The sequence below is a fragment of the Psychrobacter sp. PL19 genome (genome assembly GCF_017875835.1).
GTDB lineage: Bacteria > Pseudomonadota > Gammaproteobacteria > Pseudomonadales > Moraxellaceae > Psychrobacter.
This window is the reverse complement of sequence record NZ_JAGING010000001.1, coordinates 1,268,768-1,326,438: the sequence shown is the minus strand read 5'-3', so window position 1 is coordinate 1,326,438 and position 57,671 is coordinate 1,268,768. Positions and strand designations below refer to the sequence as shown.

Genomic DNA, 57,671 nt, shown 5'->3' with positions numbered 1-57,671 from the left:
AATTCTGTTATGGCGACAGTCCAACGTTTGCAGATTGCTATTTAATCCCGCAGGTCTCCTCCGCTCGTCGCTTTAAAGTAGACTTAAGCCCTTATCCTAATATTGTCGCTATCGATGAACACTGCCGGTCACTTAAGACATTTTATGATGCTGATCCTGCGAGACAACCCGATGCACCACGAACTTAATGAACGCGATTGAGATTTACTAAATGGCTAAGTTCTTAAGACTTTATTTGCTGTATTTAGGATGATAAATAAGGCCTAATAATCACCCTAAACGAAAATATTGCAAAGTTTATAGCTTTGGAGGTGCTTCAGAGGTGCTTCTTTGTTGGTTTAGATGGTTTGGATGGTTTAGATGGTTTTGCCATCTTCATGCCGCCCCATGTGACCAGAGCAACGCCGAGCGCAATGAGAGAGGCGCCTAGAATCAAACCTTCAGGCGGGCTCTCCCCTTGTAAGAATACTGCAACGGGAACGCCAACGATCGCTCCAACTGCCCCCAGTAGGCTCAACAGAACAGGCCCACCCGTTTTCTGCAGTAAGAATAGCAGCAGAAACTGTCCTGCAAAGATACCTGCCTGTACAACAATTAAACCAATTGGCAGGATTTCTCCATGAGGAACCACCAGTGAAAAGTCCGGTGAAATACTGACCATACCGAGCAAAATTGCAGCAGCAATTAACATACCGGGTGCGAGCGCACTGGGAGACGCATTGTCTGGCCAACGTAAGGAACGATAAATATTGCCAATGGCAAGTAAAACAGGACCACAGAGTGCTATCAAAATCCAGAACACGCTGGCATCTGGTGCAGAAAACTTGCGGGCTGCCAATACTGCGGCACCGGCAAGTGCGGCAGCGACTCCAAGCGCACGAATGATGTTGAAGCGCTCTATACGCAGCGCTAGCGCGCCAAGATAGGTGAGCAGCGGTGGTAACGCGATCATCAGTGCCACAAACCCTGCTCCGACATGCGGAATAGCCGAGAAAAAAATTAAATTGGAACCTGCAACGCTAACCAGCGCAGCGACTAAGTAATATTCGAAGCCACGGGCGCTTAATGGCGGGTGCTCATGTCGCAGTAATGCGACTACTACTAGGATAAACGCGGCGCCCGTGATGGACCAAAACAGAAAGGCCAATGGGGTCAAACCAATTTCGCCCGCATATTTTGCTAGATTGGTAGAGATACCAAGTAATAATCCGCCAGCTAAAAGACAAATAAAGGGAATGAGCCACACATTATTGTGCTGAGATATTCTCTGTTCTGTACAGTCACTCATGGCTTATCCTGATCATTTAAAACCTTCGTTGTCTTGTACAAGCAGTTTGGCTACATCAAGAATATGTCTTGGTTAGCTTAGCAGTAATGAAGTATTTGATAGCAATTAAAGTATTTGATAACTTAGATTAACAAATGAGGTGCGACAAGTATATTAAAGCCTTTCAAGGCTATGATAGCCGACGACTTATTAAAACTAGCTATTTAAAGTTAGCTATAAGAATGGTAGAGAAATCCCTATAAAAACGACCTCACTCTTAAAGTAGGCAAGGCCAAAACGCTAAGTTTTATTACTTTAAGTTTCTTTTTTTTATAGGAACAATAACCCTAAGCCAATCACAACGCCACTGACAACCAATACAATGAGACAAAAGCCCATGATATCTTTGGCTTTGAGTCCAGCGATTGCCAATGCTGGCAAGGCCCAGAACGGCTGGATCATGTTGGTCCAAGCATCACCCCATGCAACAGCCATAGCTACTTTGGCTGGATCACTACCAAGCATTTCCGCAGCTTCTAACATAATTGGCGCTTGAACGGCCCATTGACCACCACCGGATGGCACGAAAAAGTTGACCAGTCCTGCACTTAGGAAGGCAAAAAGTGGCAGCGTGTCCGCGGTCGAAACACTGACGAACGCTTCTGACATAACGCCTGCCAAACCAGATGCCGTCATCATGCCCATAATCCCTGCATAAAACGGAAATTGAACGATGATAGCGCCCGCTCCTTTGACGGCTTCTTGAACGGCAATCAAATAGTTGCGAGGCGTTCCATGGAATATAATACCCAGGAACAAAAACATAAAGTTAACCAAGTCGAGCGTTAACGCAAAGCCATTTTGTGCGAAATAATAAACGACGAAGGCAATCCCCATTGCACCAATGACCATCGATAAAGTCCAGCTGTTTTCTAAACGCTCTGCTGGGGTCATATTCGATTTTGCCGGAAGTTTCTCAATGACTGGATCAATTAGAACTTTTGAGTCCACTGTAACCGTATCTTCTTTGCTCGGCATCATCAAACGGTTTAATAAAGGCACAATGATCACTAATGCCGCAACGATAATTAAGTTATAACTGGCAAAAATAGTGGCACTCGTTGGAATAATACCAATTTTGTCAACGAATGGATGTCCTTCTGTCGCAATTGACAACGGAATCGAGCCAGAAAATCCAGCATGCCAAATGATAAATCCAGAATAAGCACTGGCAATCAACAAACGGTAATCGACATGTTGCACACGTTTCGCTAATTCTTTTGCGAATAACGCGCCAATAACTAGCCCAAATCCCCAGTTGATCCAACTTGCTGCCAGTGACACTAAGGTTACCAAAATAATGGCACTACCTGGCGACTTTGCGAAACTCGCCAGCTTGCCTAAGCCTTTTTTGAATATTGGGCTGCTTGCCAGTACAAAACCAGTGACTAGCACCAGCACCATTTGCATCGAGAATGCGAGTAACGCCCAGAAGCCTTCACCCCAAAACGCCACCATTTGTACAGGTGAAGAATCGGTTAAGCCTAAGCCCAGTCCAAAAATAACGACTGTTAAGATAATGACGAATAAAAATGGATCCGGTAGATACCTTTCCATCAAATTATTCGAAAAACGGGTGATTCCTTTCATTTTTTAACTTCCTTTTAATCTAAATTTTCACTTCGTTTCTAATGCTACCTCATTCTTCCTTTTTATTCTTACTCATTCAGCAAAAATCCACTTTTTTGCCGCGATGTTGACGTCTAAAACTGTCTTTGTGATTCTTTAACAAAAAAGCCTTTGTAGAGCAATATCGCTCTACAAGGACTTCCAGTCATTTTTATGTAAGAAAAAGTAGTCAGCATCTAGTTGGTAACACCTTATGTTTGATGACCGTGTCAGCAGGTATTTAATCTAAATAGCAGTGGCACAGAATTCGGGATGGGCTCCTAGGCGAGTGCCAGTGTAGTCGTTGATGGCTTGAAAACTCTCTTGACAGAACGCTTTGGTGATTTCGACCAGTACATTGAGATCCTGATTTCCTTCGCCATGATTTATTTGAGTTTCTTCAGATCGGTACTTTGCCAAAAACTAATAACAATTGTTTGAAAAACTGTCTAGTAATTATCCTTAAATTATGGCAAATTGCAGCCTCGTAATTGTAGGGTGTACTTATGGTTATGAATCAGACAAACAAACACAGACAACGACAACCCATCCTCAACGGTTAAGAGAGTATTATTACTCGTTTTAATGGCAGTGTTGACACTAGAATTAACACCAGACTTGCCGCTTTGAGACAGTTTGAGGAATAGAAGAATGGAAAGTTTGGTCAGTACCATAAATGGAATTATCTGGAGTTCAGCATTGATCTATCTATGCTTGGGCGCCGGTTTGTTTTATTCCATTATGACGCGCTTTTTACAAGTGCGTCTATTCGGTGAAATGCTACGTTTGATGTTTTCAGGGAAAGCCAGCGCCGATGGTATTTCATCCTTTCAGGCGCTCACCCTATCGTTAGCCGGCCGCGTGGGGATGGGTAATATCGCAGGGGTAGCAGCAGCTATCGGCTTTGGCGGCCCAGGGGCGATATTTTGGATGTGGGTGGTAGGGTTCTTAGGCGCTGCTACCGCTTATGTCGAATCGACAATGGCTCAAATTTATAAAGAAAAAGACGTCATCACCGGCCAATATCGCGGTGGGCCTGCTTACTACTTTGAGCGTGCGCTCGGGCAACGCTGGTATGGAGTGGTCTTTGCAATCGCAGCTTTGATAGCTTTGAGTATATTCTTACCCGGTATTCAGGCCAATGGTGTGGTCAATGCCGTCACTCAAGTACTAGGTGAAGGCACTACCATGACTGTCTTCGGTACAGAGGTTGGCGCCATGCGTTTAGGCGCCATCGCTATTATCCTAGTCGTCTTTGGTATTATCATCTTTGGCGGTATTAAGCGCATTGCTACTTTTACCGAGGTTGTGGTGCCCTTTATGGCAATCGGCTACATTGTCTTAGCCTTGATCATTATGGTGAGTAACTTTGAGATGATCCCAAAAGTATTCGGTATGATCGTTGGCGACGCCTTTACTGCGCAAGCAGGCTTCGGGGCCGCGATTGGTTGGGGCGTCAAACGAGGTGTTTACTCTAGCGAAGCGGGACAAGGTACCGCGCCTCACGCTGCTGCTGCTGCTGAGGTCGACCATCCTGCGCAGCAAGGGTTGGTACAAGCGTTCTCCGTTTATGTCGATACGCTATTGGTCTGTTCGGCAACGGCATTTATGATTTTAACCATGGGTACTTATAACATCCAAGGAGCGTTACCTGACGGGCAGTTCTTAGTACAGAATGTAGTAGCAGGTACTGAAATTAACTCGCCCGCCTTTACTCAGATGGCGATGGAATCAGTATATGGGGCCTTTGGTAACACCTTTATCGCCATTGCTGTCTTCTTCTTTGCCTTTACCACCATTTTGGCCAACTATTATATTGCGGAAGTCAACGTGGTCTATCTAACCCGCTTTATTAGCCGCAGCGCCAATAAAAAAGGCTTATTCCTGGTCAAAACCTTGATGATGGCTATGATTGCCTACGGTGGTCTGAATTCAGCAGGTTATGTTTGGGCTATTGGTGATATCGGAGTTGGACTGATAGCGTGGCTGAACATCGTTGGTATCTTGATCATTTTCTTTATGGCACGTCCAACTATGAAAGTGCTTAAAGACTATGAGGCACAGCGTAAAGCTGGGGTCACGCACTATACCTTTGACCCTATTAAACTCGGTATTAAAAATGCACCTTATTGGGAAGAGCGTCATCTAAAAGAACAGCAAGCACTTGCAGAAAACGAACTGCGTAAAGACCCTAAGTAGTAGTTTTACGCTAATACCTGCGAGAGAGCCGTTCTTCATTAAATGACTGTAATAGAAAAAGCCTATGACTAAGTCATAGGCTTTTTCTATTACTGACCACGGTTGAAGTAGCTGGGATGGGATTTAACATAGCCAGCAAAGTCAATTAATAAACGTCTTATCCCAAATTGAGAGCGGGTCTCGCTATCAGACCCAACCCTCTTCCAAAAGATGCTCGGTGTTACTTACTTGAAACTCATCACATAAGTTATAAAATGCTATCGGGTCTTCAACATTATCGAGCAACTCTCGTTTATTGAGTGCCACAAACATAGCCAGCGCATAAGCCGAACAATGGATAGATTTTTTAGGATTAAACTCAATATCCGTAAAGGCTTGATATTGCATGACCTCTTCATGCAGCTGAGGATTCTGCTGTAAGGCATTCACATACAGCCAATCATAAAACGTGGTTAATGGCTCTACGCCCCACTCCATACCAAAATAATTGTAGCCAATTAATTCACCCGAGGTTATTAGTCGCTCGTCTTTTTTGGCTTGTCTTGGCGGGGCTGTTAACAAGTCGGTGTAGGGGCCACCGTCCTCGAAAACCATACTGCTTTGGAAGGCGTTTTCGACACTATATTGCTGATCATCATGCTCATTAGCTAGCTTTAAGCTCAATGGGCTCAGCACAAAACTCAACTTATTACCAGATTTGCTAGACAGCTCTAGCACTTGCTTAAACCCATACTTTTTGCAAATGACTTGATGCAAGTCATTGATGGATTTTTTCTTTTGTCTACTCGCGAATCCCACATGCCGCTCGAACCTAACCATATCTGTTTTTACCAGATTGTCACTGTTGACTCTAGGCATGAATACGGGTCTAAGTTCTACAGCGTTTTGTGTTTGTTCCATAGCGATGTGCCTTATATCAATGGTCTTGTATAAATGTTTTTTTCATAACTGGTCTGGTATAAATAGCATTTAGATAAGCAGTCATCTAAATGCATCGTTATCTTAAGGATACTGAGTTATCTTATGAATACTGATTAATTATTCAGAACACTACACCGCGTTACTCACAAACCCAATTAGGGCGCGCGGGGAAGTTTATCTTATTATTAGTCATTTATCCTGCCCTATTTTAGGGTTGTTGATAATCTCACTAGCTTTTTGGAGTCAGTGACTCAAGTGAAATAGCCTCCAATATAGTCGGGGTGGTTCAGTATATTATTTTTCTAAATCTACCTTACAATATATTTATAAGTGAATTTTTGGACTAATTTGACCATCAAGAGAGCTGTTAGCTTATATTATGAAATGTATTAGCTTATATTATGAGATGTATCACCTTATAATGGATGATTATATATGTTAACAAGTGAGGCAGTCGATTTGAAAATTTTAATGGTATTATTTTATGGTCTCAACACAGGCGCTGGCGTTGAGCGAGTAGGTTCTATGATTGCTAACGGTCTATCTGAAGCCGGCCATGAGATAATATTAGCCAGTATTGGACCTTGTGATGACCCTTTCTTTCCTCTAAATGAAGATATTAAAATAATTTCACTATCGGATTCTCCACACGTTAAGTTGAGTGGTATTCCTAATGCTATTTATAAAATAAGAAAGCTGTTAAAAACAGAGCGTGTTGACACAATAATAGCAGTAGACACCAAGTCTATTCCATATACTTTACCCGCGACTTTAGGCTTGAAAGTAAAACACATAGGCTGGGAGCATTTTAACTTTGATCCTAGCCAAGGCATGAGCGGAAACTCTATAGTCAGACATTTAGCGGCACGATATTGTGACTCAGTGGTTACTTTGACCGAAAGAGATAAGGAATGTTGGCTAAAAAGTACTCGTCATAAATCACAAATAATCGCTATAGCAAATCCTTGTCCGTTTCCTGTTCAAGAGTATATTGAGGAAAATAACAAAATAGTATTGGCTATTGGTCGTCTACACAAACACAAAGGTTTTGACTTATTACTTGAAGCTTGGCTTCAGGTAACTACAATTATGCCAGAATGGAAATTAAAAATAGTCGGTGAGGGTGAAGAAAGAGCAAATCTAACTGAGTTCATTGAAGCAAACCAAATGACCGAGAGTGTGGAATTGGTTGGTGCGTCTGACAATGTAAGTCAATATTATAGGCAGGCGGAGATATTTTGCCTGAGCTCTCGAGTAGAAGGGTTTGGTATGGTTTTAACTGAGGCTTTAGCTTTTGGCCTGCCTATTGTAAGTTTTGATTGTGGCCCTGGCCCCGCAGAAGTTTTAAAAGGTACGGGCTCTATTTTAGTTCCTGAAAATGATGTTAACCAACTTGCTTTAGCGCTGATTAATTTGGTGAAGGATGATGAGCAGAAAAAAATTATCAGTTTAAGAGGTAAAGAGAAAGTCGAAATTTATCAACCCGATAATATAATAAGCAAGTGGTTAAATTTACTTAAAAGCCTTGAATAACTTAAAATATTGCCTTAATTCGCGGTATGACCAGTTCAATATATAATCCATATTATGCCACTACAGGATATATTGGCTGTGCTGACCGGAATGACGGTTAATCCCCGTACTTGCGGGGAACAGTTTAAAGCCCCCCACCTATGGCAGGATAGTTGGCACTAAGCAATATGGTCCTGAACTCATGGCCATTATAGAAAACAATAAACGTCTTAAACATGAGTGAAGCACAAGTTGGGCACGGTTTGGGCACAAGGGACTCAACGCACCAGATGTTAGTTCGAAAAAACCTAATTATTAACCCAAACCCATAAAAAGCAGACAAAAAAAGCCCCAGTCCATTATTAAAATGAACTGGGGCTTTCTAAATTTGGTAGGCATAAGCAGACTCGAACTGCTGACCTCTACCATGTCAAGGTAGCGCTCTAACCAACTGAGCTATACGCCTATTTAGGACATGCATTTTAGCAAGTTTTTGAAACTTTGCAAGCCTTTTTTAATTTGATGTTAGGTTATGGTCTCGGTATTCATTGTTGAGCGTTCGTATTTATCGCCATTCTCAAATGCAGAGCTGACTTCTACTGCTGACAGCTTAGATAAGCTGAGGCTATCCTCAAAATTATTGTTGCGGTAAACAACTATAACCTTCGTATTAGATCATTTTGATGATGTCTATGGTTTTAATAGTAATTCCTGTTGCGAGATGTACGAACGAGATTATTAGGCTGGCCTACTCAGAATAATTTTGTCAGCCAGAGTGGTTAGCTCTGATGCGATAAGATCAGGTGACGGTACACCGGCAGCGACAAGGATAGCATTGTGAGGTCGTGTCAGAAAGGCACCACGACAGCCAGCAGCTTGTGCGCCTATAGTATCCCAAAGGTGACAAGCGACGAGGCACAAATCTGCGGTCTCAACGGACAATTCCTTTGCAACCAAGTGATAGGTTTCGGGCGCCGGCTTAAACTTACCAACGGTTTCGATATTAAACGTACGCTCAAAAAAATGGCTTAGTCCTGCGTTATCTAAAGGTGTAGGCGAAGCGCTGCTAGCCGAGTTAGTCAGAGTCACCAACCGAAACCCTGCATCACGCAATCGGGTCAGCGCTGGTACAACGTCGGGATGAGCCGGCATTGAGCTCATTCGTTGTTTTAATTCTACAATGTCACTATCAGTGATTGTTACCTGATGAATAGTGGCTACCATCCGTAAAGCGCCCACCCCCAGTTCACCAAAAGGCGAGTAAAGACCGGATAAAGTCATAGTTTGGGAGTAAAGAATCAGCTGAGCAAACCATTCTCTCAGTACGTTTCGATTGCCAAATACGCGTGCAAATAAAGGCTCGAGACTGTTAATATCTAGCAACGTTTCATTCACATCAAACACAATAATAGAGGGAAAGTTATCATCGGACATAGAACATCCTTTTTTGTTTACAATAAATGAGAATAACGATTAATATACCGCTATGCTACTTAACTTTAACTGGACTGTAATGACTATTCAAGATAAAATTGAGCAATCACTCAAATTTATTCTGCCGTACCTTATCACGGCTTTACACACATTAGAATAAAGACACTGGAATTTATTATGTCTCGCGCTACACTTCACAATCGCCAAGACTCTCTTGATCGAGCGTTACAGCTGTTTTGGCAAAAGGGTTTTCATGCAACCTCGTTAAAAGACTTGGAAAAAGCGCTCGATATGCGCCCAGGTAGTATTTACGCCGCTTTTGGTAGCAAAGATGGGCTTTTTCAAGAAGCATTAGAACACTATGCCCATAAAACCACGGTTGAACTAGAACGCACCTTGAATAAGCACCATGGCTCTCCATTGCTGGGACTGGCGGCTTATTTACGCCTGCTCGGCGGAATTCGCGATCAAGAGTCGCCCAGTCGGGCTTGTATGCTAGTCAAGAGCTTATTGGAGCTGGGTGAACGAGAGCATGCTGCCTTGCACAAGGTTGAAATGATGCTTGCAGGAATAGAGGCATATTTTATCAATTGCTTTACTGAGTCTCAGCGGATAGGAGAACTAGACGGCCGACTTGATCCCGTTAGACTTGGTCGGCGACTGCAGGCTGAGGTCATGGGGCTGCGTGCTTTCGCCCAGCGCGACGTTGATAGTGCCGCTGTGCACGATCTCGCTGAAGATATGGCACTGTCTTTGGAAGCGCTTCTCATAGATAACGCAGACAGCTTAAATAATACAGACGATATTATAAAAATGTCTTGATTGTTAGGGACTTACCTACTTTAAGAGTAAGCGGCTCACTTATTCTTAAATGGCATGGTTAATAGGCTCCATAGCGAAGCATTTTGTTGCGCTTTAGGGTATTCAACCAAACCGATATCTATGTCGGTATCTGCTTTATGGGCTGCACTTTTATAGCTACCAAACACTTTATCCCACCAAATCACGCTAAAGCCATAATTTGAATTGGTTTCAGTCACCACCTGGCTATGATGAATACGGTGTAAAATCTGGGTCATTAATACCAGGCGCAAGGGCTTTTCTATAGTCGGTGGCAGGCGAATATTGGCGTGATTAAACAGTGCTAAACCATTTAAGGCAATCTCGAATATGAGCACTGCTATAGCAGGTACACCTAGCACCACCACTGCAATAAGCTTTACCAGTATGCTGAGTACGATTTCAATCGGATGAAATCTAAGCCCAGTGCTGGTGTCAACATGCGCGTCGGCATGATGCACACGGTGTAAACGCCATAGAATAGGAACCTGATGAAATAGTCGATGCTGCCAATAGATTAAAATATCGAGTAGAACTAAACTCAGTACGATGACTATCACACTTGGCAAAGTGATTTGATTAAACAAACCAATACCATGCTGCTGGCTATAAAGTGCAACCGCAGTGAGACCAATAGGAACCGCTAAACGCGCAATAACTGATGAAGCAAATACCAGTCCAAAGTTAGCGAACCAACGCGACCTACTTTTAACCGGTGATTGTCGGGCTGGTTTTCGCCATTCAAGTAGCATCATTATCACTAAAATGCTGAAAAAGCAGCCGAGTCGCCACCATACTTCATTAGTCATTAATTCCTCCGTTTATCTTAGCTTCTTGCTGTTTAAGCGTATGGTAACCACCATGTATACGAGTAAAGATAGTAATGACGCAAGCGACAGCAAATAAAATAGCTAATAATGAAAAGTGCTGTGGCCAAATGCAAAACGCCATAAACAACGCGATGGTTTCAGTACCTTCCGTTAAACCATTTAAGTAGTGAAAGCTCTTGTATTTGAACTGAGTTTTTTCGATTTTAAATTTTTCAGCAGCAATGGCAAAGGCTAAAAAACTTGAGCCAGTACCCATAAATGCAGCCAGTAGTAAAGAACCAGCGACAGCATTTTGTTCAGGATTAGCTATTATAAACCCCAACGGAATCGCCGCGTAAAATAGAAAGTCTAGAGTAATATCTAAATAGCCGCCAGCGCTCGAAGTCTGGTTGGCAAAACGTGCCAACTCACCATCAAGTCCATCTAATATACGGTTCAAGACGATAGCCACTAGTGCCGCATACCAAAATTCAAAGATAAGCAATGGCACTGCTAATAACCCAATTAAAAATCCAACCACAGTCAACTGATCAGCGGTTATAGCGCGCTTGTGCAGCAGTATTACCATAGGCATTAACATAGGCTTTATAACCGGAGTAAGGTATTTGTCTAACATGTTAAGTGCCCTATGGATTTAAAATTCTAGCTCTAGAACTATTATGCTTAACCAGTCGCTTCTAATGAGCTGGTTTGTTAGTTAACGCTTTTAAACTAACAGCCCTCTAAATTGATGACTTTACCATTTGCAGCCTCGGCATCGCTATGGTCGTGTGTGACCATAATGGTGGGCAGCTGATGGTTACGAACTTGCTCAAACACCAGTTGGCGAATATCAGCTCTTAATTGAGTATCAAGTTTACTAAACGGCTCGTCAAGTAATATGGCTTTTGGCTCACTAAGTAGCAGTCGTAATAAAGCAACCCGCGCCTGCTGCCCGCCAGAAAGAGTGTCAGGGTGGCGGCTGCCCAGACCTTTTAAACCCACTTGTTCAAGTGCTTGTTCTATTTTTTCCAGCCGCTGCTTTTTATTGCCTTTAGGCATGGCAAAAGCAATATTGCCGGTAACTGATAAGTGTGAAAACAGTAAGGCATCTTGATATAACACCCCAATATGGCGTAAATGTGTGGGTAGTTGGTCTATATTTTGGCCATCGAGCCATACTTCACCCTCTGCTTTAAAACTACTGCTAAGTGTGCCCGTCAGCCAATTTAATAAGCTCGACTTACCGCTGCCCGAAGGCCCCATAATAGTAAGGATTTCGCCACCATTTACTTGCTCGTTTAAGCGGAGTAATCGCTGGTCTTGACGAAAAAGCTGTAAGTTTTTTATCTGTAAAGAGGATTGCATCAAAATACCCTGTAACGTTATACGCTTTTGACAATATACACTTTTAATGACGCTCATTCTTAATGACACGCACTTTTAATGACACGCACTTTTAATGACGCGCACTTTTAATGACGCGCACTTTTAATGACGCGCACTTTTAAAGAAGTACTTAGGTAAACCCCACGCCAGCGCAAAGCCGATCAATGGCAACACCATTTGCATAATGGCATAAACAGCGCTTGTGCGCCTACTTGCACCATTAGCTAGAGTAACGGCTTCGGTAGTTATAGTCGCTATACGCCCGCCACCCGCTAACAGTGTTGGCAAGTATTGACCAAAACTGATCGCCAATCCTAAGGCAGCAGCGATTAAAATAGGCGCAAATAACTGCGGTAATTTTACTTTAAAGAATATCTTGTACGGGGCAGCCCCAAGACTGGCCGCAACATGAGAAAAACGCGGATCTAAACGCCGATAGCTACTCGCCAGCGATAAAAATACATAGGGCAATACAAACAGTAAGTGGGTAAAGGCCACATTGAGAAACGCAGTTTGGTTATTGACCAATTGCTGTAACCATACCAAGCCAAACAAAAAGGCAATACTGGGCACCAATAACGGTAAATAAATAATTAAATGGGTAAAGCGTGACAGTGGCTTGGCCGTTAACTGCTCTGATTCTAAACACAGTAAAGTGAGAATAACTGCAAACAAGGTGGTCATTAGGCCAATCGTAAGGGTGTTAAATAACGGACTGCCCATTTGCATCAAGGCGCTTTGAAAGTGCAATAGCACGAACTGCTCTGGCATGGCTGCCGGAAAGCGCCAATACCCAGCAACTGACCACATAAGCAGACCAATCAATGCCAGTAATATAAAGCCGATAATTAAGCTTGTGAACGCTACAGTAGCTTTTTGCCAAACAGCGCTACCGTAATCACGCCGGCCGTTGGTTAATAAACCATAACCATTGCCATTGCCATAGCATAGCCGCTTGAGCATTTTTTCGCCCGTTAGCCACAGGGCGAGTAAGCCACCCGTCAGTGCCAGCTGTAATGCCGCTCCGGCAGAGGCTTTAATACGTAAATTTAAATCAACATCATTGAACCACTGCATAATAGCCACTGCCAATGTTGGCGGGGTATTTGGGCCTAGTATTAGCGGCATTTCCACACTGGCACTGGCATAAGCAAGTACCGCAAAAACCGGTAAACGTAATAATGGATAAAGGCTTGGCAACACCGCTTTAAAGAAGGCAGTCATTGGGTAATAGCCTAAATTAAGCGCCACTTTATACTGTTGCCGTAGTTTCTTGCCAAGCTCAGGTTGAGCCAAGACGCCAAGTGCCATCAATAATAAAAAAGGCAGCTCTTTTAAAGTTAAACCTAGAATGATACTGATACCGTAAGCATCGTGTGGAAGTATGCCTTGTGGTGCCAACTCCCAACCGCTAAGCCAGGGAGAGATTAGTCTAGAAAGCATACCAGAAGGGGCAATTAAAAACCCAACGGCAATGGCCGCTGCCGCATGCGGAATCACTAAAATAGGGCTAAGCAGACGTTCAATACGATTGAGCCATGGGCTGTTAAAAAATGCGGCCAAAATCATTACCGCCATGACCAGGGCCAGTAGCGTGCTTATCAAGCCAGTAGCCACGCTCAAAGCGACCATTTGCATGAGGCCTGGTGTTTGCCAGAGATCCCTAAAGCCTTGCAAGCCAATCGTTGTTTGCTCCAGTGCTGGCGCCCAGCCAAAAGCGGGCAATAGGACGCTCACTAACCCACCCAGTACCGGTAATGTCAGTAGCAGCAGTAAAAATCGTGGGCTAAACTTGACGAGTTTGGTAAACATATCTGCTTGATAAGGGACCGGTGATGCAGCGCTTACTGCTTGCTTTTTAGCAGGCATACTCACGAACTTGCCCCATAACGCACTTCCCAACCTTGCATAATAGCCTCCACCCAGCTTGGATGCGGCTCACTCAGGGTACGCTTGATACTATCAATAGGTAAGGCACTTGGATGCGGCTGACGGGTTTTAAATAACGCTTGTTGCTCAGGCGTCAGTGTTGATTGAATAAGGACCGTGCTATCACCCCAAATCTGAGGTTTTTGTTTGTGCGCCTGGGCGGTGGGACTGAGTAAAAAGTTAGCGACTAGTTGCGCACTTTGCTGGTGGCTGGCGTTATAAGGAATGGCAACAAAATGGGTGTTACTCAAACTACCGTCATCCATGGCATAGCTACGAATACTTTTAGGTAAATCATAGCGCTGCACCGCTGCAGGCACTTCGGGCGCTGAAAATGTAAAGGCTAAACTCAGCTCAGTATCATCTACTAAGCGGCGCATTTGCGCCCCACTTTGCATAAAATACTCGCCTTGACGCCATAATGTGGGATGCAGTTTATCTAAAAATTCCCATAGCGGCTGTAATACTAGCGCTGTATTTTGGTCGGTGGCTGGCTGATTTAGCTGGGCTTTTAGACTCTCGTTTTTTAGGCTATCGTTTTTTAGGCTATCATTTTTTAGACTGTCATTGGTATTGGCAGGGCTTTGCTCATGTAGCATCACTAAAGCATATTTTAAAAAGCTCATACCCAAAAAATCAGGTGGTTTGGGATAACTAAAGCGTCCAGGATATTGAGCGCTCCAGCGTAATAGCTCATTTAAAGTGGTCGGTGGTTGATTGTTTACTGAGCCGTCAATGGCCAAACTGTCATAATAAAAAGTAAGCGCCGCTTGCCCCCACGGTGCTTCCATGCCATTGGTTGGAATACCAAAATCAAAATTAACAGCAGGATTATTATTGGGATCAGTAAAGGCAAAGTTAGGCAGCTGATTCGACCATTGTTTTAATAACAATGAGTGCTCATTCATGGTGGCAAAATTGGCCCCGTTTATCCAGACGAGATCAACGCTACCTTGGCTATCGTTATTGGCTGATTTTTCGGCCAAGACCCGGCTCACCGCTTCGCTGGTATCGCTTAATTTTACATGCACTAAGTTGATGTTGTACTGGCTCTTAACTTGTTTGGCTGCCCACTGTATGTAAGCATTTATCTGCGGATCACCGCCCCAAGCATAAAAGTACACGTCTTGATTTTTACCCAGCGTTTCAATCTGTTGCCAATATGGCTGCTCAGCGGTGGCGACAGTATTAGTCACTGCCGTGCTTGAAGAAACTCCTAAACAAATACACAGCGCCACGCAGCAAAACCGGTATCGCGTTAGGGTATGACCAGACTTGGCAAAATGCATTTAAATTCCAGTTATCGTCTACCAGTTATCGTCAATGAAAAATAATATCGATACGTAACCTACTGCTGGCATAAGTCTTTATTGCTTGCTGTGCCTACGCAGACAGAGACTGCAAAAAACTTATAACAGCAGTACTGTATCGTTTTTAAATTGGATTTACTATAGCGGTAAGTATTTTGGCGTGAAGATATCCTTTCGAGGTATTTTTGATGCTCATTTATGAAATATGATGAACGAAGCGCGTTCTAATACCTGCAGTGGTTATACCGCAGTCAGCAATAGATAATAATTATTTTGATTTAAGTAATCGCTTAATCATAGGCATAGCTGCATTGTTGAATACTGGTTTGTTAAATATTTGAGCAAATAACGCTCGCATTCGATGTAGATTAGCCCATTCTCTTTTTTACTCTATAAAAAACAGAGAAATAGAATAGGCCTCAATTATCAATTGACTTAAACAGATAGGTCATAAAAATAGTTTATTCTGTAATCTCTGCCAGCTGTTCTAGAATCCTAGTGTAGTTTTCAACACCTTGTGCGCCGCTGACGAGATGACGGTCGTTAAAAATTACTGCTGGGACACTTTGAATGCCTCGTTCCCGCGAACGCTGTTCGGAATCGCGCACTTCTTGTGTAAAGCGCTGATCATCAAGAACCGCTTGAGCTTCAGCACGGTCCAATCCAATCTCTGCGGCTATATCCGCGAGTGTGGCCTTGTCAGAGACATCCCGGTTATTGGTGAAATGGGCGGTAAATAAGGCTTGTTTTAGGTCGTGCCTACGCCCTTGCTGATCAGCCCAGTGCAGAAGTTGATGCAAACTGAAGGTATTATAGATTCGTGCACCATCGATAAATTGGAATTCAAAGCCAACTTCTGCGCCTGCTGCGGTCATTTTGATTCGACTCTCCTCAGAGTCTTGAGCAGATCTACCGTATTTCTCCATGACGTGTTCGCGCAGATTTTGCCCTTCTGCTGGCATGTTAGGATTTAGCTCGAATGGGTGCCAATGAATTTCGTGCGCTGTATTGGTATTCTCTAAGGCTTCGGCCAACTGCCGGTAACCGATGATGCACCAAGGGCAAACGACATCTGATACGATATCTATCCGTAATGGTTTATTTGACTTTTGCATATCTGACTTTTGCATAGTAGTTCTCGTTAGTAGTAGTTAGTGTTAGCTAACACCTATATTAACTATTACTCGTGTTAGCAGCTAGTTGTCATTTTATCTAGAATATCTATTTTCTGGTGATTTCTCAAATAGAGTTAAAAAAATATCAGAGGAAGCGTAACTTCCTCTGATATTTTGAGTATTAATATATTTGCGACTGATATTCTAAGTAATCAGTCAGCCTTGTGCCATTCAAATTTTTGGAATGGTTTGTCTATCGGTGTGTTGGCGAGATGGTTGGTGTAGTTACTCATTACTTTTTGAGCGGCGCCAAGTACCACTTCAAAAATCTGACGCTTAGTATAGCCCGCATCTAAAAATGCTTGAACGGCGCTATCATCAACATTACCACGGCCACGGACGACAGAGAGCGTGAAGTCGCGAAGCGCCTCTAAGCGTGCTGTTGGTAGTGGGGTTTCGTTACGTAATGCTTCAGTAATGGTATCATCAACTTTCATGCTTTTGGCGATGCCAGTATGGGCAGGAACGCAGTAATGGCAAGCGTGCTCAACATTGATGGTTTGCCACACTACGGTAGTCTCTTCGTCATCGAAGCTACTATCTAGGAACAATTGATGAAGACGTTGATACCCTTCAAGTAGTCCGGGTGATTCTGCCATAACTGCGTGTAAATTTGGGATCATACCAAAGGCACCGATGGAATCGTCGAATAGCGCTTGGCTCTCTTGTGGGGCACTTTGCTTATCGTGAAGCGTAAATTCGGTCATATAAAAATCCTTATAATAAGTATTGAAGTAACATAGATTGTATTCATTTAAAGGTTACCACTGAAATTGAGCGTTCGCTCAAATTGCTAGGTGATAGTCCTTAAGCTGAAGAACTAAAACCACCATAGATGATGTTGAGCAAACACTCAACATCACATCAGGCAATCATCCAAATAAATTGTAACAATTTATTTATGCTGTTTAATACATTGCAGAGCTATGGATTGCTGGGTTTATAGCATAACCATACTCACCATAGAGAACATTAACTAACCAATCTATTAAGTTGACAATAAAATCACTGAATATGCTCGCAATCCTTGTCACAATCAACTATCTATTATAAACAAGGATTTGTTATGACACTCACTTCTAAAGATAAGTTGCATGCATCGGTATATCCTATACATTACAATTCCAGCTGTAGCTGCACAAAATGTGGCTGTAACTGCCCTACTACTTGTGAAAAATGTGACATGTGCTCTAAATGCTGTCAGTGCAGCGAAAAATAACAACCTTTAATCATAACCCTTAATCATAACCCTTATAATATCTAGCCCTGTGCATTATAAACAATGATCAAAAAAGCAGCGCCCTTTGACAATATTCTAGGGCGCTGCTTTTTTAGACTAAAACATTGTAAATAGCTATAAAAATCAGTATAACCACCGTCCTACCCGCACCTATATACAGCGCTATTTAGACTCTAGTCTCACTAAAGTAAAAGTTATAGTCCAAATTATAATTGCTGCTGAGTAGACTCAATATCAGCATAAACTTGGCTTGTCCCGTCTTTATTGAGCTGCATGACCTGATATGGCATGAACTTATTTTCATATTCCATACCTGGACTACCAACAGGCATACCAGGTACAGCAAGACCGAGCGCTTGTACCGGCGGATTCTCTAAAAATTGCGCCATATACTTCGCAGGGACATGACCTTCAAAAACGTAGCCATCAGTTGTGACAGTGGTATGGCAAGCACGCATCTCATTAGGTACTTGGTAACGGTCTTTAAATAATGACAAGTCCTTTGGGTGTTCAGTGGTTGCACTTAAGCCGTTGCTTTGGGCATGGTCTATCCAGTCTTTACAGCAGCCACAATTAGGATCTTTATAGACCGTTGCTGAGACATTTTTGAGTAACTGTGGATTACCCGTTGCAGCAGCCATAACGGGTGCATATTCGGCGGGTGATGCAGAAGCGTCTGATGTTATAGCAGCAGAAGGCTCCGTTACTGCTGTGCTAGCTGCAGTAGTGTCACTATCTGGTTGGCTACAAGCAAACAGCGAAGAAGCTGCTAATAAAACTAGCATGCCTCGAAGGAGCTTGTGCGACTGGCGGTTAGACTTAAAGCTGGATTCTCTTGCAAAGACTGTCATAGTGCTTTCTCATATATTGTGAATATAGCGTTTAGTGACGCTGAATAAAGTTAATAATAAACCAAGACAAAAAACAACTTAGAGGAATGATCCTGAGGGTAAGACGATACTAACATGGCAATAAGATGGTAATAAGATAGCAATAGGACAGCAATTACGGCACGTGGCAATCTTTGCGTATGAATATTGCTATTACATACTATTTACTACCTAGCAAGTGACAGCAGTATTTCTATTCAACAGACTATTGTCATCAATCGCATTATAAGTCAGGCATAAACCATTTAATAACAGTACCAAAAATTTTTACACAGTTAACCGGCTTACTGTTTTTTACCGTTTGCATGTTTAATTGTGTAGAAGTAGTGATATTATTAATTTTCTACTTCTTCTTCTGCAGTCGCCATTTAGCTTTTTATCTCACTGTTCGTCTGACTGTTCATCTAATTATAAGGCCTATCATGCGCAAAATTCCTGTTTATACCCATCCTGCCGCCGGTTGGTCTGCGCTGATTTCTTCTGCTCGTAAGTTAATGGATTACCAAACTTTTTTGCGCGGTAGTTTGAGTGTGTTTAGTAGTAATCAACCCAAAGGTGGCTTTGATTGTCCAGGCTGTGCATGGCCTGATCACAAAAACCATAAAATGCTAGATGTCTGCGAGAATGGTATCAAAGTACTGGCAAGTGAAACCATGTCTACCCGTGCCGATGCTAAATTTTTTGCTAAGCACTCCGTTAAGGAGCTGCAAGGATGGACTGGTTATGAGCTTGAGCATAGTGGGCGCTTATCAGAACCGATGTATTACGACGCTGCGCACGATCATTATGTAGCGATCTCTTGGGAAGCTGCTTACGCGCGCATCGCTAAACAATTGCAACAGCTTGACTCACCAGATGAGGCGCTCTTTTACACCTCGGGGCGAGTGACCAATGAGCCCGCCTTTATGTATCAACTATTTGTGCGCTGTTTTGGCACTAATAATTTGCCAGATTGTTCCAATATGTGTCATGAGCCGACGTCGGTGATGCTGACTAAGCAGTTGGGGGTCGGTAAGGCCACTGTTAAGCTAGAGGACTTTGAGCAGGCCAAACTCATTATGATGTTCGGACAAAACCCTGCGACCAATCACCCACGAATGCTAGAGATGCTTGCTCACGCGCACCAGCAAGGGTGCCGCATACTCTCTATTAACCCCATGCGAGAACAAGGTCTAAGCAAATTTAGAAACCCACAGAAACCAACTCATATGGTGGCAGGACAAAGTGATGATCTCGTAGATGATGTCATTCAAATCCAAATCGGTGGTGATGTTGCGCTATTGACTGGTCTTGCAAAATGGCTGACCAAAAACGGTAAAATTAATACCGACTTTATTGACAGCCATACCTCAGGTTTTGAGGGATTAGATCACTGGCTGCGTCAGCAATCTTGGGAAGATGTCGAGCGCGGCTGCGGTATCCCTAAAGATGAAATCATTAATATTGCTCGTCTGGTCGCAGACAGTCCAGCGACGATTTGTACTTGGGGTATGGGCATCACTCAGCATGTTCAGGGCGATGATAATGTCGCTATGATTACCAATTTACTGCTACTCATGGGCATGATCGGTATCGATGGTGCAGGCGCATCGCCGGTTCGTGGGCATTCCAATGTGCAAGGCGATCGCACAATGGGCGTTCATGAGCGTCCCAGTCAAAGTCTGCTTGATAGCCTAGAAAAAGTCTTTGAGCGTCCAATGCCCCAAGAGGATGGCCTTGATGTCATCGCTGGAGCGAAGGCCTTGATAGCCGGTGAGCTTAAAGTCTTTATGAGTATGGGCGGTAATTACTCTGTTGCAGCGCCAGATACCAGTGCCATCCAACAAGCCTTAACCAAAAATCAGCTCAACGTTTTTGTTGCTACCAAACTTAATGAGACCATGCTTTATCCGGGCGTAGACAATCTAATTTTACCGTGTGTGGGTCGTACCGAACGCTTAATCACTAATAAAGGTGAACAGTTTGCGACGATTGAAGACTCCATGTGCAAAATTGTAGCCACCCAAGGCCGCCTGGCACCGATTAGCGATACCCTGAAATCTGAAGCGCAGATTGTGGCCGATATCGCTATCCATTTATTCGGCTCTGATACCTCAATTCCTTGGAAGGATATGGGCGAAGACTTTGATGTTACTCGTGATTATATCGCTAAAGCTATTGCCGGTTTCGAGGATTTTAATCAGCGTATTCGTGCTGCTGATCGCGGTTTCTACTTATATCATCCAGCACGTCATCGCCAATGGAATACTGACAGCGGTAAAGCTCAGTTTGAAGTGCCAAAATATCCGATTACTTATGTTGCTAACCAAATGGCAGAGAGAACATCAAAGCTTGATACAGACTCTAAGCATCAGAGCAACGCTCAGTCTAATGAAGTTATCAATCAGCAACAAGCAGTCTGGCAATTGACCAGTGTTCGTAGTCATGATCAATTTAATACCATGATATTTGGCTTCCAAGACCGCTACCGCCAAACAGATCGCCGCGACGTTTTATTTATGCATCCCGATGAAATGAGCCGATTGGGTTGGCACAAAGGCGATAAAGTGATGGTATCGCGTCAAGACAGTGATGATAAGCTACGTACATTGGGGCCATTGATCCTGACTGAAATGGACATTGCTGCCAATGCAGTCGCCACCTACTATCCTGAGTGTAATGATCTCATCGACTTAGATACTCATGCCCCAGACTCCAAAATACCCGCGTATAAATCATTAACCGTTGTTTTAGAACGGGTAAGCGCTGACGAGCTTATTGCTTCTGCATAGAATCTTGTAAGGCCGATTATCCAGCCAGAATGTTTAAGTAACGTCTACGTTTAAGTAGTGTCTAAGTTTCAATACCATCTAAATGACACTTAAATGGCACTTAAATGACATCTGCAAGGATAATAACCACAACGATACCAATGAAAAAACCAGATAGTGAGCGTTTATGATAGCTGGAACTAATTCTCAAGACCACGCTCAATACAGTGATGAGGTCCCGACAGATACTGTGCTTGTGCCGCCTATGCAGCCCGTACCCATGGAGCTATCTGCAACGCCACTGGCGCGTAACCATATGGCACACCAACATTCTTATCCATCAAAGAAGCATAGCCATAGCAGTAATGGTAATGTTGGTGTTAATGTTCAAAATAATATTGGTAGCATTGACCAGATTCATATTGATCATGATCAGACCAGCTTGGCTGTAGAAGCAGCGGTTGCGATTGTTATCAATGGTATTCACTATGCAGTACTGATGGCCAGTCCCAGCCAGCTTAATTACCTAGCTATTGGGTTTTTGTTTAGTGAAGGATTGATTCAGCATAGTCATGAATTGCTCGATTGGGAAGTCACTCAGCTTACCGATACTGATAGTTTTAAAAAATTCACCGATGACACCATCGATGAGGCTAATGTCTCGATGACACTTGAGCATTTACTAGATTATGATATTTATGTGGTGGAATTGGTCTTAAACCAGCGTTGCCATCAGCGTATTCAAGCACAAAAGCGCCAGCTGGCAGGACGTACAGGTTGTGGCATGTGTGGTATAACGGGACTGAGTCAAGCATTGCCAGACTTGAGTGGCTATTTAAAGAATGGGCCAAACAACCAGCATCAGAACCAGCAACGTCATAAAGCAACGATACCCAGTCTCGATAGTTTATTAAAAATGCGCGCCCAAGTTGATGCCACCCAGCACACCCACCAATTGACCGGCGCTGTCCACGCAGCGGCAACCATGCACGAGCAGCAGTTGTATTTATTTGAAGATGTGGGTCGCCACAATGCCCTCGATAAACTCATCGGCTGGCAACTGCGTTATAAGGTAGATGTCGAGTACGTTATCATGACTTCGCGATTGTCAATTGAGCTGGTACAAAAATCTATTCGTACGCAAATACCCTGGTTGGTCGGTATGTCCGCGCCAACCAGTACAGCAGTGCGTGTCGCTCAGCGCTACGGGCTAGGACTGGCTGGGTTTTTGCGTGACAATAGGGTGACCTATTATTCAGGCGTTTAATATTAAGGCATGTGTTTGAACGTTGCTTATAACATTACCTATAGGCTGTAAAATCTTTGAAATAATCTACTATTCTTTCTTATAGATACAAAAAAGCCGCCTAACTTATGATGAAGCGGCTTTTCATTATTGATGATAGAGTCAAATCATTGCTAATTGCTAATTGCTAATTGCTAATTCAGTTATAGTCCGCCGGCTCTGCCCTACTTATATACTAATATTTGATCGCCGTTAATAAGACAGCATAGCGAATTTGACAACACTCATTACTTTTGAGCATGCTATAGTCAGTCCATCGTATGTACTATCAGATACAAGTGAGTCTAAATATAATGATTACCGTTGAGCAACTTCAACACGCTATAACGCAGCGTGTTAACACTTATAATCGAGTTGATTGTCCTGTAGCTCATAGAGCCACGCAAACTTGCGAACTTTTAGACAGTCAAAATCAGATACTGGCTCAAAGTATTGCGTCTCCGTTTACCGTACCGAGACAGAATCTATCCGCGATGGATGGTTATGCTATTGCTCATAATAGTGATACTGCAAAAGATAGCACGATTGAGATTATTGGCGAATCACAGGCCGGCAGCCCTTATATTGGCGATATACAAATAGGACAAGGTGTCCGGATTTTTACCGGCGCGGTCGTTCCAGTAGAATGTGATACGGTAATCATACAAGAAAATACCAATTTTGCTGATATAAGAACTAGCATCGACAAATCGCAACCTTATCTCATAACCTTATCAAAATCAGCTGAGCTTGATAGAAATATTCGCAAGCAAGGGGAAGAAATTGAATCTGGCGAGGTATTATTAACCGCTGGCAAACGCTTGAATCCTGCTGATATTAGTTTACTTGCCAATCTAGGTATTGATAAAGTTCAGGTCTATAGACCACTAACTATCGGTGTGCTAGCGACAGGCGACGAGTTGGTAGCCCTAGGTGGACAACTGGATAGTTTGGCACAAATATATAACTCCAATACCCCCACCCTCAAAAGCTTACTGTCTAGACTGCCAGTGGTCATTCATGATTATGGCATTATCGCAGACAATTTAGAGCAGACCACCACCGCCGTCACGAAAGCGATGCACGACTGTGATGTGCTTATTTCCACAGCGGGCGTATCCGTTGGTGATTATGACTTTTTGACCACGGTCATTGAGCAGTTAGGACAAATTAATCACTATAAAGTGGCCATGAAGCCCGGCAAACCCTTCGTGTTTGGTGAATTGAATAAAGATATTAATAAGCCGGTATTATATTTTGGCTTACCCGGTAATCCTTTATCAACCGTCGTCGGCACGTTGCAGTTTGTGATTCCAGCATTATGGCAGATGTCAGGGGTTAGCGCGTCAGAGCAGCCAATGCAATTGACCGTACCAGCGATGTTAAAGACTGATATAAGAAAATCAGTCGGTCGTACTGATTTTCAGCGCGGCGTGCTGTCAAGAAATGAACAAGGCCACTATCAAGTAGAATGTTTCTCTAAACAGGACTCCCACAGAATAAAGCAGCTCAGTCGTGCGAACTGTTTCATTGTTTTAGAACAAGAAAGTGGCAATGTGACATCAGGTATTACTGTCGATGTGCAACCATTTCCTTGGTTACACATTTAGTAAAACCTGCTGTTTATTTAACTCTAAAAGCCTTAGTATGTATTATTAAAGTGTCAGATATTAAGGCTTCTAGAGTTAATTGCTGTTTGCTGTCCATTTCTGTACTTATTTATAATAAGTAGACAACAGATTTTTATCAACTCAAAACCTGAGGCAACGCTTACACTACACAATATTGGTGGTAACAACCTATGAATTATCATGATCCCCTACTAGGGAATGCCCAGTTGTATTCACCGGTCTCAACACCCCCTAATCTTGATAATAACAACCATATTAATAACCATATTAATAGCCCCCTATCCTCTTCTATAGCTGCGACGCCTGCTGATTCATCCATTGGCCCTTATGAACCATTAACAGACGGTTTTTCGCGACGTCTCACCTATCTGCGCTTATCGATTACAGACTTCTGTAACTTCCGCTGTGAGTACTGTTTGCCCAATGGTTATCAAGGCAAGCGTCCTGATGACGAGTTGAGTGTGGCTGAGATTGCTACGTTAATTCGTGGATTTGCCCAAGTGGGGACCCGAAAGGTACGAATCACAGGTGGTGAGCCTTCTATTCGCCGAGATGTAGTAGATATTATTCGAACTATAAAACAAACGCCTGGTATTGAAACTGTGGCGATGACCAGTAATGGTTATAAGCTAGGCAAGCATTTGGCCAATTGGCAAGCTGCCGGATTGAATCAAATTAACATCAGTATGGATAGCTTCGACGCGAGCACTTTTCACAAGATGACTGGCTTTGATATGTTGCCGCAGTTACTGGCCGATATGGATCAATTGCTAGCAACCACAGACATTAAATTAAAAATAAATGCGGTGCTAATGGCAGAAACTGCCTTTCAAACCTTGCTGAGCGCCATGGACTATATTAAAAGTCGTCCAGTGACCTATCGTTTTATCGAATTCATGCAAACCAGTGATAACAGCGATTTATTTTTTGCGCAGCACGCGCATGCTGGTAGTATTACTGACTACTTGCTAGAACATGGCTGGCAGCCTCATGATCGTGGTAGTGCCGATGGCCCTGCAATAGAATATAGTCATCCGGACTATGTTGGACGGATTGGTATGATTGCCCCGTATGCGGCCCACTTTTGTGATAACTGTAATCGTTTACGGGTCAGTAGCTTGGGCAAGGTACATTTATGCTTATTTGACCAAGGCAACTACGATATTAGAGAACACCTCAAAAACGATGATATCGAAGGTTTAGTCAGTGACTTACAAGGCTTTATGCCTATCAAGCCTGAGCACCATCATTTGCACGATTCTAATAGCGGTATGATGCACAACTTATCATTAATCGGTGGTTAGTCATTCAGCTACTGGCTTATAACCCTTGTTAACCTAATAGGTAGCATTGGGTTTAAGGCAGAGCTTATGGTAGCGCTTTTGATGACATTTCTATAACTTATAACCCTACTCACATCATTAACATCATTAACATCATTAACATCATTAACATCATTAACATCATTAACATCATTAACATCATTAAAGTACAACGACTAAGGATTAACTATGACCAAGCCAGCCGCTGCGTTTAAGCCACTTAACATCGCTATCTTAACTGTATCTGATAGCCGTACACTAGCAGAAGACACCTCGGGACAGTATTTAGTAGACAGTTTAACGGCAGCTGGACATAATTTGGCGGACCGCCAGCTCATTACTGATGATATTTATCATATTCGAGCCGTTATCAGTGGCTGGATTGCTGACCCCAGTATTCATACGGTTATCACGACAGGTGGCACAGGATTTTTTGTGAGAGACAGTATGCCAGAGGCGGTCAGTGTGTTATTTGACAAAGCTGTTGACGGTTTTGGTGAAATGTTTCGGCTGATTTCAAAGGATGAGATTGGCATGTCTACCGTGCAGTCGCGGGCACTCGCTGGTATGGCAAATAACACGGTTATATTTTGCTTACCGGGTTCATCGGGTGCCTGCCGGACTGGTTGGACCAAAATCATAGCCGAGCAGCTTGATAGCCGTACTCGCCCTTGCAATTTTGTGTCGCATTTGATGGCTGAAAACCCCAGCCATGATTGATGGTTTGGCTAGCCCAGATAATTCAGATGTCTTACATGACCTGAATATCTCAGATAATTCAAATGACCTATATGCCTTGGATGACTTGGATTTTTTAGCCGGCGTAGTCATTTTGGCTGGTGGGGCGTCTAGACGCATGGGTACAGCCAAAGCTGCACTGACTCTGCCTAACGGCGAAATTTTGCTGAATTACCATGTACGACAGGCTATTGATTTAAATGTGCCCATTATGATTGCGGATAATAGCCGCGGCTTTACTGTCACGCCAGAGTTACTTTCATACCGTTTAAAGTCGCCTATTTTTCATATTACTGATTATGGTTCTACAGCGACTACCGATGGTAACGATACCGGTGGTGCCTTAGTAGCAATAGAATCAGCGATGCAGGCTTTAGTAAAACAGCCGTTGGCAAATGTAACTGACGCTAGTACGCTAAAGAATAACGCTCCATCTAAAAAGCGCTCATCCTGGTTAATGGTCATTAGTTGTGATAGCTTAATTCCTGCCACTGAACTTTGGCAAACGCTACGACCTCATACTAGAATATTAACTCATAACGATAAAGAAGAAGCTCAGCAGGCCAATCAAGTGCCGGATAAAAAAGTCATTTGTTTAACCGATGAGACTCATTTATATCCCTTGTTAGGGCTTTATCATTTAAGTATTGAGCCTGATTTAATGGCTTATATTGGTAGTGGAGAACGGCGGGTGATTAAGTTTATTGAGCCATTTTTACAGACGGTTCCTTTGTCAAAAAAATGGGCGCACTTGACTAACTTTAATACCCCTGAAGACTTCCAACGGGCTTACGCTGCTTTAAATAACGTCTAAGCTAGCATTCGTTCAACTCATAACGATCTTTCATATAGTCATTTACCAAATAGTCATTTACCAAGTTCAATAAAAACCAAATATTCATAAGATACTAATACTATGCAAACAAGCCCGGATTCTACAGAAAATGCTCAACTTGACTTAACCGTGTCTGGCTTGTCTCATCTAGACAGTGATGGCGATATTAATATGGTTGATGTCAGCGGTAAGACGGTGACAACTAGAGAGGCACATGCTAGCGGACAAGTACGCTTTCCAAAGGATATTTATACTCAAATTAAAGTGGCTGATGGCATGACTAAGAAAGGCAGTATCACCCAGACTGCCCATATCGCTGGTATTATGGCGGCGAAGCGTACTCATGATCTCATTCCACTTTGCCACCCCCTACCGTTAGATAAAATTGCTTTAAATTTTGTTTATGATGATAGTACTCAAGCGATTGTAGTGACGGCAACGGTAAAAGTGACTCATAAAACAGGGGTTGAGATGGAAGCGCTAACGGCGGTAAGCATTGCCTGCTTGACTATCTATGACATGACCAAAGCGTTGTCGCATGATATTGTTATTGATAATATTCATCTGCTTAATAAAACCGGTGGTAAATCAGAGTATCAGTTTCCATCTAATTAATTAAAATGGAGAACGCTATGAGCATTGTAGAAAAAAATATAGACCAAGTTACGGATACGGCTATAGCAGACAGTACTATGGATATTAATGTTTTATATTTTGCTGGCTTGGCGGATGAAGCCAACTGTAATGAAGAGAAAATAACTGTGGCGCAATCAACCTCACTCACTGAACTATATGAGCAGTTAAGGGGAAAACATCGTTTTAGTCGTCCCCATTCGCAATTACGAGTGGCAGTGAATGATTACTTCGTTAAATGGACCGACGCTATTTATGATGGCGACAATGTGGTGTTTATCACACCAGTAGCCGGTGGCTGATATCGCGTTAAAGGTGTTCATTAATGAAAATTAGAGCGATAAGCACAGACTATATAAGTAGAGACTACCCATGACAGCTAGCGTAAACAGTAATAATAATAGCAGTAGTGATGACAACACCGATACCAATATTGATGTAGAAAACGATAAAACAGACGTTCACAGCCAATCAATGCGTATTAGCCGTAGTGTTGATGACGCCTATGCGCTGGCTCAACGTGATGGTTTTTCTCTATTAGATATCGCCATTGATGAGACTAGACTCAGGCATATACTTGATGATGACAGTTGCGGTGCCTTTGTCAGTTTTGAAGGCCGAGTGCGCAATCATAATAACGCCAGTAGCGTCGAGCGCCTGACTTACTACGGTTATGAAAACTTAGCGCTTAACCAAGGCCGTCAAATCATTGCAGAAGCAAAGAACAAATTTGAAATCACCCATGCCATCGCTATTCATCGTATTGGCGCGTTAGAGATAGGTGATATAGCGGTGTGGATTGGGGTGGTTTCGGCGCATCGCTATCCCGCATTTGATGCCTGCCGTTGGATACTGGATACTGGATACTATCAAGGCTGATATACCTGTTTGGAAGCAAGAGTATTATGAGAATGAAGCCTCTAAATGGCTAAGTAACAATGGTTGAGTAACAGTCATTAAGTAACAGTCATTAAGTAACAGTCATTAAGTAACCGTCATTAAGTAAATTTGATTAAGTAACTGTCATTAAGTGAATTCGATTAATTAACTGTGATCATAAACCCATTTTTGCTTATTCATTTTAGAGAGTGGTTTTAGAAAGATGTTTAGCTGGGGTTTTTAGAAATGTATTTTAAATAAAAATGGCATTCCAAAGTCAGATAAAGCTTGTTGGTAGTAATAAAACCACAAGCTTGTAAATATCAATTATAGATATCTATAAAAAAGGTAGGCTATGAGAATTCATACATTGAGTGGTCGCAGTACTCAAACTTTAATGCAGCATTTTACGGCGTCATCAAAAATTTTATTAACGCTAAGCGCATCTACTTGCCTACTATTGGCGCTATCAGCTTGTAGTAAAGAAAGCACTAGTGAAACGGCGCAATCAGTAGCTACTAATACAACTGAACAGACAAAAACCTTACGCATTGCTGCCGCTGCTAACTTATCAGATGTATTGCCAGATATTATCAATGGCTATAAAACAGATAGCGACCTGCCTGACCAACAAATAGAAGTGACTTATGCTTCTTCTGGTAAGTTATACGCGCAAATAACAGCCGGTGCGCCTTATGATATATTTTTATCTGCCAACCAAACATTCCCTGCCAAGTTAGCGGATGAGTTAGCTGATAAAAAGCCCAAAGCTAAAAAGACTTATTTACCATTTACTTATACTCAAGGCCAACTGTCTCTATACAGCACGACCAAACCTGTTAGTGGCCTTAAGCAAACAACATTAACTGACCTATTTAAGAACAATGACCAGACCAAAATCACTATCGCTAATCCTGAGCTCGCCCCTTATGGCGAATCTGCAAAAGTGTATCTACAATCGCAAAATAGTTATGACTCACTTAATAAGCAAAAACGCTTGATCCAGGCTGAAAATATTGGCCAAGCCTTTCAATATGCGCATACCGGTAGTGTTGATTATGGCTTAGTTGCGCAATCACAAGTCATAGCGATTAAAGCCACAGCTGAGCAATTTTATATTTTGCCACCAGACTCTTATCCCGCTATCTTGCAAGATGGCATTATCATCACTGATGTTGCTACGGCAACAGACTTTACTGATTATCTGCGCTCTGCTGCAGGACAAGCTTATTTTTCTAAAGCAGGTTATCTAGCAGTTCAATAATCAACCGTCATTCACGCTATAATTATCATTAATCAGTATCAACGTTATATAGTCAGTTCACAATAAAAAAATGTGTATAGCAATGTGCCACTGGTATAAATTTTTCTTGCGTGCTGTTCGCAAGCGTGACAGAGGCTGCAAAAAATTCATTCCAGTAGCACTGTATCTTGTTTAAATTGAATCGACCATAGTTAAACCCATATAAATCTGCTACCGCGTTAACCTCGCTTGACGGTAGCTTTGATAAGACGGCTACTATCTGCGTTTGCTTTTATTTTGTCAAAATTATCTAAATGCGCCTATATGATAAATCAAGCCCTTGTAACAGACATGCTCCTCCCCGTATGGGTGAGTATCAAACTTGCCGGTATTACCACATTGTGCTTGTTGTTGTTTGCGACCCCTTTAGCTTACTGGTTGGCTAAACCCAGCCATGGCAACATCGTCGGGCGCTTAAAGATACTATTGATGGGGGTAATTGCTATGCCTCTAGTCTTACCACCAACTGTGATTGGCTTTTACTTATTGCTATTACTAAGTCCGAATTTCGGTATTGGCAAATGGCTTGCCGAGCATAATATAAGTCCATTCGTATTTACTTTTGAAGGCTTGGTTATTGGCTCTATTATTTACTCACTACCGTTTTATATTCAGCCTGTTTATGCACAGTTTTCACGCATTCCAAGAAGCGTCATCGAAGTTGCCCATCTATTGGAGCCAAGTCGTTTGAGACGCTTTATCAGAGTGGCCTTACCACAGGCCCGTGTTGGTATCGTGCTTGGCAGCTTACTTAGCTTTGCGCATACCATTGGAGAGTTTGGCGTGGTCTTGATGATAGGTGGCAGCATCTCAGGTGAAACCAAGGTCGTCTCCATTGCTATCTATGAGCAAGTAGAAGCCCTTAATTACGAGGCTGCCCATACCATGTCTATTATTCTCATTGTAATAGGTATGATAATGGTGGCTTTGATTGCCAGCGTTAATAAGTTAAATCAATACCCATGAAACCGTACGTGTGAGACAGCACTTAAACTAAAAAGGCCTTTAAACACCGTAAGACTTAACGCTGCTCGTCTAAATGCTTAATATCATCTGGGCTAGCATCATAGACAGCATTCAACTCATCTTCTGTCAGATACTTTTCAACCATAGGCAACAGTTCACGTTCTTCAAAGCGAATATGATCATATAGCAGATTAGCGAGTTCCCTGACTTGCTCAACAGTGATTTTTTCTATAGCGACTTGATCTATAGCGACTTGATCTATAGCGACTTGATCTATAGTGACTTGATCTATAGCGACTTGATCTATAGTGACTTGATCTATAGTGACTTGATCTATAGCGACTTGATCTATAGCGACTTGATCTTTAATTGATATATTATCAGTAGCATGGCCTTTTTTATTGTCTTGAGTGGCTTGAATCTCTGCGGTCAATTTATGCAGTCGCTTATGCTGCTGTTCTAGTTTACCAAGTACAGACGCCACTTCTGGCTGGTTAGATTGATGAGGTCGTAAGGCATTAACAATTAAGTTGTCTTCGATTTGAAAATGATCGTGCATATCACTCATATATGAGGATAGCGCTTGCCAGTGTTCGGTGACTTGTTGCGGGTTATCAGCGCATTCTTTAGCGTGACGTCCTACATGCAGTCCAAGATGATGTTGGCGAGATAACGGCTGTAACTGCTTGGCACGTTTCATAAATAAGCTCCTTTTTTATAGCATTCCATATTATAAGCACTCCATATTATAAACACTCAACCTTATGCTTAACTATATACTAGTCGCGCATTCATTAAGAGTGGCTATCTGGACAGCAGGCCAGTTAAACACTCAATCTTAGTATTAGTTGTTCTGCCCAAATGGCCAACCGCTACAATAACGACAGCACACTCTGCTTAAGCTGCTTTAAGACTTGCTGATACTTATGATTACTAGTCTCGAGGGTACTCAGTCGGCCGTAACGTAACTGACGGTAATTTCTCTTAATATCATCAATCCGATCAATCTGATCACTGTTTCGTTGAATAGAATCGGGCTTACCTTTACCTAATATAGTAATGGCGGGTTTGCTACTGAGACTTTCTGCACTCTTTAAATCAGCTGAAGTCAAATCAGCTGAATCTAGAGTCGCCGAATTTAGAGTTGCTGATAAACGGTCAAGCCAAGCCAACTGCCCTTCATTTTCATAGCGAGTCAACGATTTATCTCGCTTACCAAGACGTTTAGAGAGCTTAACTAATGGCAGATCTGCGGGATGCCAACGCTTACGTCTACGCTGCCAAATCATAAGTGCAACAATACCTACTACGGTAATCGCGCTACCTGCCAGCCAAACAATCTGTTGCATCACAGAGCTAATATTAAGCCACTTTAATAGCGAGCCCGCTTGTTTATCCTGATCATAACCGACGATATCTTTTTGCCAGTAATAGCTGGCTTGATCCGATAAGCGGCGCAAGGTTTGCAGCATTTGATACTGCTGATAACTAATTTGTGCGCCAGCGCCATCACCGAACATTGTCGCCCCCTGCGCTTGGGTCAACGCATTCATCCCCTGCTCGACGCGTTCAGGAGCAACAAAGGCAGTCGGGTCGACGCGTACCCAACCTTGACCCTCAAGCCATGCTTCAGTCCACGCATGCGCATCCATTTGCCGTACTTCCCACACGTTACCACCGCGACTCAACTCGCCACCTTGATAACCGGCCACGACTCGCGCAGGGATACCCGCAGCACGCAGCATAAAGGTGAAACTTGAGGAATAATGCTCACAAAACCCGGCTTTGGTATCGAATAAAAACTCATCAATACGGTTGGCATTGAGTCGTGGCGGTGAGAAGGTGTAGCGAAACTCAGTTTGGTTGATCCAGCGCTCAATAGCATTCATATAGCGTACTGGATCTGAGCCTGCCTGGGCGAATAGCTGCTTCGCAAGTGCCCGAGCTTTGGGATTGCCTTGGTTTGGTAGTGCTAGATTAAGGCGCCGTACATTGTCATCAAGTTTGGGATCAATACGCATAGGCGCATATCGCAACACGTCATAGCGTAGCTGCTGAGTGACTGGCTGATTTTTTAATAATGTAAAGTCGGAAGTAAGGCTAATACCTTGACTCTGAGCAAAAGGATAATCGAGTCCAAACAACCAACGCTGCTGGGTTGGCTCTAAGACAACTTCATAATTGATAGGTGCAAGTTTTACTTTATCAGCGGCAGTCGCAAATGCATTCTCGACCCAGGCAGGAGTTTGCTGCGCAGTCTCCCAGTTCCATTGCTGTTGCTCACGACTGGGACGCCAAGTCACCCCATCAAAGTCGCTAAATACTAGGCCGCGCCAATAAAGCTGTTCCTGGGGTGGACGATTATCTTCAAATTGCACACGAAAGGCCAGCGCGGTCGATTGACCCAAATTAGCAAAGTCGCCAGGCGACATGCTATCAGATACCCCAGTGATTGCTTGCTGTCCTGACAGTTGCACCGACCACAGGGGTGGCAGACGCGGAAAGAATAAAAACAGCACGACCAATAATGGCAACGCCCCAACTCCCAACACCCCTAAGGTACGCAAACGCCCATCACCACGAGTATTGGCGTCATCGTTGAGCGCGATAAACGCCAATAAAATAGCAACCACCCCCACAATGACTTCTAAAGTGGTGAGTAATCCTTGGTCCATTAAGAACAACGACGCAAGGACAAATAGCGATAGGTTTAGCACGACATAGGCATCGCGGCGCCGGTATAACTCCCACAGCTTACTGATCAGACATAGTGCTAAAAATGCCACCCCCATATCCAGTCCAAAGGTAGCATCATAGGTCAACCATAAGCCTGCCAAGCCTAATAAAAACCCCAGCATTTGTATGCCTTGATAAATGCGCTTGAGATGGCGAGCTTGCTTAAACTTGGCTTTGATCCGAGGCAGCTGGGCAATAATGCTGACGAGCGCAAATCCCATTAACCATAATGGCAAGTGAGCGGCATGAGGCAAAATAACGATAACTTGAGTTATCAGTATCCAATAATAGGCGGGTAATGCTAATAATTTGTTATACCATCTCACTTTGACTGTCGATGTGATTGACGCATTATCTATTGAGTTATCTGATGTTAAAACACCTATTATTGAATCATCTACAGGGACATTAATACCAGCGCGCTGACCTAAAGCTAATAGTTCAAAAGACTGCTCGAAAGACCAATCAACAGCACCGTTAGATGTAAAAGACGATTGTTTTGAGGTGAAGCGTTTTGAAAGGGAACGTTTAGAAGGTTTTATGGTCATGGTGTTTTTGCCAGCCTTAATAAACAGGTCTGAGCAAACGCGTCACCTTGACCGATAGTTGCAGTCGCGTGCGTCTCATTTGGCAGTTGCATTTGAAACGGCACCCCAATCTGACTAAGAGTACGCAGACCATAAGCCAGTTGCGCCAGCTTTTGTTCATGATGCGCCGCTGGCATATCTGCGTAATCCAAAGTCTGCTCATGACCGACAGGATCAGCGAAATGTTTGGTGAGCATACCCTGCCCTCGCGCGACATGTGCCCAAGAAACGCGCGCCAGTGACTCGCCTTCAATATAATTATCTAACCGCTCAAAGTCATCTTGGCCTTGGGTATACTGACCGCCTGTTGGCAAATCCTCCGTACTAACTGCTAAATACTGCGCTTGCCAGTCAAAGGGCTCAGGTTTGGGATAAACCCAAGCCGTACGGGCAAAATAAACATATGACCATGCACGCATGATGCCTAACGGATAAACAGTCTTAATCTGTAATCGGGGCAGTTCAAGCTCACCGCGAGTATTAGTGAAAATAGGCAAACGAATAATTTGCTCATCTTGCAAACGCGGTAATAGCACTTGTGTATTGTCACTAACGCCCAATTTACGGTCATCTGGTCTATTACTGCTGTCTTGGGATGAACGCTTAACAGTATCTTGTTCAACGCCTTGCTCAAAGCTAAATAACAGCTGGCGTCGTGGTTGCCTACTCTCGCTACGCAGCTGTAGCGTTACCCATACTGGTGCACCCGCTTCTGCTATTGTCACTTCCAGCAATCGCACTTGTAAGCCTGAGATATGCGCAAAGGTCACATGAAAACTTACCAACCATATGCTCACCAAGTAAAAGCACAACCCTAGTATCAGGTTATTGCCATAGTTAATACCAGCGATAAAAGTAATCACTAATAGCAAAGCAAAAAGCATACCTTCGCGGCTAAAGAAGATATAAACATTACGCAGATTAAGGGTAGCAGTGTCGCTTTTAGGAGCACGTTTAGCAAACCAACGTGCTAGCGCAGCCGTTAGCGGCTGGGTAAAACTACGTGGTAAAACGCTCATGACCACCCTATCAATATTCTAATTACTATGCTGATACTTGAATAGCACCTTTAAAGCGCTTAAATAATAACCGCTACCTCGGCCAAAATGCGTTGAGCGATAGTCTGTGGTGCCTGTCCACCGGCCGCATGCACTGGTACAAATCGCTGCCCTAATCTATGATCGGTAACCGCCGCAAATACCGCTTGAATATCTTCAGGTGTCATTTCGGCATGCCCCGATACATAAGCATAAGCTTGCGCTGCACGCTGTAGCGACAATACGCCGCGCGGAGATAAGCCGTGATACTCTTGGCTTATGCGAGTCTTGGCGACCAACCGTTGCAGGTAATCTAACACCACATCCGCGACATACACATGCTGTACACCTTGTTGGGCTAACAGTACCGCCTCAGTATCAAGCACCGCATCTAAGTCTTTTAGCAGCTCACGCCGATCTTGTCCTTGCAGTAGGGCACGCTCCGCAGCAGGCGATGGGTAACCGAGTGACAAGCACAATAAAAACCGATCTAGCTGTGATTCAGGAAGCGGATAAACGCCCGCTTGCTGCAATGGGTTTTGGGTTGCTATCACAAAGAATGGTTGTGGTAAACGATATGACTGACCATCTTGGGTGACTTGCCGTTCTTCCATCGCTTCTAGCAAGGCGCTTTGGGTCTTAGGACTAGAGCGATTAATCTCATCCGCTAATAACAGCTGGGTAAATATAGGGCCTTTACGAAAATTAAAACGCAGCGTCGCTGGGTCATAAATACTCATGCCTAAAATGTCTGCTGGTAGCATATCGTTGGTGAACTGCACTCGACTAAAGGTCAACCCTAATAACTGGGCCAACCCTTGCGCTAAGGTAGTCTTGCCCATGCCAGGCAAATCTTGTAATAACAGATGGCCGCCTGCCAGCACGCCACTGAGCGCTAACTTTATCACTTGCGGTTTATCCAGCACAATCTGATTCAACTGCACCAGCAATTGCGCTATTCGCTGCTGATTAAGGCAATAGTCAGCAGCGCTAGACGTAGAGGTATAGGCCGTTTTTAACGATGCGTTAGGTATCTCTGAGGGTGATAGGTCAGTATAGGTATCAGGCATAAAGGTTACCGGCTCATTTTTATCATTATAAGTTATTTAAAGGTGAACTTAGCAAAATCCCGTGTGTTAAAAGTAAGCCTAAAGCACTTAACCGTTCATTTATTAAAAGCTTGCCGCCGGTTTTTGTGCCGGATCTGTTGATATTTCAACGGGATCATTGCTCATTTGCGTGCGTTCGGTATTAGTATCCGTATCAACTGCTACCGGATAGCCATCGGCATCAAGAACCGGAACGGCTGCGCGCAAAGTAGACAAATAAGCGATAATATCCGCTCGTTCGCTGGCATCTGGCATCGGATCTGCCAACATTTTCGAATCAGTCATGACCTTCTCGGCATCCGCGATATAGGGATCAAGGGTCTTGGCATCCCATACCCAACCTGACGTTGCCAAACCCTCACTATAGTCATAATCGGCTAAATCTGCTGCAGGTGCGCCATAGACGTTCATCAATTGCGGGCCTTTTTCATTGCTTCCTGGATTCAGCTTATGACACTGTCCACAGGCCTCTCCAAAAATTAACGCACCGCGATCAGCATCACCTTGGGTGTATAGCGGCAGGGTGACAGGAGTACGATAATCAGGCGGCGTTCGCTCACCACAGGCGGTAAGTAATAGGACTGCAAGAAAGACACCGCTGAATTGACATTTAATAGTGATAGGCATGATTTTATAATCTTTAGTTGGGTGGCATTAGCGATATGTAAGCCTCTATAGACAATGATCCATAGATGGCACCACCTAAATCGCCATGCAAAAATGGCTTGCTAACGCTTGAGAAATCCTCAAAGCATTGGCTATTATTTATTGCTTTATTAGGTATTAAGTTTCATGAGTAACCTGCATCGTTTTGCTAGGCTCTTGTAGATAAAAGCCTTGCAGATAACGTGCCCCAACACTCCATGCTACTGACATGGTCGCGGCATCAGCGATATAAGGCATCAGCACATCGATCCCAAGCTCACTAGTACTTACGATCAGCGATTTAATAGTTTCTAAATTGTCTGCAGTATCGATATCTTCTACATAACTGCGGGCTAAGCGTATCATATCAGGCTGTACAAAGTTGGCAATTTCAATAGACTTAGCAGACGAACCAAATTTATGAATACCAACCTGGCAATTGACTGCGCTAAGCGCGGCAAATTGAGACTTGGCTACCGTCAAATGATTGGTAATATCTTGTTCATTAAATTGTAACGTTAAAGCACCGGGTGCACCGCCAACTGCTTTGATTAGTTGACTGGCAACATTTGGTAGTTTTTTATCAATGAGTGAGGCGCTGGTTAACTGCACCAATAATCGCGCTTCAGGATGAGATTTTCGGACGTCGTTAATTTTTTTACAAGCGCTAATCAGTAGCCAACGATCTATTTTTTCACGCAGTTGATGATTTTTGGCGACCGCCATAAATTGATTAGGGGTCAACACCGTATTGTCAATATCGGCCAAAGGTAAACGCAGATACACTTCAAAAAAGTCACTACGATCATTATTGATATCGTACATTGGTTGAAATAATAGCTCAAAGCGATTATGAGCAATCGCTTCGACTAGAGATTCGGCGAGCGCATTATCATCGCTAGTGGCATGTTTGCTAGGGTCGTATAAATAATAGCTGCCACCTTTATTGCTAGTCTCAACCATAATATGGGTAACGGCATCCATGGCTCGCTCAAGCAATACTTTTTGCTCGGCTGTATTCTGCTCAATTTTAACGATTCCGATACTAACGGTGGTGTTAGTAGTACGCTTATCCACTTCAATGAGCATGTCACTAACACGCTTACCAATACCCACAGCCAGTTCTTCAAGAGCCTTGGTTGACTGGTTTTCTACTAATATCGTAAATGCCGTATCACTAAAGCGACTAACATGACCCGCTGGCACCATGTCAGCAAGTACATACGCGACTTGCTGAATGGTGGTATCCACCCCTTGCAAACCTAGGCTGCTTCTAATTTTGCCAATATTATCCAGCTGAAGATACAACAACCCTGCAGTTATTACGCCCTTCATGGCCTGCTGATGTATTGCGCTTAACTGCTCTTCAAAGCCTTGGCGGTTGTTAAGCCCCGTCCAGCTATCTTTACGCTCAGCAGCCGCTAGTTGTTTGGTGAGCTCATCGCTATTATTGCTACTTGGCTGGATAATGATCTGGGTAACGGGTTCACCATCGAAGGTCGCCGCTGCCAATTGTAGCTTGGCCTCAAAAGTATCTCCATTCATATGTAGACTTTCAAAACTAAACTCGACTTGCGCGCGACTGCCTTTGTCAAACTGACGTAAAAACTGCTTAAAGTCTTTGACGTTATCACCGCCTGCAATCAAATCAATAATGGGTATCCCAACAACGTCGCTCATGGAATCGAAACCAAATAGCTTAAGATAAGGGTTATTAGCAAAGATATGAATACCTTGATCTATATAAGCGATGGCGCTTTTGCAGTTTTTGATTAAGATATCAGCGCGCTGCTCCGCCTCAGAAAGAATATGACGCAGCTGCTTTAATTGGCGGCGGCTGCGTAGACTGTCATGCTGTAAACAAATCGCCATCACCACTGAGATCTCTTTATCTGCCAATAGCGCTTTGACCATGGTGCCACTGATAACAGCAGGCAGCCCTTCATCATTGCAACTGGTCACTGCAGTGTCCTCGTTCATCAAGCAGATCGTAGGCAAATCAATACTTTGCTCTTGGATAATACCCACCACATCCGTAAAGCTCATGTCATACGCCTGCCCAAATACTAAAACATCCCACGGCTGCCGTAGCGATTTTAGCAGCTCCTCTTTATCATCTAAAAAACCTAAGTTAACCTGTTCATAATAAGAGCCTAACAAGTGCACAAGACGCTCAGCATAGAGCTGATCATCGTCGATAACCAATAGATTTAAAGTAGAATGGGTACGCATAGGAGGCCTTTTGAGTCTTAGGATCGTATGTTTATCTTTTAATTCGCAGCCGTCTGAAACCGGAGTAAAGCCATCAACTATTATAAGCGATAAGTTAGCCGACTGCTGATTAACTTACGATCAACATTGGAGTATCTGCCGTTCTTAATCGTCGATATACCGACGTGTTGGTAACCTTACTTTAGAAGAAAACACTCTTCCACGATCAATACAATTAGCATCACTATAATATCTAGTAGTGACACCATATAGCCAGTTCAAAATAAAATAGATACTTTTGTGCCAGCGTGCTACTGGTATAATTTTTTCTTGCTTGCTGTACCTACGCAGACAGAGACTGCGAAAAATTCATAACAGCAGCACTGTGTCGTTTTTAAGGTATTTTCACTATAAAATTTGTATACCACAGGCTTTGATAGTCACTGACCGATTAAGATCTCACTGCTAATTGCTAATGACCCTATCTTATAATAGCCATATCTTATGATATTGCCCATTTTAAATAGCTTTGTAAATGTCAATCGGTACCTTAAACGGTCTATTCGGCAACTCTCTTACCAACTTAGGTATCAAATAGCCTGGTAATTCAGCTAACAGTTGCCAATAAAGCTCAGTAGCCCTCTGCTCGTCGCTATCAAAATGAGCAGCACCAGACACTTTATCTAAGACATGCAGATAGTAAGGCAATACCCCAGCAGCAAACAAACGCTGGCTTAGCGCCACTTGAGCGGCAACGCTATCGTTGATACCTTTTAATAACACCGCTTGATTTAATAAAGTGATGCCAGCGACTCGAGCACGCTGTAGGTATTCTGCAGTAAGGGTATCGATTTCGTTGGCATGGTTGCAATGAATGACCATCACCACATGACAGCGACTTTGTGCCAATCGGTCCAATAGCGAATCTTCTAGCCGCGCTGGAATAACAACAGGTAGGCGCGTGTGCAGTCGAATAGTGGTTAACTGCGGAATAGCTTCTAAGATATCGAACCAGGCAAATAGACGGCGATTAGTGACATTTAAGGGATCGCCACCACTTAATATAACCTCATTGATCTCAGGATTTGCAGTAATATAATTGACAATATCTGCTTGTGCAGAAGCGGTTGGCATATTGGCACTGTAGTCAAAATGCTGACGAAAACAGTAACGACAATGAATCGCACAAGCACCGGTAATCGTCAGTAGCACTCTTGATTGGTACTTATGAAGCAAGCCTTTAGTCGGATTATGCTCATTTTCGGCTAGTGGATCAGAGACATACCCCGTTACCGCGATTTGTTCCTGTTGATCTGGTAGCACCTGCTTTAATAACGGATCATCACTATCACCGATGGTCATCTTTGACACAAAAGCGCGCGGCACTCGCAGCTCAAAATGAGTGGGCAGATAAACCTGGGCTCGTAGCGACTCAAGCTTTAGGATACTAAGTAGCTCATCAACTGAGATAATTGCTTCGGATAATTGCGTTTGCCAGTTTTTTTGTGTGATTAAATGGTTTATCATGACAACCTAACACCTGTGCCTAAAAGCCAACATTATACGCTGTTAGCAGGCAGTCTATCAAAGCATACGAGTCAACTCTCAAACGCTTAGCATGACAGCAGCTCTTAACGCAGCATGTTCCAAATCTAACTACTGAAATCCAACTACTGATCATGATTAGTGATAATAATCGTTTATTATCACTGTTAATAACAATTAGCAATCCTTAGGAGTCTCTTGTGGCAAGTGTTTCTACCAACGAATTTAAAGCCGGTCTAAAAGTGATGCTCGATGGCAATCCTTATGCCATCATTGAAAATGAATTTGTTAAACCTGGAAAAGGCCAAGCATTCAACCGCGTCAAAATGCGCAATCTACGTAGCGGTAGAATGTTAGAGCAAACTTTTAAGTCAGGCGATAGCCTGGAAGTAGCTGATGTCATAGACACTGAAATGAACTATCTATATAACGATGGTGAGTTTTGGCATTTCATGCATCCTGAAAGCTTTGAGCAGCTGCAGGCGGATAAAGTGGCAGTCGGTGATACGGTAAAGTGGCTAAAAGAAAACAGCAACGCCCTTTGTGTCATTACTTTATTCAATGGCGTACCGCTAACCATCACCGCACCTAACTTTGTTGAGTTGCAAATTACCGAAACGGATCCTGGCGTGCGCGGAGATACCTCAGGCGGTGGCGGCAAGCCTGCTACTTTAGAGACTGGCGCGGTCGTTCGTGTACCACTATTTGTGCAACAAGGCGAAACCGTGCGCGTCGATACCCGCACTGGCGATTACCAAACTCGAGTCAGCTCATAATATCTATATTTAGGGCGCTATCTTAGGGTAGTGTGCTGATATTAGTAACAAACTAAAAGCCTAGCCGTCTGATAAACGGTTAGGCTTTTTTATGTCATAATTTACGAGAAAACAGTTATAAAAGGTTAAGCATGGAAAGAGTCTTTATCGAGGATAATAGCCATAAAAAAACCATCATGAATATAGCCATCAAGACCGATATAACGGCGACTTTGAGAGTTAACTTCTAGATATCTACTCTGATGACGATTGTTTATGCATGAGCCAATATTGCACCAAGGCGTTCAGTTGTTCTTTTTTGAATGGCTTGGTGCAATAATCTTGCATACCTATCTTTAGATATTTTTCGCGCTCACCATCCATCGCATTAGCAGTCAAAGCAATGATGGGTGGAAGCACCTGGGGATCATAGAGTGTATGCAACTTAATCGTTGCCTGTACGCCATCCATAATTGGCATGTGGTGATCCATCAAAATTACATCATAACGCTCAGGATGTAAGGTAAAATGTTCGATAGCTTGTTGCCCATCAGTGACGTGAGTGACGGTATGACCACTACTGTGTAGCGCTTTTTTAGCAATGATAGCGTTGACAGTGTCGTCTTCGACTAACAGGATATGACCGGTACGCTGAGGACTAGAGGCGTTAATCGTATTATCATTCGAATGTTGCCACGCTTCATACGCCACCTCATCAATAGCTGGTAGCGGTAACAATACTTTAAATGTGGTACCCACACCGACCACGCTATCTACTATAATCTGACCGCCCATCAGCGTCACCAAAGACTTACATACGGACAATCCAAGACCCGTACCACCATAAAGGCGATGGGTCGACTTATCCGCCTGATCGTAAGCATTGAATATAGCACCTAGCGACTCAGGCTTGATACCAACGCCAGTATCCGTAATGTCAATACATAGTGTCATGCCACGACAGCTGATATCATCAGTCTCAGTCTCTACAAGGCTGTAATCACTATCACTATAATCATCACAATGTGGCACATGCATGACATCAATACTGATACGACCACCTTCACGAGTAAATTTAATAGCATTATTGACTAAATTTGCCAAAATTTGTTTAAGGCGTACCGGATCTCCTTGCACGTATGGGGATAACGATTCCGTATAATGATACTCTAAGACCAGTCCGCGCTGTCGTGCTTTGATAGCAAATAGGCTGACAACTTCATTGCATAAAGTAGATAAGTTCATCGGGATAGCATCAATGGTCATTTTACCCGACTCAACTTTTGACAAGTCCAAAATACCGTTGATAATCGCCAGCAAATGATCATTGGAAATCTTTATATTATTCACATATTCTTTTTGCTCGTGGCTAAGCTCCGTTTCACTCAGCATCTCTATCATGCCGATAATACCGTTCATCGGTGTCCGTATTTCATGGCTCATATTGGCCAAAAACTCTGATTTCATTTCATTAGCGTGCTTTGCGTAACGCTGATTTTCTTGCAATTGCAGGGCATCCGCTGCCATCACGGCAAACTGGGACAATAAATTAGCCTGCTTATTATCAAAGTTATGGTTAGGCTCCATGCTCATCAGACATAATGATCCTAGACGATAAGTCCTATTGTCTTCGTGTAAAATGATCGGCGCACCAGCATAAAACCGTAAATAAGGGGGTTCAGTAACTAGTAGGTTTTGGCTAAAACGGCTATCGCGTGACAAGTCTGGTACTACAAATACCTCATCGGACATTAAAGTATAATTACAGATAGACACTTCACGCGTGGTCGTCTGAAGACCACCAAGCCCATGAGAAGACTTTAGATATTGTGTCTGCTCATCCATAAAAGTAATGGCCACTACAGGTACGTTAAAGAACAGCTTTACTAGCTCAGTCAGACGCGTAAAGGCGGGTTCTTCATCATTATTGAGCACTTGATAATGACGAAGCTTTTCGATACGAGCGTCTTCATCTATCGCTACCGGATAACTATATATAGACAAGATAACCTCCATAAATCAATATTAATGCTCATTTTAATATCCGACGCTATGCTTGACGGCCGCCTGCTTGGTCAGCAATTGTAGGGTCTCACTGACCATAACCATCGCTACCACCGAGGTTACTACCACTGCTGATCCATACCCACCACACTGTAGACCACCTATCTGACTGCTTTTATCCACACGCGGCGGCTCTGTTGAATAGACGCACTTAATACCAAATTTTTCTTTAAGCGCACTATTGATGCCCTTTTCGTGACGTAATTTATGACGTAGTTTGGCGAGTAGCGGGTCTTGATAGCTGTCACGCAAGTCACTAACCGTAACTTGCAGTGGATCTAGCTTACCGCCTGCGCCACCCGCACAAATCAGTTTTAACTTATTAAAGCGGCAGTGTAAGGCAATTGCAAGCTTGGCATTCATGTCATCCACACAGTCTAAGATGACAATAGGCTTATTTTGCTCAGTGGCAGTTTTCACCGCACTACGCTTAGGCAATAAAGCCGCTACGTTATCAACACTCAAGAAATCATCGACTAAGTGCAGCGTGACTTTCGGATTAATTTCACGGATACGGGTGGCCATCGCTGCAATCTTACTTTGTCCAAAGGTACTGTCCAGAGCCGGTAATTGCCGATTAACATTGGAGGCAACTAATACGTCCAAATCAATCAAGGTAATCGTCCCAACTGCCGTTCGAGCCAACGCTTCCGCTGCCCAAGAACCAACACCCCCTACCCCAATAATATATACATGAGCGGCTGCAAAGGTATTAATTGCTGACGCACCATAGAGGGTCTTTGTGCCTTTAAAGCGGCGTTCATACTGTCCAATCGTCATATCTGGTTGATCATGTTCTAATACATCAGGCACTGATGAAACTCCGGTAACACCGGGCTGCGTCACCGATGGCATAGATGGTCGTTGTTGACTCATAACAGATTAATAACTCTTTGATGGTTATAGTCGTTATTCCTGATGATTACTTTGGATATTGCCAGGTCGTTTGCAAAGCGTTGCAGCTATTTTGCCATAGTTGTCGAGCAAGCTCAGCCGGTGGTACGGTCAGCAGCTCACTAAGCGTTAGCAGTACCCAAGGTAAATTAGCAGGTACGTTTCTATTATGTGCTGGCCTATCACCCCACTCATCATGCGAACGGTGTCGAGGTACTGAAGATTCTAGCGCTGCAGATCCGAGCGCTGACGGTTCAGACACTGAAGAACTATTATCTAAAGTCTGACACATCGTAGGCGTCATATCTGGACAGTCAGTCTCAATGACTAGGCAGCCAATACCATAATCAGCGACTGCCGCTTGAATTGCATACCGCAGCTTTTTGGCATTAGGATTGGTCACTTGACCTGTGACGCCGAGCTTAAAACCCAACTTAACAAAGGCTTTGGCTTCTTGCACACCGCCACTAAAGCTATGAGCAATACCGCCCAGCTTATGAGCATCATAATCATGCGCTTTTAATAGCGCTAAAGCTTGAGCATGGGCCTTACGAATATGAAGCATAACTGGTAGCTGATGATTCACCGCCATATCCAGCTGGGCACTAAAGAAACGTTGCTGTTTGGCAAAGTTCTCAGGTTGTTTCATAGCATCTGTATAAGTATCTAACCCAATCTCTCCGATTGCTAGTGGTCGTTGCTTGGTAAGCATCTGCGCCATAGCCAGCAAATGTGCCTCAGTATGTTGTTCAATATAAAAGGGATGTAGACCTAGGGCAATATGAGCTCTAGGATACAAATTTAGCTGATCGCTGTTCTCTGTTGTGACAGACTGTGACAGATCATCAAGCGCTTGTTGAGTATCGTATAATCGGTCAAAGTGACGATATAAATAACCAACCAATGCGAGGTGATGGACACCATTCTCGTAAGCCTCTTGTGCCTGAAGCTCTCTATCACTATCAAATAACGGCGCATCAAAATGAGTATGCGTATCAACTATGGGGAAGATACTAGGCAATGGTTGGTCGGACATAAGAAATGAGTCGGTAGCGGTCATTAACGAGCTCCACGGTCGGCAATTATTTTGTTAATAACGACTGTATCAGTCCCTATTTTTTGATAAGTCTAATTATAATTATATTTCTATTAATAACCATGTCTAGTAGTTACCTTGATAGTGATTACCTTGATATGATGGTAGCCATACTAAGTTTTATTATCTATCGACGGCGGTACCATATAACGTGGCTTAACCAACCCCTGCAATAATGTATAAGGTACCAGTAAGTCTATGGCTTCGGTCTTCGTTGTAAGCGGCGCTCCTGACTGATAAACCATATGTAAGCCTTGCGGGTCTAAATACCATTGCTGAGACAATTGTAATGGCCAGTCTTCATGATATTTTTGCTCAATACCTTGCAGGGATAAGCCTTTTTTTCGGGCGTTTTGAAACACCAACACTAGCTCATCAACACTTACTTCTGGCAGCAGAATATCCCCAATAGCCAGCTGTAGCTCTTTTTGCAGATCAAACATCACGTAGGTGAACTGCTGCTGACTGCCATTACGATGCTGCTGTAAGCTTATCTTCAGATAGCCCGTTGTGAGGTAACCAAGCTCAGACTCAGCATTGAGCTGGTTATTACTAGGAATACTAGAGACTTGATTGCTAAACTTCTCATTATCACTCGCGCGAGCGTTCAACGGTATTGTTTCAGACGGCAAGTTTAATACCAGCTCGGTATCAATACGCTGATACATGGGCAAAGACTTAACGGTTTGTTCACCGTATTCAATTTGATTGAAGAGCATAGAAACTGTTTTTTTGGCCACTTCATCTTGACTGGCAAGCGGTGTTTCCGGCGCTAATGTACGGGCAATGGTTTGCCACATAATACTGTTTAGCCATGGCTGTTCTGGGCTAAACTCCAAAACGTTAAGCTCAAAGTACTGACAGCGAGTCTGTCGCGGATTGCAATTGGGTTGCCGAGCAATGGCTTGCTGCTTGCTAGCTTGTATAGCCGAGCTCACTGCTGCACCCGAAGCCCCCACTGTATTGGCACTACCAAGATTATTATTAAGTTCAATATCATAGGCAGACTCTGCATTTGCTTGCTGCTCAAACATTGATTGGGGTTGTTGCGCACAGCTCAATAGGCTGCTACTTATGGTTAATAGCATAGTTAGTGTTAAAAGCAACTTACCACATGACGGCATATAAAAATGAGTGTCCATAATTTTGGCTACGATATTCGCTACTGTGGCGACAAAGAGAAAACATAGAATCAAGATTTCAAGTACCAGCTAGATTCTAAAAGTCGTTAGTATCACTCTTTATTAATAAGCGTACTACTTGATTGATAAGCATGCTACTTGTATCAAGTGCTGCCACGTCCTTGGTCAGTGTTTTTTTCGCTATTCTTGGTATGCAAGTTATTGGAGCGACCTACTGTAGGAGTGCTTACTGCTTGCTTGCTACTGCGGCGCGGAATAAGTAGTAGCGCTGTACCGACTGCTCCTAGGACAAACCACCTTTTTTTATTTACTTTTTTACTGCTGGATTTACTCATAGTCTTTTACCTTCTGACGACTGCCTTTACCCTATTTATCACTGCACACACGTGTCACTACACAGGTATCACTGCACCAACATTTATCTATCCTCACTTTATTATACTAAGGTATGAAAGCGGCGATGTATATTTGTGTTGTGAATACGACAAACAATGTACGGCATAGCTTTTATTGTGTACACCGTCCATGGTTGACACTGTAGATCAATGACACTGTAGATCAATGACACCGTAGATCAATGGCACTTTATGCCACTATCGGGTATAGCTAACCGGGATTTTTAATAGGTTTAGCCCATGGCGGCATTGGTATGAGAATAGCAGGTAAAATAAGAAAACCGCGCACAAACGACATATAAGCACGGCTCATGAGGGTAGTACCTTGTCAGTTTATACTGAGTAAATAAGATATAGCATTAACGCTTTAGTGGGTAAGTGGTTAATCCATTATTAGAACTGTCTACTTTAGTAAAGCCATTTGGCGCAGGGTTTGATTTTTGATCACGCTTAGGGATCAGTGGATTGAGCGGCATCAACTCATAGTCAGCACTTACGGTACCGTTCCAGCCTTCAGTACCACTTAATGGTAATTGCTTGATCGTGCCGTTTTTATCAATAACCAACTGCAAGACGCGCATTTGATTGTATTTGCGCTCGGTGACACTGGCTACCGCCCCGCCGTCACGTAAAATAGTCGGCTGTAAAAATATGATTAGGTTACTTTTTCGGCTGTTATCATTATCAGAACGAAATAACCGACCGATAAAGGGCACATTACCTAAACCAGGGACTTTTTGTTGGCTGGTAGTGCTGTTATCACGCATCAAGCCACCAAGGGCAATCGTCTGCTGATCATCGGCTAAGATAGTAGTATTAATGAGGCTTTTATTAGTAATTAAACCACTAGAATTGCCAATACTACTCGGCACGACTGAAGATACCTCTTGCGACACTTCCAAGCGTACGGTGCCATTGTCACCAATATGCGGAATAACATTAAGATTGATACCGATATCTTGGCGGTCAATAGTCTGAAATGGATTGGTTGAGGAATTGCCACTGGTGGTAAACGAGCCGGTTACGAAAGGCACGTTTTGACCCACTAAAATACTGGCCTTTTCATTATCCAACGTTAAGATAGATGGCATGGATAACAGATTGGCACTAGTAGAAGAATCCAGCGCTTGTAAGACAGCCCCATAAAATGCAGTGTTGCCGTTACTGTCTTTTCGACTGTCACCAATACCAATCAACGCACCAGCAATAGAGCTAGCGGCCGAACTGATACCTGAACCACCACCCGTCAAGGCGGCAGCGGCAAGTGCAGTGGCACTAACACCAACATTATTAAAGTTCACTACCCCAAAGCCCGTATTGGCATTACCAAGCGCCCACTGAATCCCAAGCTGGGTGGCATCATCCCCTGAAACTTCAACGATAGCCGCTTGAATCAGTACTTGTGCGCGACGATTATCGAGCTGGTTGACGGCATCTTCAATCTCAAACATCAGCTCAGGCGCCGCATTGACGATGACTGCATTTTGAGTTTCATCTGCGATAATACTAAAGGGCCTACCATTAATACCAGTACCAGCCCCGCCTGAATTACCAGTAGATTGGCTACCTAAGTTATTACCACTAAGTGCCGCATTGCTCTCGGTATTTAAAGCTGCACCGGTAGTGCTCGCATCAGTCAATGATGCTGATTCTAGACTCGAGGTCGCACCTGTACTGTTGATAGACTGGTTAGCAAGCAAACCACGTAGCATCTGGGCAATATGATCGGCACTAGCATACTTTAATCGGAATACGCGCAGACCACTCAATCGCCGGGTAGGGGTGGTATCTAGCTGATTAACCATTTCTTGCACTTTAGCAATCATCTCAGGGCTGCCTTTTACCAACAACCTATCACTAGCAGTGTCCGCAATGACCTTGAACTGGTCACCACCTTGCGCCTGTGCACTGCCTGCGCTGGTAACCAAGGCAGTGATTAAGTCCATCATACGTTCGGCATCGACATGACGCAGTGGTATTACCTGCAAGCTGTCATTCACATCACTATCTAAGTCACGAATCAAGTCGGTCAATTGATTAAGGTTCTCAGCGCGATCAGACAATACTAGAGCATTGACTCCAGGCACAGCGGCAGCATGAGCGGACTGCGCCATTAAAGGACGAATGACACCCAGTACCTCAGCAGCTTGGGTATTGTTCAAATAAATGATACGGGTTGCTAGCGCCTCACCGACACTATCGCCACGCAAATCAACCGCAATGCCAGACTGTTTGGCCACGTTATCTGGTACCAGCTTAATCGTGGTTCCAGACTCAATCGCTGCAATACCATTAACCTGCATCACACTCAAAAACAGTTGATAAATTTCATCACGGGACAAAGCACGATTGGAAATAACGGTCACATTGCCATTAACACGTGGATCAAGAACAAAATTCTGATTAGTGATGGTCGCCACTTCATTAATAAAAGCTTTGATATCAGCATCTTGTAAGTTGACTTTCCAGCTCTCAGCACTAGCAAAACCTACAGTTGCCGCCCATAGCGGTAATGCCAAATATAACGGACGGCACATATGCATCATACGCTGCAAGATATACGGCAAAGGTTTTACTGAAAATTTATACAAACTTACCATGGTCTAATTACCTACTGTGATATCACTCAGTATAAGGTTAAATACTGCTAAAAATAGCGTTAATGAATGCTGCTTCAATAATCTAAACAAAGGTCTTAAAATTGCTGGCGGATAGTGATTACTTGTTCACCGCGTTTTACTTCGATTTGAGCTTCGCCTGATTTTTGCGCTTGTTGCAGTACACCCGCATCTTGTGCAGGATTACCACCAACACTTTGACCATTTACCGTAAGTACTCGATCACCGGGCTCAAGTCCTAAGCGCTTACGTAGGCCCGCAGGCATCGCGGCAGTGACCTGATAACCTTCTTCTGATGCCATAACACCCATACGACTTAAATAACTGTCTGAGTTTCCCTGCAAGGCAGCTACCGCTTCATCAATAGCAGAATTTAGGCCAATCTCATTAGCAGACTCGACATTGTTATCGCCAAAAACTGCCGTACCTTGTAGGGTCGGCGGAGCGGCAAGTAGCGCGCTATTATCTGGTAAGCCTTGATTGCTTAACGCGCCTTTGGCCTCAGCGCTTTGATCAAGCAGCAGCGGATCAGCCATTCTGATCACGGTTTGTTTATCCGCGATATCGGCAATGATGATGGCATTCCAATCTACTGAAACCAGGGTATAACCACTGTCTTTTAAGCTATCGCCGATTCGGTAGTTTTGTACTTCACCATTCACATCCAACAGTGCCGAAGATAGGCTTGCCGGCACCGCTAATAGTACGCCTTTTAATCCAACGTTCGGCGGTGGCCTTACCGCTGCAGCGATAGGTTCAGGATCAAAAAAGATAGCAAACAAGCTATTATAATCCCCAGCAGAGGTGGTGGGGTTTTGTAGGGGTAACAGTGGTAATACCGGCGACCCAGGCACCGCTAGCAACAACCATAGCAGCCTAGATGCCGTCCAGCATAACCAGCTGATAGCCAGTAACAACAGCCAACCTGAAGAGCGGTTAAGTACCTTGACTACTGGCTTTAGGCGGGTGGTTACACTGATCATCTAACGCGCCCCTAAACTTGTTAGTAGCGGCTGGCGTACGCTGACCACTGGGGTGTCTTGCGGCGCTTGCCCGCTATATTCTGGCATATTTTCTAAGAGGCGCTGGGTCAAACTCACATCCAACATGCTATCGCCATCAATATATAGGTCGCCTAAACGCTTATCTTGATTATTCAATAGGTTAATATGCAGCAAGTTCCTATCGTCTTTTTGCTCTTGGCTTAACTGCGCACGCATCGCCGGCATGGTGATATAAAAAACTTTGCCACCGCTAGGGTAACCCACTTCTCCACCCACCCAAGTTAATTGACCATCCGCTTGGGTAAATCCAGATGCGCTTTTGTCTGACTCTGTATCAGATCTTGTCTGACGCTGTAATGACACGGCATTGAGCTGAATGGGTGTATTGGGCAATTGCCAATCTACCACGCTAGCCAAAGTCTCAGGTGCAATTTTGCCGCTCATATCGTTGACTTGCCACGAGCTATGCCCTATTTTGACCTGACCATTAAGCTTGGTTTTTCCCGAACTTATATCGACAAATACGCTTACTTTCCCGAGTAACAACTGCCACGGCTGCCACGACCATTCAACAGTGCCAGTCAGCGGCGTAGCCGACATCGGCAGCTGCCAAACAGCCGAACCTTGCCACAAGTTGCCTGACACATGCTGCACATAAGGAGACTGTGGCGCATACTTTTCAATCACCCATGCTGCTGGCATTTGAACCAGTGCAAACAGCATAAATATAGCCAGCCCAAGTAGCCACCACAGCTTACGGGGACGCTTATAAGACGAAGCAGACACTTGGGGCACGGTTAAACAACTCTTATAGCAAACAAAGGCGTTATTATCATAGCAAACAATAGCCTAAAAATGACAGAAAAAAAGCCAGTATCTTTTAACCAAGATACCAGCTGTTATGCGCGTACTTCTGCCTTTAATTGAACACCTTAATGACTGTTATTACAGTAGACAGCCCTTGTAAGTAATATGCTTTGTATATGACTATATAAATAGGAGCATCTAAGTTATTCAACTAAAGTAGTATTATATTACTATACTGCCAGAAATTATATTGCAAAATCTTTAAGGCTGCGACCTGCTGCTAACGCTTCGACTAACCAGGTCGGCTTACGACCGCGACCAGTCCACGTGTTATCGTTGTTTTCTGTATTACGATATTTAATACTGCGTTTTTTCTCCAGTTTTTCCCCTGCTTCCAATATCTCGTTAATCGTACTGTTGCTGTCTTCTGCAATTTTCTCGAATTGCATATAGGCATCATACAAACGCTGATGCTGTTTTTTAGCAATCAGCTGTTGAGCATTCTCAGTAATAGCACGTAGCTCGTCTACACTTAAGTTGTCTAAATCAATTGCGCTATTTTTACTCATAGTAATCCTAGGTTGCGTAATGGAAATGATCTTGATTGGTTTTTAATCGCTTATTAAACTCTAAATGAATATACGCTATTGCCTCTCAAACTATTTGAAGTATACCAATTAGTACCAATCAACTGGATATAATATAAACAAAAATATAATTTATAACAATAGTTAATTAATTTTTATTGGTTCAAATAAAAGGAAAAATAATTTCTTACATAATTTTCTATTCTATTTTGTATATATTTTCGGTATACCATATTTTTAATAAACAGTTATCCTTAAAGCCACTTATACCTATTAAAATTATGAAAACAGTAAAAAATTCTATATTAGCTATATCAAACAAGGTGTTACACTTATGCTTATAAAACATAATATTTATACCCTATCAATGAATAAGGATTTAAAAATTACTGCCATATTATTTTACACTCCTAAAAATATAAGACTTTAAATATATAAACAATCACTAAAAAACAAAAACTCAGTCAGTTGATTGGGTTTTTGTTTTTTAGTGATTACATCAATGCTGTCATTCTGTTACCTTCCATTATTATATCTCAATATTTTTCAGAAGATATTTTGTGGCTTTATTATTTATACCCACTAAAAAGCCTTGCATAAGCAAGGCTCTCATAACTTTTATCAACACTCTGTATTCATGTATAAGTTAGAACGGTAGTTCTTATAAATAATAAATAAATACATGTAACTATTTAATATTAAAAGAATTATATGTTTATAATATTTATTTTGTTAAGCTTTATATAGAATATTCTATTTTTTATGCTGTTTTTTTCGATAAATTAAGAATTAATGTAAAGCTTCAAAGCCAGTAGCTCCAACTATAGTCAGTTCAAAATAAAAGAGATACAACCCATATCATGAAACAGTTTAGGTAAATCATTCTCCATCCAGCCTTGGCGTAGAAACTTAGCCTGTGCCCACTTCTTTTCAATGGGATTTAGATCAGGACTGTACGGTGGTAGCCATAGAATACGATGGCCATGCCTGTTGAGTAGTTTTTGAATACGTTTGTTCTTATGAAATCTAGCATTATCCATCACAATCACGCATTTCGTTTTAAGACTTGGAATAAGTGTGTATTTGCACCAGTCATAAAATATGTTGCTGTTAATGTTGTGCTCAAAGTAATCAAGCGCAAATAGCATCTTTTCATAGAGAGCACCAATGACATTAGTACGCTTTTTACCTTGCCAGTTGTAACTATCAATACAAGGTTTCCCTATCGGTGCATAGCCGTAAGGGCGAATAGTTTCAGATTCGAAGCCACTTTCATCCATATACACAATGGGATAGCCTTGCTGTATAAAGCTATCAAGCTTACTCTGATACGCCGCTCTTTTTATTGGACAGGCTTTTGGATGTTCTAAGGTCTTTTTTTTGACTGATACCTAGACGTTTTAAAGCAGTATGCATGCCTGTCTTACTACAGTTGAAGCGACGAGCTCGCTCATACAGATAGTCATCTGGATGTTGTTCAACGTCTTTTAAGAGTGCTTCATTCGGTATTTTAGTCGGTGATTTATCCCGAGTTTGTTTGATACTTGGGTTTTTCAGCCAGCGCTGTAAAGCGGTTTTGCTAATGTTATAGAAAGTACAAGCTTGTCGGATACTCATGTCTTTGTTTTTGACGCTTTTAATCACTTGCGCTCGAAAATCTGCTGAATAGGTCATGTGTTCTTCTACCATTTTACTTATTTTAAAACAATTGTATCTTATTTATAAAGAACCGACTATATATAAAGACTAAGAACTACTATAAGCTCTAGTAGATATTATTTAATTTGGAGCATGTTTATACAAAATAAAGTTGTATTATGTTGTATGATACAACATAATACATAATACATAATACGATTAAAGGTTACGAAATAATGGCTATTACTATAGAAAAAATTCATAAAATAGCGGACATGTTAGCAGAGCAAGATATTCAACCCACTTTGGCAGAAGTTCGAAAAGCTTTAGGCGGTGGTTCTTTCACTACTATTAGTGAAGCCATGAAATCTTGGCGACAGGATAAGCAACAAGAGCAAAAGTTACAGCAAGTTGATTTACCTAGCAATATAAATGATCGTTTGAAATTATTAGGAGCAGAGATGTGGCAATCAGCTGTGAGTATTGCTAACGAGCGCCTAGTTTCAGAGCATAAAGCGCTAGCTGCTGCACAAGAAAAATCACAAGCTGAGAACAATGAGGCTAAAGAAGCTGTTAGGAGGTTAGAGGCAAATCAAATTGAATTACTAGTAGAGCTGGATAGTTTGAGTAATGAAGCCAAGACAGTCACTGCAGATGCAGCGAGGCTTAGATTAAAGCTAAATGAACTCAAAGTAAGCAGTAAAATAGAAGTTGATGCCGTTAACCAAGAGCTTAATAGTACTCAGAATACGCTCATTATTCAGCAAGAACGTACGGAGACTGCTAATGCAAAGGCTATTGAACTACGTTCTCAGTTTGATAATATTCAAAAAAAATTGACACAATCACTAGAGATCATCGCATCCTATAAAGCCACTAGTAACGCACAGTTGCTTGAGGTTGATAGATTAAAGGCTGAACTAATACTGAGTAAGCAACAGCATGAAGTAACACGATCTGAGCTTGTAGAACGTACAGTAGACCGGGACGAATTAAACAAAGAGCTATCAAAAACTGAAGGTCAGTTAGGAATGCTCACTAATCAAATGCAGATAATTACAGAGGAACGTGCTCGTATTAATTACAACAACAATCAACAGTAAAAATTAAAGTCAAAAGTAAGAAAAAACTATTACGAATAGGTAAAAAACATTTGGATTATAAGATTAAAGAAAGTATTTTTTATAAGATAGATTACCAACAAACATCCATCAATAGCTCTTTGATTTTAGATAGATCTAAAGAGGTTTGAAATTATTACTAGACTGACACTCTATAGTCGGTTCTTTATAAATAAGATACAATTGTTTTAAAATAAGTAAAATAGTAGAAGAACACATGACCTATTCAGCAGATTTTCGAGCGCAAGTGATTAAAAGCGTCAAAAACAAAGACATGAGTATCCGACAAGCTTGTACTTTCTATAACATTAGCAAAACCGCTTTACAGCGCTGGCTGAAAAACCCAAGTATCAAACAAACTCGGGATAAATCACCGACTAAAATACCGAATGAAGCACTCTTAAAAGACGTTGAACAACATCCAGATGACTATCTGTATGAGCGAGCTCGTCGCTTCAACTGTAGTAAGACAGGCATGCATACTGCTTTAAAACGTCTAGGTATCAGTCAAAAAAAAGACCTTAGAACATCCAAAAGCCTGTCCAATAAAAAGAGCGGCGTATCAGAGTAAGCTTGATAGCTTTATACAGCAAGGCTATCCCATTGTGTATATGGATGAAAGTGGCTTCGAATCTGAAACTATTCGCCCTTACGGCTATGCACCGATAGGGAAACCTTGTATTGATAGTTACAACTGGCAAGGTAAAAAGCGTACTAATGTCATTGGTGCTCTCTATGAAAAGATGCTATTTGCGCTTGATTACTTTGAGCACAACATTAACAGCAACATATTTTATGACTGGTGCAAATACACACTTATTCCAAGTCTTAAAACGAAATGCGTGATTGTGATGGATAATGCTAGATTTCATAAGAACAAACGTATTCAAAAACTACTCAACAGGCATGGCCATCGTATTCTATGGCTACCACCGTACAGTCCTGATCTAAATCCCATTGAAAAGAAGTGGGCACAGGCTAAGTTTCTACGCCAAGGCTGGATGGAGAATGATTTACCTAAACTGTTTCATGATATGGGTTGTATCTCTTTTATTTTGAACTGACTATATATTAAATAAATTAGGAAATACTTTTATCATATTTTTTTTATAAAGTATCAGTTTAATTACAGTCCATCGCAAGATTAAGATAGATTACTACGTGAGAATTCTATAGATATACGAGTGGTATAAATAAAGTTATCTACAAAATCTTAAACTTATTAATCGTAACTGAATAATTACTGTTTTGCACACTCCCTAAGATTGAATAACCCATTTGCTTAATAGCCTTCTGATGCCTATAGGGATTAAATAGCTCGTCTAGAGTGTATTTAAAACCACAATCCTCTATCTCGAATACATAGTCAAAGAACACTTTAGCAATGGCAGATTGTGGATGACTGGCATCGCGATAAGAATTATTGTGATGCCAACTGCCATTATTTATTTTACCAAAAACCCGCTCTATGTTGCCATAAATAGAATTTGAGGCATGTTTTTTAGTAATATTTGGTTTTTGAACGAAGGCAGCTGCACTTTCAACGGCTTTCCAAATTATATAGTGCATAACTGACACAGAGCACTTAGCTAAGCACGCGCTAAGTAAACTTACCATTTTCTCGCCAATAGTTGGTGCTAGATTATTTAATTGTGATCTAGTAATCAAATAGCTTAAACACTCACCTAGCTGTATCTGATGACACCAACTTTCAAACTCCTTATTAGCCACTAAAGCACTGATATTTTTTTTGGATTTAGCATTCACCATTATTTTAGTGAGGTCTTCATGCCTGTAAGTAAAATAAAGAGCTGCTTGGTTATAATCAATATCTAACTCTTGTTTTTGGTTGATAGTAACGAAATCATAATTCTCGTCAGGAGCTAATATGAGCAGATTTAGATTGAAAAGGTGTTTGATGGTTTCATTATCTAATAAGAAAAATGGTGATAAAGGTAATGATAAGTTATGACGAAGAGAGATCAACGCATTCAGGTTCTCTGCTCCCAGACTCTCTACAGTCGCTGCCAGTAAAAGCATATCAACTTCACTAAGCTGAGCTACTGTGGGAACACTGCCTAACTGCTTGCTCCTGTGGTCATTAATATATCCAAAAATAGATTTTTTTTGCTCTTTTTTTAAACACTCTTGCTCAAGACAATATTCTAGATATTCTTTCTCCCTTCTTTTTTGAAGCGCTTCCCAACACTCGTCACACCTCCAATTATCAGGTTTCAATTGAGTTAGCTGTGAACGAGTATGACAAATCTTAGTTATGCCACATTCTATACATTGGCAGTCGATTACAACTAGGAGTGCATTCACTTTGACAATGCTAGGTATATCTTGATGTCTTAAGCCGAAATCTTGACCTATTTCTTTACAGGTATATATAAAACCATTTCTTTTATCACTTTCCCGTAACCAGTATTTCTCACTGATAAGTTTGTTAGTCTCTGTAATGTCGGACTGATACTCTAGTTTTGTTTTCATGCTCATCCTTTAATACCGACTATATCCCGTGTATATTATAGCCCACCACTGTGATTATTGCTATTTTCAGCAGTGGTTAATGACATGAAGACAGATGAGCGCATGATAGCTTTTGGAAAGCGTGTCCGTGAGGTACGAAAAGGTAAGGGAATATCTCAGGAGAGGCTGGCAGAAATGGCAGGTATTGATCGCAGTTATATGGGAAATATAGAGCGTGGTGAGAAGAATATTACGCTAAAGAAGGCTTATGAGATATGTGATG

Annotated in this window: 51 protein-coding genes, 1 tRNA gene and 1 pseudogene (2 of these 53 running past the window's edge); 20 read left to right on the top strand and 33 right to left on the bottom strand. The window is 42.6% G+C overall.

Annotation, left to right across the window (positions count from 1 at the left end; genetic code table 11):
* On the top strand, positions 1-188 hold the 3' end of the coding sequence (gene maiA / locus H4W00_RS05420) for a maleylacetoacetate isomerase (protein WP_209958969.1). Its footprint begins 457 nt before the window's first position; only the last 188 of its 645 coding nucleotides appear in the window; the start codon falls outside the window, past its left edge; it ends in the stop codon at positions 186-188.
* A gap of 128 nt (positions 189-316) precedes the next feature.
* On the opposite strand, the gene H4W00_RS05415 is transcribed toward maiA, so the two are convergent.
* The 3 genes from H4W00_RS05415 to H4W00_RS05405 all read right to left on the bottom strand — a co-directional run bounded on the left by H4W00_RS05415 (position 317) and on the right by H4W00_RS05405 (position 3,355).
* The gene (locus H4W00_RS05415) at positions 317-1,288 is read right to left on the bottom strand and encodes a DMT family transporter (protein WP_209956581.1); all 972 of its coding nucleotides are present in this window, start codon (positions 1,286-1,288) and stop codon (positions 317-319) included.
* 309 nt (positions 1,289-1,597) lie between these two features.
* Positions 1,598-2,917 (bottom strand): short-chain fatty acid transporter, encoded by a 1,320-nt coding sequence (locus H4W00_RS05410; RefSeq protein ID WP_209956580.1) that lies wholly within the window; start codon positions 2,915-2,917, stop codon positions 1,598-1,600.
* A 264-nt stretch (positions 2,918-3,181) separates the two neighbouring features.
* A complete protein-coding gene (locus H4W00_RS05405; protein WP_209956579.1) occupies positions 3,182-3,355 on the bottom strand; it encodes a hypothetical protein in 174 nt (57 codons plus the stop codon).
* 231 nt (positions 3,356-3,586) lie between these two features.
* Here H4W00_RS05405 and H4W00_RS05400 point away from each other — a divergent pair, with 231 nt between their 5' ends.
* Positions 3,587-5,134: an alanine/glycine:cation symporter family protein gene (locus tag H4W00_RS05400; protein ID WP_209956578.1), complete on the top strand. Its 1,548-nt coding sequence runs from the start codon at positions 3,587-3,589 to the stop codon at positions 5,132-5,134.
* 186 nt (positions 5,135-5,320) lie between these two features.
* Here H4W00_RS05400 and H4W00_RS05395 read toward each other — a convergent pair whose 3' ends face one another.
* Positions 5,321-6,034 (bottom strand): DarT1-associated NADAR antitoxin family protein, encoded by a 714-nt coding sequence (locus H4W00_RS05395; protein ID WP_209956577.1) that lies wholly within the window; start codon positions 6,032-6,034, stop codon positions 5,321-5,323.
* A 456-nt stretch (positions 6,035-6,490) separates the two neighbouring features.
* Here H4W00_RS05395 and H4W00_RS05390 point away from each other — a divergent pair, with 456 nt between their 5' ends.
* Positions 6,491-7,588 (top strand): glycosyltransferase family 4 protein, encoded by a 1,098-nt coding sequence (locus H4W00_RS05390; RefSeq protein ID WP_334684881.1) that lies wholly within the window; start codon positions 6,491-6,493, stop codon positions 7,586-7,588.
* Positions 7,589-7,956: 368 nt separating this feature from the next.
* Here the strand turns inward: H4W00_RS05390 and H4W00_RS05385 are convergent.
* Positions 7,957-8,033 (bottom strand) — tRNA-Val (locus H4W00_RS05385).
* A gap of 272 nt (positions 8,034-8,305) precedes the next feature.
* A complete protein-coding gene (locus tag H4W00_RS05380; protein ID WP_209956576.1) occupies positions 8,306-9,001 on the bottom strand; it encodes a haloacid dehalogenase type II in 696 nt (231 codons plus the stop codon).
* 177 nt (positions 9,002-9,178) lie between these two features.
* Here H4W00_RS05380 and H4W00_RS05375 point away from each other — a divergent pair, with 177 nt between their 5' ends.
* The gene (locus tag H4W00_RS05375) at positions 9,179-9,823 is read left to right on the top strand and encodes a TetR/AcrR family transcriptional regulator (protein WP_209956575.1); all 645 of its coding nucleotides are present in this window, start codon (positions 9,179-9,181) and stop codon (positions 9,821-9,823) included.
* A 35-nt stretch (positions 9,824-9,858) separates the two neighbouring features.
* Here the strand turns inward: H4W00_RS05375 and H4W00_RS05370 are convergent, their stop codons facing one another.
* From H4W00_RS05370 to H4W00_RS05335, 8 genes are all read right to left on the bottom strand, one after another.
* On the bottom strand, positions 9,859-10,650 hold the full coding sequence (locus H4W00_RS05370; RefSeq protein WP_209956574.1) for a sterol desaturase family protein: 792 nt from the start codon (positions 10,648-10,650) through the stop codon (positions 9,859-9,861).
* Entirely contained in the window at positions 10,643-11,245 is a 603-nt protein-coding gene (locus H4W00_RS05365) for a CDP-alcohol phosphatidyltransferase family protein (protein ID WP_334684880.1), read from the bottom strand. Before H4W00_RS05365 ends, H4W00_RS05370 begins: the two co-directional genes overlap by 8 nt.
* A gap of 137 nt (positions 11,246-11,382) precedes the next feature.
* On the bottom strand, positions 11,383-12,018 hold the full coding sequence (locus H4W00_RS05360; RefSeq protein WP_209956572.1) for an ATP-binding cassette domain-containing protein: 636 nt from the start codon (positions 12,016-12,018) through the stop codon (positions 11,383-11,385).
* Between the two features lie 123 nt (positions 12,019-12,141).
* Entirely contained in the window at positions 12,142-13,908 is a 1,767-nt protein-coding gene (locus tag H4W00_RS05355) for an ABC transporter permease (protein ID WP_209958965.1), read from the bottom strand.
* A 2-nt stretch (positions 13,909-13,910) separates the two neighbouring features.
* Complete coding sequence (locus H4W00_RS05350) at positions 13,911-15,257, bottom strand: ABC transporter substrate-binding protein (protein ID WP_209956571.1); 1,347 nt, start codon at positions 15,255-15,257, stop codon at positions 13,911-13,913.
* Positions 15,258-15,739: 482 nt separating this feature from the next.
* On the bottom strand, positions 15,740-16,408 hold the full coding sequence (locus H4W00_RS05345) for a DsbA family oxidoreductase (RefSeq protein ID WP_442966432.1): 669 nt from the start codon (positions 16,406-16,408) through the stop codon (positions 15,740-15,742).
* Positions 16,409-16,605: 197 nt separating this feature from the next.
* A complete protein-coding gene (locus tag H4W00_RS05340) occupies positions 16,606-17,160 on the bottom strand; it encodes a carboxymuconolactone decarboxylase family protein (protein ID WP_209956570.1) in 555 nt (184 codons plus the stop codon).
* A gap of 739 nt (positions 17,161-17,899) precedes the next feature.
* Entirely contained in the window at positions 17,900-18,544 is a 645-nt protein-coding gene (locus tag H4W00_RS05335; RefSeq protein ID WP_209956569.1) for a DUF411 domain-containing protein, read from the bottom strand.
* A 461-nt stretch (positions 18,545-19,005) separates the two neighbouring features.
* On the opposite strand from H4W00_RS05335, the gene H4W00_RS05330 reads away from it, so the two are divergent.
* The 11 genes and pseudogenes from H4W00_RS05330 (at position 19,006) to modB (ending at position 30,925) form a co-directional block, all read left to right on the top strand.
* Entirely contained in the window at positions 19,006-21,354 is a 2,349-nt protein-coding gene (locus H4W00_RS05330; RefSeq protein WP_209956568.1) for an FdhF/YdeP family oxidoreductase, read from the top strand.
* Between the two features lie 244 nt (positions 21,355-21,598).
* Positions 21,599-22,600, top strand: coding sequence for a formate dehydrogenase accessory sulfurtransferase FdhD (locus tag H4W00_RS05325; RefSeq protein ID WP_209958961.1), 1,002 nt, complete (start codon positions 21,599-21,601; stop codon positions 22,598-22,600).
* A 332-nt stretch (positions 22,601-22,932) separates the two neighbouring features.
* Complete coding sequence (locus tag H4W00_RS05320; RefSeq protein WP_209958959.1) at positions 22,933-24,228, top strand: molybdopterin molybdotransferase MoeA; 1,296 nt, start codon at positions 22,933-22,935, stop codon at positions 24,226-24,228.
* A gap of 191 nt (positions 24,229-24,419) precedes the next feature.
* Complete coding sequence (gene moaA, locus H4W00_RS05315) at positions 24,420-25,553, top strand: GTP 3',8-cyclase MoaA (RefSeq protein ID WP_209956567.1); 1,134 nt, start codon at positions 24,420-24,422, stop codon at positions 25,551-25,553.
* 207 nt (positions 25,554-25,760) lie between these two features.
* Entirely contained in the window at positions 25,761-26,291 is a 531-nt protein-coding gene (moaB, locus tag H4W00_RS05310; RefSeq protein WP_209956566.1) for a molybdenum cofactor biosynthesis protein B, read from the top strand.
* The gene (mobA, locus tag H4W00_RS05305; protein ID WP_209956565.1) at positions 26,284-27,123 is read left to right on the top strand and encodes a molybdenum cofactor guanylyltransferase; all 840 of its coding nucleotides are present in this window, start codon (positions 26,284-26,286) and stop codon (positions 27,121-27,123) included. The genes moaB and mobA overlap by 8 nt, the downstream gene beginning before the upstream one ends.
* Positions 27,124-27,225: 102 nt before the next feature.
* Positions 27,226-27,759: a cyclic pyranopterin monophosphate synthase MoaC gene (moaC, locus tag H4W00_RS05300; protein WP_209956564.1), complete on the top strand. Its 534-nt coding sequence runs from the start codon at positions 27,226-27,228 to the stop codon at positions 27,757-27,759.
* Between the two features lie 17 nt (positions 27,760-27,776).
* Complete coding sequence (locus H4W00_RS05295) at positions 27,777-28,079, top strand: MoaD/ThiS family protein (RefSeq protein ID WP_334684878.1); 303 nt, start codon at positions 27,777-27,779, stop codon at positions 28,077-28,079.
* A 172-nt stretch (positions 28,080-28,251) separates the two neighbouring features.
* Positions 28,252-28,723 (top strand): annotated as a pseudogene (locus tag H4W00_RS05290) (molybdenum cofactor biosynthesis protein MoaE).
* A gap of 288 nt (positions 28,724-29,011) precedes the next feature.
* Entirely contained in the window at positions 29,012-29,920 is a 909-nt protein-coding gene (gene modA, locus H4W00_RS05285) for a molybdate ABC transporter substrate-binding protein (protein ID WP_209956563.1), read from the top strand.
* A gap of 303 nt (positions 29,921-30,223) precedes the next feature.
* Positions 30,224-30,925 (top strand): molybdate ABC transporter permease subunit, encoded by a 702-nt coding sequence (gene modB, locus H4W00_RS05280; protein ID WP_209956562.1) that lies wholly within the window; start codon positions 30,224-30,226, stop codon positions 30,923-30,925.
* Positions 30,926-30,980: 55 nt separating this feature from the next.
* On the opposite strand, the gene H4W00_RS05275 is transcribed toward modB, so the two are convergent.
* The 7 genes from H4W00_RS05275 to epmB all read right to left on the bottom strand — a co-directional run bounded on the left by H4W00_RS05275 (position 30,981) and on the right by epmB (position 40,777).
* On the bottom strand, positions 30,981-31,625 hold the full coding sequence (locus H4W00_RS05275; RefSeq protein ID WP_209956561.1) for a hemerythrin domain-containing protein: 645 nt from the start codon (positions 31,623-31,625) through the stop codon (positions 30,981-30,983).
* A 172-nt stretch (positions 31,626-31,797) separates the two neighbouring features.
* The gene (locus H4W00_RS05270) at positions 31,798-34,209 is read right to left on the bottom strand and encodes a transglutaminase family protein (protein WP_334684877.1); all 2,412 of its coding nucleotides are present in this window, start codon (positions 34,207-34,209) and stop codon (positions 31,798-31,800) included.
* On the bottom strand, positions 34,206-35,267 hold the full coding sequence (locus tag H4W00_RS05265) for a DUF58 domain-containing protein (RefSeq protein WP_209956560.1): 1,062 nt from the start codon (positions 35,265-35,267) through the stop codon (positions 34,206-34,208). The genes H4W00_RS05270 and H4W00_RS05265 overlap by 4 nt, the downstream gene beginning before the upstream one ends.
* A gap of 59 nt (positions 35,268-35,326) precedes the next feature.
* The gene (locus H4W00_RS05260) at positions 35,327-36,355 is read right to left on the bottom strand and encodes an AAA family ATPase (protein WP_209956559.1); all 1,029 of its coding nucleotides are present in this window, start codon (positions 36,353-36,355) and stop codon (positions 35,327-35,329) included.
* A 102-nt stretch (positions 36,356-36,457) separates the two neighbouring features.
* Complete coding sequence (locus H4W00_RS05255; RefSeq protein ID WP_209956558.1) at positions 36,458-37,021, bottom strand: c-type cytochrome; 564 nt, start codon at positions 37,019-37,021, stop codon at positions 36,458-36,460.
* Positions 37,022-37,177: 156 nt separating this feature from the next.
* Positions 37,178-39,271 (bottom strand): EAL domain-containing protein, encoded by a 2,094-nt coding sequence (locus H4W00_RS05250; protein ID WP_209956557.1) that lies wholly within the window; start codon positions 39,269-39,271, stop codon positions 37,178-37,180.
* A 498-nt stretch (positions 39,272-39,769) separates the two neighbouring features.
* The gene (gene epmB / locus H4W00_RS05245; protein ID WP_209956556.1) at positions 39,770-40,777 is read right to left on the bottom strand and encodes an EF-P beta-lysylation protein EpmB; all 1,008 of its coding nucleotides are present in this window, start codon (positions 40,775-40,777) and stop codon (positions 39,770-39,772) included.
* 218 nt (positions 40,778-40,995) lie between these two features.
* Between epmB and efp the strand changes: the two genes are divergently transcribed.
* Positions 40,996-41,571 carry an elongation factor P gene (efp, locus tag H4W00_RS05240; RefSeq protein ID WP_209956555.1) on the top strand — a complete coding sequence of 192 codons (576 nt, stop codon included), beginning with the start codon at positions 40,996-40,998 and terminating at the stop codon, positions 41,569-41,571.
* Positions 41,572-41,805: 234 nt separating this feature from the next.
* Here the strand turns inward: efp and H4W00_RS05235 are convergent, their stop codons facing one another.
* The 11 genes from H4W00_RS05235 to H4W00_RS05185 all read right to left on the bottom strand — a co-directional run bounded on the left by H4W00_RS05235 (position 41,806) and on the right by H4W00_RS05185 (position 53,831).
* The gene (locus tag H4W00_RS05235; protein WP_334684876.1) at positions 41,806-43,554 is read right to left on the bottom strand and encodes a GAF domain-containing hybrid sensor histidine kinase/response regulator; all 1,749 of its coding nucleotides are present in this window, start codon (positions 43,552-43,554) and stop codon (positions 41,806-41,808) included.
* Between the two features lie 33 nt (positions 43,555-43,587).
* Complete coding sequence (locus tag H4W00_RS05230) at positions 43,588-44,394, bottom strand: tRNA threonylcarbamoyladenosine dehydratase (protein ID WP_334684993.1); 807 nt, start codon at positions 44,392-44,394, stop codon at positions 43,588-43,590.
* A 142-nt stretch (positions 44,395-44,536) separates the two neighbouring features.
* Positions 44,537-45,568 (bottom strand): TatD family hydrolase, encoded by a 1,032-nt coding sequence (locus tag H4W00_RS05225; RefSeq protein ID WP_209956552.1) that lies wholly within the window; start codon positions 45,566-45,568, stop codon positions 44,537-44,539.
* 149 nt (positions 45,569-45,717) lie between these two features.
* On the bottom strand, positions 45,718-46,692 hold the full coding sequence (locus H4W00_RS05220; protein WP_209956551.1) for a hypothetical protein: 975 nt from the start codon (positions 46,690-46,692) through the stop codon (positions 45,718-45,720).
* 197 nt (positions 46,693-46,889) lie between these two features.
* Positions 46,890-47,081 carry a hypothetical protein gene (locus H4W00_RS05215; protein WP_209956550.1) on the bottom strand — a complete coding sequence of 64 codons (192 nt, stop codon included), beginning with the start codon at positions 47,079-47,081 and terminating at the stop codon, positions 46,890-46,892.
* A 419-nt stretch (positions 47,082-47,500) separates the two neighbouring features.
* Positions 47,501-49,741, bottom strand: a complete 2,241-nt coding sequence (gene gspD, locus H4W00_RS05210; protein WP_209956549.1) for a type II secretion system secretin GspD — start codon at positions 49,739-49,741, stop codon at positions 47,501-47,503.
* A gap of 95 nt (positions 49,742-49,836) precedes the next feature.
* Entirely contained in the window at positions 49,837-50,742 is a 906-nt protein-coding gene (locus H4W00_RS05205) for a PDZ domain-containing protein (RefSeq protein ID WP_209956548.1), read from the bottom strand.
* Positions 50,743-51,558: a type II secretion system protein N gene (gene gspN / locus H4W00_RS05200; RefSeq protein ID WP_209956547.1), complete on the bottom strand. Its 816-nt coding sequence runs from the start codon at positions 51,556-51,558 to the stop codon at positions 50,743-50,745.
* 257 nt (positions 51,559-51,815) lie between these two features.
* On the bottom strand, positions 51,816-52,139 hold the full coding sequence (locus H4W00_RS05195) for an H-NS histone family protein (RefSeq protein ID WP_209956546.1): 324 nt from the start codon (positions 52,137-52,139) through the stop codon (positions 51,816-51,818).
* 845 nt (positions 52,140-52,984) lie between these two features.
* Entirely contained in the window at positions 52,985-53,503 is a 519-nt protein-coding gene (locus H4W00_RS05190) for an IS630 family transposase (RefSeq protein ID WP_209958952.1), read from the bottom strand.
* Positions 53,478-53,831 (bottom strand): IS630 transposase-related protein, encoded by a 354-nt coding sequence (locus H4W00_RS05185; RefSeq protein WP_209956544.1) that lies wholly within the window; start codon positions 53,829-53,831, stop codon positions 53,478-53,480. Before H4W00_RS05185 ends, H4W00_RS05190 begins: the two co-directional genes overlap by 26 nt.
* A gap of 200 nt (positions 53,832-54,031) precedes the next feature.
* On the opposite strand from H4W00_RS05185, the gene H4W00_RS05180 reads away from it, so the two are divergent.
* The 3 genes from H4W00_RS05180 (at position 54,032) to H4W00_RS05170 (ending at position 55,980) form a co-directional block, all read left to right on the top strand.
* On the top strand, positions 54,032-54,898 hold the full coding sequence (locus H4W00_RS05180; RefSeq protein ID WP_209956545.1) for a DNA-binding protein: 867 nt from the start codon (positions 54,032-54,034) through the stop codon (positions 54,896-54,898).
* 235 nt (positions 54,899-55,133) lie between these two features.
* The gene (locus tag H4W00_RS05175) at positions 55,134-55,487 is read left to right on the top strand and encodes an IS630 transposase-related protein (protein WP_209956544.1); all 354 of its coding nucleotides are present in this window, start codon (positions 55,134-55,136) and stop codon (positions 55,485-55,487) included.
* The gene (locus H4W00_RS05170; RefSeq protein WP_209958952.1) at positions 55,462-55,980 is read left to right on the top strand and encodes an IS630 family transposase; all 519 of its coding nucleotides are present in this window, start codon (positions 55,462-55,464) and stop codon (positions 55,978-55,980) included. Before H4W00_RS05175 ends, H4W00_RS05170 begins: the two co-directional genes overlap by 26 nt.
* 139 nt (positions 55,981-56,119) lie before the next feature.
* On the opposite strand, the gene H4W00_RS05165 is transcribed toward H4W00_RS05170, so the two are convergent.
* Complete coding sequence (locus tag H4W00_RS05165) at positions 56,120-57,409, bottom strand: hypothetical protein (protein ID WP_209956543.1); 1,290 nt, start codon at positions 57,407-57,409, stop codon at positions 56,120-56,122.
* Between the two features lie 84 nt (positions 57,410-57,493).
* On the opposite strand from H4W00_RS05165, the gene H4W00_RS05160 reads away from it, so the two are divergent.
* Positions 57,494-57,671: the 5' portion of a helix-turn-helix domain-containing protein gene (locus H4W00_RS05160; RefSeq protein WP_209956542.1), read on the top strand. The gene runs 32 nt beyond the window's last position; the window shows 178 of its 210 coding nt (coding positions 1-178); the start codon lies at positions 57,494-57,496; its stop codon lies beyond the right edge, outside the window.

What these genes read in the sequence shown, in the direction of transcription:
- modB (WP_209956562.1), top strand. Translation starts at nt 30,224, where the DNA reads ATGATAAATCAAGCCCTTGTAACAGACATGCTCCTCCCCGTATGGGTG.
- H4W00_RS05355 (WP_209958965.1), bottom strand. Translation starts at nt 13,908, where the DNA reads ATGCCTGCTAAAAAGCAAGCAGTAAGCGCTGCATCACCGGTCCCTTAT.
- H4W00_RS05375 (WP_209956575.1), top strand. Translation starts at nt 9,179, where the DNA reads ATGTCTCGCGCTACACTTCACAATCGCCAAGACTCTCTTGATCGAGCG.
- H4W00_RS05335 (WP_209956569.1), bottom strand. Translation starts at nt 18,544, where the DNA reads ATGACAGTCTTTGCAAGAGAATCCAGCTTTAAGTCTAACCGCCAGTCG.
- H4W00_RS05410 (WP_209956580.1), bottom strand. Translation starts at nt 2,917, where the DNA reads ATGAAAGGAATCACCCGTTTTTCGAATAATTTGATGGAAAGGTATCTA.
- modA (WP_209956563.1), top strand. Translation starts at nt 29,012, where the DNA reads ATGAGAATTCATACATTGAGTGGTCGCAGTACTCAAACTTTAATGCAG.
- H4W00_RS05260 (WP_209956559.1), bottom strand. Translation starts at nt 36,355, where the DNA reads ATGCCTGATACCTATACTGACCTATCACCCTCAGAGATACCTAACGCA.
- moaB (WP_209956566.1), top strand. Translation starts at nt 25,761, where the DNA reads ATGACCAAGCCAGCCGCTGCGTTTAAGCCACTTAACATCGCTATCTTA.
- H4W00_RS05400 (WP_209956578.1), top strand. Translation starts at nt 3,587, where the DNA reads ATGGAAAGTTTGGTCAGTACCATAAATGGAATTATCTGGAGTTCAGCA.
- epmB (WP_209956556.1), bottom strand. Translation starts at nt 40,777, where the DNA reads ATGATAAACCATTTAATCACACAAAAAAACTGGCAAACGCAATTATCC.
- H4W00_RS05195 (WP_209956546.1), bottom strand. Translation starts at nt 52,139, where the DNA reads ATGAGTAAAAATAGCGCAATTGATTTAGACAACTTAAGTGTAGACGAG.
- H4W00_RS05350 (WP_209956571.1), bottom strand. Translation starts at nt 15,257, where the DNA reads ATGCATTTTGCCAAGTCTGGTCATACCCTAACGCGATACCGGTTTTGC.
- H4W00_RS05360 (WP_209956572.1), bottom strand. Translation starts at nt 12,018, where the DNA reads ATGCAATCCTCTTTACAGATAAAAAACTTACAGCTTTTTCGTCAAGAC.
- moaA (WP_209956567.1), top strand. Translation starts at nt 24,420, where the DNA reads ATGAATTATCATGATCCCCTACTAGGGAATGCCCAGTTGTATTCACCG.
- H4W00_RS05205 (WP_209956548.1), bottom strand. Translation starts at nt 50,742, where the DNA reads ATGATCAGTGTAACCACCCGCCTAAAGCCAGTAGTCAAGGTACTTAAC.
- H4W00_RS05250 (WP_209956557.1), bottom strand. Translation starts at nt 39,271, where the DNA reads ATGCGTACCCATTCTACTTTAAATCTATTGGTTATCGACGATGATCAG.
- H4W00_RS05395 (WP_209956577.1), bottom strand. Translation starts at nt 6,034, where the DNA reads ATGGAACAAACACAAAACGCTGTAGAACTTAGACCCGTATTCATGCCT.
- H4W00_RS05320 (WP_209958959.1), top strand. Translation starts at nt 22,933, where the DNA reads ATGATTACCGTTGAGCAACTTCAACACGCTATAACGCAGCGTGTTAAC.
- H4W00_RS05380 (WP_209956576.1), bottom strand. Translation starts at nt 9,001, where the DNA reads ATGTCCGATGATAACTTTCCCTCTATTATTGTGTTTGATGTGAATGAA.
- H4W00_RS05370 (WP_209956574.1), bottom strand. Translation starts at nt 10,650, where the DNA reads ATGACTAATGAAGTATGGTGGCGACTCGGCTGCTTTTTCAGCATTTTA.
- H4W00_RS05340 (WP_209956570.1), bottom strand. Translation starts at nt 17,160, where the DNA reads ATGACCGAATTTACGCTTCACGATAAGCAAAGTGCCCCACAAGAGAGC.
- H4W00_RS05345 (WP_442966432.1), bottom strand. Translation starts at nt 16,408, where the DNA reads ATGCAAAAGTCAGATATGCAAAAGTCAAATAAACCATTACGGATAGAT.
- H4W00_RS05230 (WP_334684993.1), bottom strand. Translation starts at nt 44,394, where the DNA reads ATGACGATTGGACAGTATGAACGCCGCTTTAAAGGCACAAAGACCCTC.
- gspD (WP_209956549.1), bottom strand. Translation starts at nt 49,741, where the DNA reads ATGGTAAGTTTGTATAAATTTTCAGTAAAACCTTTGCCGTATATCTTG.
- H4W00_RS05415 (WP_209956581.1), bottom strand. Translation starts at nt 1,288, where the DNA reads ATGAGTGACTGTACAGAACAGAGAATATCTCAGCACAATAATGTGTGG.
- H4W00_RS05215 (WP_209956550.1), bottom strand. Translation starts at nt 47,081, where the DNA reads ATGAGTAAATCCAGCAGTAAAAAAGTAAATAAAAAAAGGTGGTTTGTC.
- H4W00_RS05175 (WP_209956544.1), top strand. Translation starts at nt 55,134, where the DNA reads ATGACCTATTCAGCAGATTTTCGAGCGCAAGTGATTAAAAGCGTCAAA.
- H4W00_RS05270 (WP_334684877.1), bottom strand. Translation starts at nt 34,209, where the DNA reads ATGACCATAAAACCTTCTAAACGTTCCCTTTCAAAACGCTTCACCTCA.
- H4W00_RS05295 (WP_334684878.1), top strand. Translation starts at nt 27,777, where the DNA reads ATGAGCATTGTAGAAAAAAATATAGACCAAGTTACGGATACGGCTATA.
- mobA (WP_209956565.1), top strand. Translation starts at nt 26,284, where the DNA reads ATGATTGATGGTTTGGCTAGCCCAGATAATTCAGATGTCTTACATGAC.
- H4W00_RS05220 (WP_209956551.1), bottom strand. Translation starts at nt 46,692, where the DNA reads ATGCTATTAACCATAAGTAGCAGCCTATTGAGCTGTGCGCAACAACCC.
- H4W00_RS05225 (WP_209956552.1), bottom strand. Translation starts at nt 45,568, where the DNA reads ATGACCGCTACCGACTCATTTCTTATGTCCGACCAACCATTGCCTAGT.
- H4W00_RS05365 (WP_334684880.1), bottom strand. Translation starts at nt 11,245, where the DNA reads ATGCCTATGGTAATACTGCTGCACAAGCGCGCTATAACCGCTGATCAG.
- H4W00_RS05165 (WP_209956543.1), bottom strand. Translation starts at nt 57,409, where the DNA reads ATGAAAACAAAACTAGAGTATCAGTCCGACATTACAGAGACTAACAAA.
- H4W00_RS05390 (WP_334684881.1), top strand. Translation starts at nt 6,491, where the DNA reads ATGTTAACAAGTGAGGCAGTCGATTTGAAAATTTTAATGGTATTATTT.
- H4W00_RS05325 (WP_209958961.1), top strand. Translation starts at nt 21,599, where the DNA reads ATGCAGCCCGTACCCATGGAGCTATCTGCAACGCCACTGGCGCGTAAC.
- moaC (WP_209956564.1), top strand. Translation starts at nt 27,226, where the DNA reads ATGCAAACAAGCCCGGATTCTACAGAAAATGCTCAACTTGACTTAACC.
- H4W00_RS05180 (WP_209956545.1), top strand. Translation starts at nt 54,032, where the DNA reads ATGGCTATTACTATAGAAAAAATTCATAAAATAGCGGACATGTTAGCA.
- H4W00_RS05275 (WP_209956561.1), bottom strand. Translation starts at nt 31,625, where the DNA reads ATGAAACGTGCCAAGCAGTTACAGCCGTTATCTCGCCAACATCATCTT.
- H4W00_RS05255 (WP_209956558.1), bottom strand. Translation starts at nt 37,021, where the DNA reads ATGCCTATCACTATTAAATGTCAATTCAGCGGTGTCTTTCTTGCAGTC.
- H4W00_RS05185 (WP_209956544.1), bottom strand. Translation starts at nt 53,831, where the DNA reads ATGACCTATTCAGCAGATTTTCGAGCGCAAGTGATTAAAAGCGTCAAA.
- H4W00_RS05330 (WP_209956568.1), top strand. Translation starts at nt 19,006, where the DNA reads ATGCGCAAAATTCCTGTTTATACCCATCCTGCCGCCGGTTGGTCTGCG.
- H4W00_RS05265 (WP_209956560.1), bottom strand. Translation starts at nt 35,267, where the DNA reads ATGAGCGTTTTACCACGTAGTTTTACCCAGCCGCTAACGGCTGCGCTA.